General features: G+C 73.7%; 42 protein-coding genes and 1 pseudogene. 22 read left to right on the forward strand and 21 right to left on the reverse strand.

Translation table 11 applies throughout. From position 1 onward, the window contains the following. From SCA03_RS22690 to SCA03_RS22720, 7 genes are all read right to left on the reverse strand, one after another. Positions 1-316, reverse strand: a 316-nt coding sequence (locus tag SCA03_RS22690; protein ID WP_141275616.1) for an ATP-binding cassette domain-containing protein, incomplete at its 3' end; no start/stop codon positions are given. Positions 317-329: 13 nt separating this feature from the next. Then, entirely contained in the window at positions 330-1,274 is a 945-nt protein-coding gene (locus SCA03_RS22695; RefSeq protein ID WP_086814524.1) for an ABC transporter permease, read from the reverse strand. Next, positions 1,267-2,196, reverse strand: a complete 930-nt coding sequence (locus SCA03_RS22700) for an ABC transporter permease (RefSeq protein WP_030892250.1) — start codon at positions 2,194-2,196, stop codon at positions 1,267-1,269. Before SCA03_RS22700 ends, SCA03_RS22695 begins: the two co-directional genes overlap by 8 nt. 85 nt (positions 2,197-2,281) lie before the next feature. Next, entirely contained in the window at positions 2,282-3,895 is a 1,614-nt protein-coding gene (locus SCA03_RS22705; protein ID WP_030883470.1) for a peptide ABC transporter substrate-binding protein, read from the reverse strand. A 634-nt stretch (positions 3,896-4,529) separates the two neighbouring features. Then, on the reverse strand, positions 4,530-6,401 hold the full coding sequence (gene typA / locus SCA03_RS22710; protein WP_030883472.1) for a translational GTPase TypA: 1,872 nt from the start codon (positions 6,399-6,401) through the stop codon (positions 4,530-4,532). 201 nt (positions 6,402-6,602) lie between these two features. Further along, on the reverse strand, positions 6,603-8,939 hold the full coding sequence (locus tag SCA03_RS22715) for an ABC transporter family substrate-binding protein (RefSeq protein ID WP_086818272.1): 2,337 nt from the start codon (positions 8,937-8,939) through the stop codon (positions 6,603-6,605). A gap of 211 nt (positions 8,940-9,150) precedes the next feature. After that, positions 9,151-9,858: a TetR/AcrR family transcriptional regulator gene (locus SCA03_RS22720; protein ID WP_086818271.1), complete on the reverse strand. Its 708-nt coding sequence runs from the start codon at positions 9,856-9,858 to the stop codon at positions 9,151-9,153. A gap of 212 nt (positions 9,859-10,070) precedes the next feature. Between SCA03_RS22720 and SCA03_RS22725 the strand changes: the two genes are divergently transcribed. Then, on the forward strand, positions 10,071-11,816 hold the full coding sequence (locus SCA03_RS22725; RefSeq protein ID WP_086818270.1) for a CocE/NonD family hydrolase: 1,746 nt from the start codon (positions 10,071-10,073) through the stop codon (positions 11,814-11,816). Between the two features lie 19 nt (positions 11,817-11,835). Here SCA03_RS22725 and SCA03_RS22730 read toward each other — a convergent pair whose 3' ends face one another. Next, positions 11,836-12,408: a DUF2000 domain-containing protein gene (locus SCA03_RS22730; RefSeq protein ID WP_078873427.1), complete on the reverse strand. Its 573-nt coding sequence runs from the start codon at positions 12,406-12,408 to the stop codon at positions 11,836-11,838. Between the two features lie 247 nt (positions 12,409-12,655). On the opposite strand from SCA03_RS22730, the gene SCA03_RS22735 reads away from it, so the two are divergent. The 10 genes from SCA03_RS22735 to SCA03_RS22780 all read left to right on the forward strand — a co-directional run bounded on the left by SCA03_RS22735 (position 12,656) and on the right by SCA03_RS22780 (position 23,307). Continuing rightward, on the forward strand, positions 12,656-13,150 hold the full coding sequence (locus tag SCA03_RS22735; protein ID WP_030883482.1) for an Lrp/AsnC family transcriptional regulator: 495 nt from the start codon (positions 12,656-12,658) through the stop codon (positions 13,148-13,150). Positions 13,151-13,602: 452 nt separating this feature from the next. Further along, positions 13,603-14,886, forward strand: a complete 1,284-nt coding sequence (locus tag SCA03_RS22740) for a transporter substrate-binding protein (protein WP_158102366.1) — start codon at positions 13,603-13,605, stop codon at positions 14,884-14,886. Then, on the forward strand, positions 14,883-15,728 hold the full coding sequence (locus tag SCA03_RS22745; RefSeq protein WP_030883485.1) for a bestrophin-like domain: 846 nt from the start codon (positions 14,883-14,885) through the stop codon (positions 15,726-15,728). The genes SCA03_RS22740 and SCA03_RS22745 overlap by 4 nt, the downstream gene beginning before the upstream one ends. A gap of 5 nt (positions 15,729-15,733) precedes the next feature. After that, positions 15,734-16,402, forward strand: a complete 669-nt coding sequence (locus SCA03_RS22750) for a hypothetical protein (protein WP_170297895.1) — start codon at positions 15,734-15,736, stop codon at positions 16,400-16,402. Positions 16,403-16,583: 181 nt separating this feature from the next. Then, positions 16,584-16,871 carry an Rv0250c family protein gene (locus tag SCA03_RS22755; protein WP_030892267.1) on the forward strand — a complete coding sequence of 96 codons (288 nt, stop codon included), beginning with the start codon at positions 16,584-16,586 and terminating at the stop codon, positions 16,869-16,871. 55 nt (positions 16,872-16,926) lie between these two features. Beyond that, on the forward strand, positions 16,927-17,760 hold the full coding sequence (gene sdhC, locus SCA03_RS22760) for a succinate dehydrogenase subunit SdhC (protein ID WP_086818327.1): 834 nt from the start codon (positions 16,927-16,929) through the stop codon (positions 17,758-17,760). A gap of 43 nt (positions 17,761-17,803) precedes the next feature. Continuing rightward, complete coding sequence (locus SCA03_RS22765; protein ID WP_086818326.1) at positions 17,804-19,750, forward strand: fumarate reductase/succinate dehydrogenase flavoprotein subunit; 1,947 nt, start codon at positions 17,804-17,806, stop codon at positions 19,748-19,750. Between the two features lie 74 nt (positions 19,751-19,824). Continuing rightward, the gene (locus SCA03_RS22770; protein ID WP_086818328.1) at positions 19,825-20,616 is read left to right on the forward strand and encodes a succinate dehydrogenase/fumarate reductase iron-sulfur subunit; all 792 of its coding nucleotides are present in this window, start codon (positions 19,825-19,827) and stop codon (positions 20,614-20,616) included. Between the two features lie 163 nt (positions 20,617-20,779). Then, positions 20,780-22,594, forward strand: coding sequence for a sensor histidine kinase (locus SCA03_RS22775; protein ID WP_230988859.1), 1,815 nt, complete (start codon positions 20,780-20,782; stop codon positions 22,592-22,594). Continuing rightward, the gene (locus SCA03_RS22780) at positions 22,591-23,307 is read left to right on the forward strand and encodes a response regulator (RefSeq protein WP_051846627.1); all 717 of its coding nucleotides are present in this window, start codon (positions 22,591-22,593) and stop codon (positions 23,305-23,307) included. The genes SCA03_RS22775 and SCA03_RS22780 overlap by 4 nt, the downstream gene beginning before the upstream one ends. 90 nt (positions 23,308-23,397) lie before the next feature. Here SCA03_RS22780 and SCA03_RS36850 read toward each other — a convergent pair. The 3 genes and pseudogenes from SCA03_RS36850 to SCA03_RS22795 form a co-directional block, all read right to left on the reverse strand. Further along, positions 23,398-24,015 (reverse strand): annotated as a pseudogene (locus SCA03_RS36850) (phosphatase PAP2 family protein); the annotation flags it as partial. Positions 24,016-24,301: 286 nt separating this feature from the next. Next, positions 24,302-26,527, reverse strand: a complete 2,226-nt coding sequence (locus SCA03_RS22790; RefSeq protein WP_086818166.1) for a PIG-L family deacetylase — start codon at positions 26,525-26,527, stop codon at positions 24,302-24,304. 180 nt (positions 26,528-26,707) lie between these two features. Beyond that, positions 26,708-28,906 (reverse strand): glycosyltransferase family 4 protein, encoded by a 2,199-nt coding sequence (locus SCA03_RS22795; RefSeq protein WP_086818165.1) that lies wholly within the window; start codon positions 28,904-28,906, stop codon positions 26,708-26,710. Between the two features lie 371 nt (positions 28,907-29,277). Between SCA03_RS22795 and SCA03_RS22800 the strand changes: the two genes are divergently transcribed. Both SCA03_RS22800 and SCA03_RS22805 read left to right on the forward strand, forming a co-directional pair. Further along, positions 29,278-29,955: a response regulator gene (locus SCA03_RS22800; protein WP_086818164.1), complete on the forward strand. Its 678-nt coding sequence runs from the start codon at positions 29,278-29,280 to the stop codon at positions 29,953-29,955. Then, positions 29,952-31,166: a sensor histidine kinase gene (locus SCA03_RS22805; protein WP_141275619.1), complete on the forward strand. Its 1,215-nt coding sequence runs from the start codon at positions 29,952-29,954 to the stop codon at positions 31,164-31,166. Before SCA03_RS22800 ends, SCA03_RS22805 begins: the two co-directional genes overlap by 4 nt. Before the next feature lie 178 nt (positions 31,167-31,344). On the opposite strand, the gene SCA03_RS22810 is transcribed toward SCA03_RS22805, so the two are convergent. The 6 genes from SCA03_RS22810 to SCA03_RS22835 form a co-directional block, all read right to left on the reverse strand. Continuing rightward, the gene (locus SCA03_RS22810; protein WP_086814930.1) at positions 31,345-33,279 is read right to left on the reverse strand and encodes an ATP-binding SpoIIE family protein phosphatase; all 1,935 of its coding nucleotides are present in this window, start codon (positions 33,277-33,279) and stop codon (positions 31,345-31,347) included. Between the two features lie 341 nt (positions 33,280-33,620). After that, positions 33,621-36,221 (reverse strand): SpoIIE family protein phosphatase, encoded by a 2,601-nt coding sequence (locus SCA03_RS22815; protein ID WP_230988860.1) that lies wholly within the window; start codon positions 36,219-36,221, stop codon positions 33,621-33,623. A gap of 126 nt (positions 36,222-36,347) precedes the next feature. After that, entirely contained in the window at positions 36,348-36,608 is a 261-nt protein-coding gene (locus SCA03_RS36430; RefSeq protein WP_078875082.1) for a hypothetical protein, read from the reverse strand. Between the two features lie 229 nt (positions 36,609-36,837). Beyond that, positions 36,838-37,590, reverse strand: a complete 753-nt coding sequence (locus SCA03_RS22825; protein ID WP_030885353.1) for a GntR family transcriptional regulator — start codon at positions 37,588-37,590, stop codon at positions 36,838-36,840. A 440-nt stretch (positions 37,591-38,030) separates the two neighbouring features. Then, positions 38,031-38,747 carry a helix-turn-helix domain-containing protein gene (locus tag SCA03_RS22830; RefSeq protein ID WP_211293513.1) on the reverse strand — a complete coding sequence of 239 codons (717 nt, stop codon included), beginning with the start codon at positions 38,745-38,747 and terminating at the stop codon, positions 38,031-38,033. A gap of 34 nt (positions 38,748-38,781) precedes the next feature. Further along, the gene (locus SCA03_RS22835) at positions 38,782-40,146 is read right to left on the reverse strand and encodes an MFS transporter (RefSeq protein ID WP_141275620.1); all 1,365 of its coding nucleotides are present in this window, start codon (positions 40,144-40,146) and stop codon (positions 38,782-38,784) included. 515 nt (positions 40,147-40,661) lie between these two features. On the opposite strand from SCA03_RS22835, the gene SCA03_RS22840 reads away from it, so the two are divergent. The 3 genes from SCA03_RS22840 (at position 40,662) to SCA03_RS22850 (ending at position 47,482) form a co-directional block, all read left to right on the forward strand. Further along, on the forward strand, positions 40,662-41,981 hold the full coding sequence (locus SCA03_RS22840; protein WP_086814934.1) for an amidohydrolase: 1,320 nt from the start codon (positions 40,662-40,664) through the stop codon (positions 41,979-41,981). Positions 41,982-42,306: 325 nt separating this feature from the next. Continuing rightward, a complete protein-coding gene (locus tag SCA03_RS22845; protein WP_086814933.1) occupies positions 42,307-47,037 on the forward strand; it encodes an RHS repeat-associated core domain-containing protein in 4,731 nt (1,576 codons plus the stop codon). Between the two features lie 25 nt (positions 47,038-47,062). Then, entirely contained in the window at positions 47,063-47,482 is a 420-nt protein-coding gene (locus SCA03_RS22850) for a hypothetical protein (protein ID WP_086814932.1), read from the forward strand. Positions 47,483-47,539: 57 nt separating this feature from the next. On the opposite strand, the gene ychF is transcribed toward SCA03_RS22850, so the two are convergent. Beyond that, positions 47,540-48,628 (reverse strand): redox-regulated ATPase YchF, encoded by a 1,089-nt coding sequence (gene ychF / locus SCA03_RS22855; protein ID WP_030885364.1) that lies wholly within the window; start codon positions 48,626-48,628, stop codon positions 47,540-47,542. Positions 48,629-48,889: 261 nt separating this feature from the next. Here ychF and SCA03_RS37325 point away from each other — a divergent pair, with 261 nt between their 5' ends. Then, on the forward strand, positions 48,890-49,702 hold the full coding sequence (locus SCA03_RS37325) for a DUF6542 domain-containing protein (RefSeq protein WP_371863976.1): 813 nt from the start codon (positions 48,890-48,892) through the stop codon (positions 49,700-49,702). Between the two features lie 47 nt (positions 49,703-49,749). Here the strand turns inward: SCA03_RS37325 and SCA03_RS22865 are convergent, their stop codons facing one another. Beyond that, on the reverse strand, positions 49,750-50,841 hold the full coding sequence (locus tag SCA03_RS22865) for a 4-hydroxy-3-methylbut-2-enyl diphosphate reductase (RefSeq protein ID WP_086814931.1): 1,092 nt from the start codon (positions 50,839-50,841) through the stop codon (positions 49,750-49,752). 85 nt (positions 50,842-50,926) lie between these two features. On the opposite strand from SCA03_RS22865, the gene SCA03_RS22870 reads away from it, so the two are divergent. The 4 genes from SCA03_RS22870 to SCA03_RS22885 all read left to right on the forward strand — a co-directional run bounded on the left by SCA03_RS22870 (position 50,927) and on the right by SCA03_RS22885 (position 54,699). Then, positions 50,927-52,327, forward strand: a complete 1,401-nt coding sequence (locus SCA03_RS22870) for an APC family permease (protein WP_051846635.1) — start codon at positions 50,927-50,929, stop codon at positions 52,325-52,327. 56 nt (positions 52,328-52,383) lie between these two features. After that, complete coding sequence (xseA, locus tag SCA03_RS22875; RefSeq protein WP_141275621.1) at positions 52,384-53,598, forward strand: exodeoxyribonuclease VII large subunit; 1,215 nt, start codon at positions 52,384-52,386, stop codon at positions 53,596-53,598. Positions 53,599-53,607: 9 nt separating this feature from the next. After that, positions 53,608-53,925 carry an exodeoxyribonuclease VII small subunit gene (locus SCA03_RS22880; protein ID WP_141275622.1) on the forward strand — a complete coding sequence of 106 codons (318 nt, stop codon included), beginning with the start codon at positions 53,608-53,610 and terminating at the stop codon, positions 53,923-53,925. A gap of 180 nt (positions 53,926-54,105) precedes the next feature. Continuing rightward, positions 54,106-54,699 carry a malonic semialdehyde reductase gene (locus SCA03_RS22885; RefSeq protein ID WP_141275623.1) on the forward strand — a complete coding sequence of 198 codons (594 nt, stop codon included), beginning with the start codon at positions 54,106-54,108 and terminating at the stop codon, positions 54,697-54,699. A 326-nt stretch (positions 54,700-55,025) separates the two neighbouring features. Here SCA03_RS22885 and SCA03_RS22890 read toward each other — a convergent pair whose 3' ends face one another. Further along, positions 55,026-55,694 (reverse strand): DUF4245 domain-containing protein, encoded by a 669-nt coding sequence (locus SCA03_RS22890; RefSeq protein WP_086818219.1) that lies wholly within the window; start codon positions 55,692-55,694, stop codon positions 55,026-55,028. Between the two features lie 178 nt (positions 55,695-55,872). On the opposite strand from SCA03_RS22890, the gene glpX reads away from it, so the two are divergent. Continuing rightward, on the forward strand, positions 55,873-56,907 hold the full coding sequence (gene glpX, locus SCA03_RS22895) for a class II fructose-bisphosphatase (protein WP_030885383.1): 1,035 nt from the start codon (positions 55,873-55,875) through the stop codon (positions 56,905-56,907). Between the two features lie 376 nt (positions 56,908-57,283). On the opposite strand, the gene SCA03_RS22900 is transcribed toward glpX, so the two are convergent. Continuing rightward, positions 57,284-57,646 (reverse strand): WhiB family transcriptional regulator, encoded by a 363-nt coding sequence (locus tag SCA03_RS22900; RefSeq protein WP_030885385.1) that lies wholly within the window; start codon positions 57,644-57,646, stop codon positions 57,284-57,286. Positions 57,647-57,671: the final 25 nt, after the last annotated feature.

Genomic DNA, 57,671 nt, shown 5'->3' on the forward strand with positions numbered 1-57,671 from the left:
CGGGGTTCAGGGAGGACAACGCGTCCTGGAAGATCATCGCGATCCGGGCGCCCCGGATCTTGCGCCGCTCCTCCTTGCCCATGGCCAGCATGTCCTTGCCGTGGAAGAGGATCTCGCCCTTGGGGATGCGCCCGGGCGGCATGTCGAGGATGCCCATGATCGCCTGGGCGGTCACCGACTTGCCGGAGCCGGACTCACCGAGCACGGCGAGCGTCTCGCCCGCGTCCACGCTGTAGTTGACCCCGTTGACGGCCTTGATGACGCCGTCCCGGGTGTGGAAGTCGACGTGCAGGTCGCGCACTTCGAGGAGTGACATCGTCCGCGCCTCCTCAACGGCTCTTCGGATCGAGGGCGTTGCGGACCGCATCGCCGAGCATGATGAACGCCAGCACGGTGAGGGACACCATGACGGCCGGGGAAATGATCATGTGAGGCGCGGTGCGCAGGGCGTCCTTGCCCTGGTCCACGTCCACGCCCCAGGACACCGTCGGCTCGGCCAGGCCGATACCGAGGTAGGAGAGCGTCGCCTCGGCCGCGATGTAGCCGCCGAGCGCGGTGGTGGCGACGACCACGACCGGCGCGAGCGCGTTCGGCACGATGTGCCGGAACATGATCCGCGCGGTGCTCGCCCCGAGCGACTGCGCGGCGTGCACATAGTCGCTCTGCTTGACGGTGATCACCGCACCGCGGGCGACACGGGCGATCTGCGTCCAGCCGAGGAAGAGCAGCGCCGCGATGACCACCCACAGGCTGCGCTCGGTGAAGGTCGTCAGCACGACCATGGCGCCGAGCAGGAAGGGGATGCCCTGGAAGATGTCGGTGATGCGGGAGAGCACGCTGTCGAGCCAGCCGCCGAAGTAGCCCGCGATCAGGCCGACGATGCCGCCGAGGATGGTCACGAACAGGGTCACCAGGACACCGACGAGTACGGAGGCGCGGGCGCCGTACACCATGCGCGCCCACACGGAGCGGCCCTGGGTGTCGTAGCCGAACCAGTCCTCGCCGAAGAAGTGGCTGTACTCGGGCTTGCCCTGGTAGTGGTTCGTCAGGTCGGCCGCGGTCGGCGAGGCCGAGGTGAACCAGCTGGGGAAGGCGACCATCACCAGCAGCAGCAGGATGAGCACCGCCGAGATGATGAACAGCGGTTTGCGGCGCAGATCGTGCCAGGCGTCGGTCCACAGACTGCGCCCCTTGGCCGGCTTGGCGTCCGCACCGGCGGGGCCGGGGCCCGGTTCCTTGGACGCCGGCGCGGGCGCGTTCAGGGTCTCAGTCATAACGGATCCTCGGGTCCAGGACCGCGTAAAGCAGGTCGACGAGCAGGCTTGCGACGAGGTAGACGATGACGATCAGCGTGGCGATGCCGACGACCGTCGAGCCCTCGCGCCGGTTGAGCGCCTCGAAGATGGTGTTGCCGACGCCGTGCACGTTGAAGATGCCCTCGGTGACGACCGCTCCCGCCATCAGCGCACCGACGTCGGTACCGAGGAAGGTCACCACCGGTATGAGCGAGTTGCGCAGCAGGTGGATGCCGACCACGCGGCGGCGCGGCAGCCCCTTGGCGATCGCCGTGCGGATGTAGTCGGCCCGCAGGTTCTCGGCGACGGATGTGCGGGTGAGCCGGGTGACGTACGCCAGGGAGAGCCCGGCCAGCACGATCGCCGGCAGCAGCAACTGCCCGAGGTCCTCGGAGTTCTGCACCGTCGGCGTCGTCCAGCCCAGCTGGAACGCGAACAGGTACTGGAAGAAGTAGCCGAGGACGAAGCTGGGGACCGAGATCAGCAGCAGCGTGAAGAAGAGCACCACACGGTCGAACGCCTTGTCGGCACGCAGGCCGGAGATGAGCCCCAGCAGGATGCCCGCGACGACGGTGAAGACGAAGGCGAAGAGCGTGAGCCGGATGGTCACGGGGAACGCCTGCGAGATGACGTCGGCGACCGGCCGCTGGGTGGCGATCTGGGTACCGAAGTCTCCCTGGAACAGACCGGTGAGGTAGTTCCAGTACTGCTGCCACAGGGGCAGATCCAGTCCGAGCTGATGCTTGATGGCGGCGACCTGCGCCGGGTCGGGCGCCTTCTCGCCGAACAACGCCGCGACGGGGTCGCCGGGCAGGGCGTACATCATGCAGAAGATCAGCAGTGTGGCCCCGATGAAGACCGGGATCATCTGGAGCAGTCGCCGTGCGACATAGCGCCCCATAGTGCCTCCGTAACGGAAAGGGAGATCGAGCGACGGGCCGGAGCCGCCCGGGGACCGGACGGCTCCGACTGCGCGCCGCGTCCTGCTACTTGACGGTGATGTCGGTCACGAGGACGTTGCCGTCGTAGCCGACCTTGACGCCGTCGATGCCCTCGCCGTGCACGATGTTGGCGGCGTAGTCCCACAGCGGGATGGCCGGCATCTTCTTGGCCAGCTCCTTCTCCGCTTCCTGGTAGTCCTTCACCGACGCCTCCAGGGAGTCGGCGTGGTCACCCTTCTCGAACAGCTCGTCGACCTTCTTGTCCGAGAACCGGCCGTAGTTGGTGGAGGCACCGGTCTTGTACAGGTCCTGCATGAAGTTGATGTTCAGCGGGTAGTCCGCGAGCCAGCCACCCCGGTACATGCCCTTGACCTTGTTGTCCTGGCGTGCGTTCAGGTCGGTCTGGAAGTCCGGCTTGGAGTCGCCGACGCACTGGACGCCGGTGGACTTGGTGATGCTGTTGCAGACCGCGGTGACCCATTCCTTGTGGCCGCCGTCGGCGTTGTACTGGATCCAGATCTTGTTGCCCGGAACGCCGCCGCCTTCCTTGACGAGCTTCTTGGCCTTCTTCGGGTTGTAGGTCAGGACGTCGGAGTCCAGCTTCTTGTAGCCCCTGACCTGCGGCGGAGTGAAGGCCGTGGACGGCACGCGGGTGCCCTGGAGCACTGTCTTGGTGATCGTCTTGCGGTCGATGCCCATCGACAGGCCCTGGAGCACCTTCGGGTCGACGTCCTTGAAGGGCTTGGAGTAGACGGTCGGGACGATGCTCTGCGTGCCGGCGTACGGGACGTCGAGCGCGCGGTCGCCGAAGTCGGCCTTGCGCTTGGGCAGGTCCTTCGGGCCGACGCCGTCGACCAGGTCCAGGTTGCCGGAGAGGGCGTCCTGGTAGGCGGACTCCACCTTGGAGTAGTTCTTGAACTGGATGCCCTTGTTCTTGGCCTTGTTGCTGCCCTTGTAGCTGCCCACGGCCTTGACCTGGACCAGCTTGTTGTGGGTCCACTTCTCGAACTTGTAGGGGCCGTTGCCGACCGGCTTCTGGCCGAAGCCCTTCGGGTCCTTGTAGAAGGACTTCGGCAGCGGGGCGAAGGTCTTGTAACCGAGCTTGTACTCGAAGTACGGAACGGCGTCGGTCAGTTCGATGGTGAAGGTGTGGTCGTCGACGACCTTCAGCCCCTCCATCGAGTCCTTCTTCGGGTCACCCTTCTCCGGGTGGACGTCCTCGTAGCCCTTGATGTCACCGAACCAGTAGCTGTTGGCCTGCTTGTTCTTGACGTTGGCCATCCAGTTCCAGGCGTCCACGTAGGACTTGGCCGTCACCTCGGTGCCGTCGTGGAACTTCCAGCCCTTCTTGAGCTTGACCGTCCACGTCTTGTTGTCCTTGGAGTCGACCGACTCGGCGTTCTCGTTGATCAGCCCGCCCTTCTGGTCGTAGGCGACCAGACCGGTGAACAGGGCGTCGATGACGTAGCCACCGAACTTCTCGTTCGTGTCGGACGGCATCAGCGGGTGCTGCGGCTCACCGTTGAACATCGACACGTAGCCTTCCGGCTTTCCGGAGGCCGAAGAACCTCCGCTGTCCGAGCCGCCGCCGCAGGCGGTTGCCGCCAGGGCCACGGCCGCAGCCAGAGCCGACCACTGCAATGTTCTGGCACCACGCATGGGGGCCTCCTCCGAGGAGTAGTTCACCTAGGGAGAAGGGGCGGTGCCACGACTGGATGACTCGTCATGCCTGGTCGCAGTGCACACGCCCCCGCGCTCGGAGTCGGCGCCCTCAATACGGTGCGTGACCCATTAACCCGAGCTTTAGGTCCCCACTATCGACCCTTTCGCCCCCGGTGAACCAGAGGGTCAGGGTCTCTATTTGATTACACCCGCAACCGCCTGTTCGGTGATCGGTCACGAACGACCCCCCATACGACAGTAAAACGGGCATAAGGCAACGTGAGGGGACCGTTATCCGGACGCAAGCGCGCGTTTGCACCGTCCTCGCACGTCGCAGCAGGTGCCCTGCCTCGCCGCACCCGGGTCCTCACTCAGCGCAACCATGCACCAACTCCCCCGCGCCGCAACCGGTTTATCGGTCCCAGCTTCCCAGACCCGGCGCCCTCAGCTACCCGGAACCGGCCACTCCGCCCCACAGGAACGACTGAGGCGCCGGGGAGCGTCGAGGAGCGGGGACAGCTGAGGGGCGGGGAGCCCGGCAGAGCTCCCCGCCCCTCGACAACGGCCGGCCGTCACGGCGCCCGGCCCCGACGGCGTGGGTCCGGCCGCACGGAGAACTACGGAAGGAACATCACCGCTTGGCCCGGGCGGCGGCCCGCCCGCGCTCCTTCATGTCGAGCACGACCTTCCGGATCCGCACCGTCTCCGGCGTGACTTCGATGCACTCGTCCTCGCGGCAGAACTCCAGCGCCTGCTCCAGGGAGAGCTTCCGCGGCGGCACCAGGTTCTCCGTCGTGTCGGCGGAGGCGGCCCGCATGTTGGTGAGCTTCTTCTCCTTGGTGATGTTGACGTCCATGTCGTCGGCACGGGAGTTCTCACCGACGATCATGCCCTCGTACACCTCGGTGCCCGGCTCGATGAAGATCGTGCCGCGCTCCTGGAGGTTCATCATGGCGAACGGCGTGGCCGAGCCGGACCGGTCGGCGACCAGCGAGCCGCTGTGCCGGGTGCGCAGCTCGCCGAACCACGGCTCGTGCCCCTCGAAGAGCGAGTGTGCGATGCCGGTGCCGCGGGTCTCGGTCAGGAACTCCGTACGGAAGCCGATCAGACCGCGGGCCGGAACGATCCACTCCATGCGGATCCAGCCGGACCCGTGGTTGGTCATCGTCTCCATGCGCCCCTTGCGGGTGGCCATGAGCTGCGTGATGGCGCCCATGTGCTCCTCGGGGGCGTCGATCGTCATCCGCTCGACGGGCTCGTGCAGCTTTCCGTCGATCTCCCGGGTGACGACCTCGGGCTTGCCGACGGTCAGTTCGAAGCCCTCGCGCCGCATCGTCTCGACGAGGATGGCCAGCGCCAGCTCCCCGCGGCCCTGCACCTCCCAGGCGTCGGGGCGCTCGGTCGGCAGGACACGCAGCGAGACGTTGCCGATCAGCTCGCGGTCCAGCCGGTCCTTGACCAGGCGCGCGGTGACCTTGTGCCCCTTGCCGCCCTTGCCGACCAGCGGGGAGTTGTTCGTCCCGATGGTCATGGAGATGGCCGGCTCGTCCACGGTGATCAGCGGCAGCGCGACCGGCTTCTCGGCGTCCGCCAGCGTCTCGCCGATCATGATGTCGGGGATGCCGGCGACGGCGCAGATGTCGCCCGGGCCGGCCTCGGTCGCGGGCTTGCGGGTGAGCGCCTCGGTCATCAGCAGCTCGGTGATGCGCACGTTCTGCACCGTGCCGTCGCGCTTCATCCAGGCCACCGTCTGGCCCTTCTTCAGCGTCCCCTCCTTGACGCGCAGCAGCGCGATCCGGCCGAGGAAGTTGTCCGCGTCGAGGTTGGTGACGTGCGCCTGGAGCGGGGCGCCCTCCTCGTACGTGGGCGCGGGGACGGTCTCCAGCAGGGTGGTGAAGAACGGCTCCAGGTTGGTGCTGTCGCCGGGTACCTCGCCGTCGGCGGGCTGGGTGAGCGAGGCGATGCCGTCGCGGGCGCAGGCGTAGACGATGGGGAACTCGATCTGGTCCTCGTCCGCGTCCAGGTCCAGGAACAGGTCGTAGGTCTCGTCGACGACCTGCGAGATACGGGCGTCGGCGCGGTCCGTCTTGTTGATGCACAGAATGACCGGAAGCCGTGCCTCCAGGGCCTTGCGCAGCACGAACCTGGTCTGCGGGAGCGGACCCTCGGAGGAGTCCACCAGGAGGACGACCGCGTCCACCATCGACAGGCCGCGCTCGACCTCGCCGCCGAAGTCGGCGTGACCGGGGGTGTCGATGATGTTGATCGTGACCGGGGTGCCGCCGTCCTTGGGGTGGTACCGCACCGCGGTGTTCTTGGCGAGAATGGTGATGCCCTTCTCGCGCTCCAGGTCGTTGGAGTCCATCACGCGGTCGTCGACCGACTCCAGCTGGTGCGCGGCGAAGGCTCCCGCCTGCTTCAGCATGGCGTCGACCAGGGTCGTCTTGCCGTGGTCGACGTGGGCGACGATGGCGACGTTGCGGATGTCGTTGCGCGTGGGCACTGCGGCGCTTCTCCCGGGTTGATGGGGTGGGGTGGGTCCCCTTCGCCGGGCTGATCTTCGCCTCGGCCTCGTCAACCATGGTACGGGCCCGTCCCCCCGAGCCCCCAACCTGCCGCCCTCCCGGCCCCCGGGGTGCGGGGGCCGGGAGGGCGTCGGGCCTGGTCGCGGGCGGGTGCCGGCGGGTGCCGGTGCCTGGCGGGATCAGTGCCGGGTGAAGCCGATGTCCTCGTACTGGGGGTCGGCGAAGCCGAAGGCTCCGGCGTTGACCAGCCGCCGGTCGGCGGCGACGAGCTGGCCGTTCTGGTGCAGCGGCAGCGATCCCGCGACCGCCCAGATCCGGGCGTCGGCCTTCTGCATCAGCTCCCTGCGCCGCCCCTCGTCCAGCTCACCGGCCGCCCGCTCGAAGAGCTGGTCGATCTTGTCGGTGCCGACCCGGGTGTAGTTCTGCTCGACGAGGAGCGAGCCGTCGGGCGCCGGCTGCGGCTTGGCGTAGATCGGCCGCGCGTCGGTGGCCGGGTAGGCGCTCGCGGGCCAGGAGTAGAGCGCGAGGTCGTACTCGCCGGCCGCGATGTGGTCCTTGAAGTACGACTCGTCCGGCACCTTCTTGATCTGGGTGCGGATGCCGACCTCGTTGAGCATGCCGGCGATCCGCTTGCCCGTCGCACGGATCCGCCGGGAGTTGTCGCCGTCCGGCAGGACGAAGCGCAGCGCCAGCGGCTTGCCCTCCTTGGTCCGCACCGCGGCGGCGCGGCCCGTGGACAGCAGCCGCATCTCGCGGCCCTGCGCACGCACGTCCCGCGCGACCGTCTGCGCCGACCGGGCCCGGCTGAGCGCCCGCTTGCCGCCGCTCTCCTCGGCCGCGGCCAGCCGGGCCTGCGCCGCCTGGGCCAGGAGCGCGCCGCGCTGCACGGTGGTGGAGGTGGTCAGCGACAGCGGCCGGTCGACGACCTGCTCCAGCTGCCGGGGGCTGAGGGCGACGGCCGCCGCCTGCGCCTCGGCGCGGAACCGGGGCACCCCCGAGACGTTGCCCTTGCCCGCGCCGGAGGGCGGCTCGGCCGGGCCGCCCTGCCCCTGCTTGCCGCCGCTCTTGCCGGCTCCGTTCTCAGGGCCGTCGGCTCCCTCGGCGCCGTCGCCGCCGGACTTGCCGTGCCCGCGGCCCGCCCCCCGCAGGATGCCGCCGCCCGTCTCCCAGCCGGCCTCGGCCAGCAGCGACTGCGCGGAGTCCAGGTCCTTGCCGCCCACGGCCTTGCTGTTGTCCTTGTAGCCGTCCTGGTTGGCCATCCGCAGATGGTTGCCGAGCGGCTCGTCCGGCAGGCCGGTGCCGTGCAGGGCCTCGGAGGCCAACTCGTCGCGGTCCAGGGCGCGGGCCACGGCGCGGCGCACCCGCTCGTCGGAGAGCGGACCGCTCGCTCCGTTGAGCGCGAGCTGGGTGTAGGCGGGCTCCATCGCCTTGCGCACCTCGTACTTGCGCAGGGCGCGCACCCCCTTCGGCAGCTTCGCCGCGCGCCGCGCTCCGGCCGCCGCCGTGTCGTGATCCGCGTGCTCGCCCTGCTCGCCGTGCTCGCCCTTGCGGTGCGGGTGCCCCGGGCCGCCGAGGCTTCCCGCCGACTCGATCTTCTCCGCCGTGCGGGCGTCGATCCGGGCCAGGTCGACCTCGCCCTCGCGCAGCGCCTTCGCCCGCTTGCCCTGGGGCACCGGCTTCAGTTCGATCCGCTCCAGCTTGGGCCGGCTGCCCCACCACCGCGGATCGCGTTCGAGGACGGTCTTGCCCTTGCCGCCCGCCCGCGCGACCCGGAAGGGGCCGGCGGAGGCCGGCAGCTTCTTCCGGGCGCCGTCGTTGAAGGCGGACGGGTTGCCCATGGTCTGCTTCGGGTAGAGCGGCGCGAACAGCGAACGCCAGTCCGCGTAGGGCTTGTTGAAGACGACCTCGACCTCGCCGGGGCCCTCGCCCTTGCGGACCGTGCGGATACGGTCGTAGCCGGCGTTGCGGGCCGTCCAGTAGGCGTCGTTCTTGCCGCGCAGCGCCTTCCACTGGGCGCGGAAGTCGGCCGCCGAGATGCGCCGGCCGTCGTTCCAGCGGGCCTTCGGCGCGAGCTTGTAGACGACGGTCTGCCGCGGCTCCGTCGAGGTGACCTCGGCGCCCCGCAGATAGTCCTCGTCGGGCTTCGGCTCGCCCTGTGCGTCGAGGGTGAACAGGGTGGGCAGGGTGGCGCCGGCGACGCGGCGGCTGGCCTCGTCGGCGTCGGGCTGGAAGACGTTGAGCGTGCCGGGCGCCGCGTCGACGGCCCAGCGCAGGGTGCCGCCGGTGGAGATCTGCTGCCGGTCGGTGGTGCGGATCTCGCCCGGGTCGCGGGCCGGCGCGGCGCTGTCGGTCCTCCCCTGGTCCGAGGAGCAGCCGGCCAGCGGCAGCGGCACCAGCAGCCCGGCCGCGAGTACGGCCGCGTACCGGTGCGCGGTCCGGGTGCGGACCGGGTGTCCGGGCCTCCCTCGTGCTGGTGGTCCGACTGCTGCGGCTCGGGCGGCTGGGACGCGTCGCATGCTGAAACCTCCGGGGGCCGGCCGCGCGCCCGCACTCGTTCAGCGGCATTGGCGGCTCATCACATCTTTCGGCCCCACTGAAGGCGAGCCCCGCGCGCGCTTCACGCAGACACGGCGCACACCCGGCGCCGCCCACCCGTGCGGAGCACGCGCGCGTACCGGCCGCGTGTGCGGTGTGCCGCCGTCCGGTGCGGTGCCGCGGTCAGCGGCGTCAGACCGCGTCGAGGCCGTCGACGAGGCGGTCCAGGAAGCGGGTGAACGTGGCGTCGGCGTCGACGGGGCGGGCGGGCGCCGCGAGGGCCTCGGCGAGTTCGGGGTGCCGGCCGTCGGCGGCCATCGCCGCGAGATAGCGGGCCTCGGCCGCGGCCCGCTCGGTGGACCGGGCCGCGGCGGCCTGTGCCCTCTCGTGTGTGACGTATCCGGCGACGAACGCGGTGAGCTGGGCGAAGACCTCCAGCCGTGCGGCGCCGTCGAGTCCGCTGGGCCGCAGGATCGCGAGGACGTGTTCGAGGAAGGCCAGTGCGCGCGGACCCGGCGTCCGGTGGGTGGCGAGGGCCGCGGGCAGCCAGGGGTGGCGCAGCATGTGGGCGCGCTGGAGGTGTGCGACGGCCTTCAGCCCGGCGCGCCAGTCGCCGGATGTCCGCTCGGGGGCGGGCAGTTCGCCGGTGACGTGGTCGACCATCAGCTCCAGCAGCGTCTCCTTGTCGGGCGCGTAGCTGTAGAGCGACATGGCGCCGGCGCCGACCCGGGCGGCGACCCGGCGCATGGAGACGGCTTCGAGCCCCTCGGTGTCCGCGAGGGCGACGGCCGCCTCCGTGATCGCCTCGCGGCTGAAGGCCGGCCGGCGTCCTCGGCGCGGGCGTCCGTCGCTCAGCCAGAGCTGTTGCGGGTCGATGCCCGGGCCGCCGTCGTGGGTCACCGCGTTCCTCTCCCCGACGGCCGCCGGCCTCGGCGCCGCGCGGGGCCCTCGGTGGCGGCGGCCGTCGTGTCCGTCCTGTCCCTGTCCGCCGCCGGCGGTGTGCCGGCGGCGGGCTCCTCGATGCTGCGGGGCCGGGGCCCCGGAGGGAAGGGACTTGTGGTCCTCGTCTCCGTGCTTATTCTAGTACACCGTACGAGAAGAGGGAGAGCGCCATGCCGACACCCACGCACGACGCCGCACCGCACGCCGACTGGCGGCCGCCGACGGGAAAGCCCTCGCCGGCCTCCCGTCTGATGAGGGCGAGCTGGCGCGGCCTGCCACCGCGGCGGTACGAGGCCGGCCGGGAGGCCGGCGCACCGGTGCCGGGCGCCGACGGCAGTCCCCTGCTCACGGACCACTACTTCCCGCGCGCCACGGGCGACTTCCCCACCCTGCTGGTGCGCTCGCCGTACGGCAGGGGCCTGCCGTGGGCACCGCAGTTCGGCATGCTCTTCGCCGAACAGGGCTTCCACGTCGTCCTCCAGAGCTGCCGCGGCACCGGCGGCTCCGGGGGCGGGTTCGACCTGTGGCGCCACGAGGCCGGCGACGGGCAGGCGACCGTGGCCTGGCTGCGCGAACAGCCCTGGTTCAACGGCGTGCTGGGCACCATCGGCCCCAGCTATCTGGGCTACGTCCAGTGGGCGCTCGCGCTGGACCCGCCGCCCGAACTCCAGGCGATGGTCGTCCAGATGGGCCTGCACGACCCGCACGCGCTCTTCCACTCCGGCGGTGTGCCCCAGTTGGAGAACACCCTCGTCTGCGGCGTCGGCACAACCCACCAGCACCAGGGCGCCTGGCCGCTCGCGAAGGCGACCCTGCGGCTGCGGAAGCGGCTGGAGCAGATCACCACCGCGCGGCCGCTGCGCGGCGCCTACGCCGCCGCGCTCGGGGACGAACCGCCGTGGCTGGACGGCGTCCTCGCACACCCCGACGCCGACGACCCGCACTGGCAGGGCGCCTCCACGGGCGGGGCCGCCGACGGGCTCACCGTCCCCACCTGTCTGATCGGCGGCTGGCACGACGCGCTCCTCGGCCAGACGCTGGAGCAGTACGCCCGGCTGCGCCGCTCCGGCTGCCCGGCCTCGCTGCTCATCGGCCCCTGGACGCACACCTCCGCGTTCCAGCGCGGCTGGCCCGAGGTGTTCGCCGAGAGCCTCGCCTGGCTGCGCGCCCACCTGTGCGGCGACCCCTCGGGGCTGCGGCAGCGCCCCGTCCGGGTGCACACCGGCGGTGCCGACGCCTGGCGGGAGATGGACGACTGGCCGGCGGAGGCGCCCGTCACCCCCTGGTATCCGACGGCGGACGGGCATCTGACCCGCCAGGCGCCCACGGACGACGGCCCGTTGGCGTCCTTCCGCTACGACCCGGCCGACCCCACGCCCTCCGTCGGCGGACCGCTGCTCTCCCCGGAGGCGGGCCCGCGGGACAACGGCGCGCTGGAGGCGCGGGACGACGTGCTGACGTTCACCGGGCCGCCCCTGGACGCTCCGCTCGACCTCCTCGGGCCGGTCTCCGCGCGGCTGGACGTCGCCGCCGACACCGGGCACGCCCATGTGTTCGTCCGGCTGTGCGAGGTGGACGCGCGGGGCCGCTCCCGGAACATCTGCGACGGGCTGGCCCGGCTCGGCACCGGGCAGGACACGCCCGCGCGGATCACCGTCCCGATGAGCGCCACCGCGCACCGCTTCCCGGCCGGGCACCGCGTCCGCCTCCAGGTGAGCGGCGGAGCCCACCCCCGCTTCGCCCGCTCCTCCGGTACGGCCGAACCCCCGGCCGACGCCGTGGAGTTCGTCCCCGTCCGGCTCACGGTGCACGCGGACTCGGCGCTGCTGCTGCCGCAGGAGGCCGGGGAGAGCGGGGACGGCCACGAGCTCCGGGAGGGCCGGACCGCCGGCGGGACGGCGGACGCCGTCGGCTGACCGGCCGGGGCCCGGCGGCTCAGGGCATGAGCGGGAGCCTGCCGACGATCCTGTCGACCGGGTTGCGTGGGCCGACGATGCTGACCGCGCAGTACTCCATCTCCTCGGTACGGGCCCGGCCCACGGTCGCCAGGAAGTCGCCGTAGACACGCGTGCTCTGGGCCGCCGCCGGCACATCCGCGACGAAGACGTCGGGGCGCGCCGCCGCCTTGGCGCGGACGGTGCGCAGGGCCGCGGAGTCGGCGACGAGCACCGAGCAGCCCGCCCAGGGCAGGCCCGGATGGACGGTCCCGTCCGCGTCGGCGGCCGCGTCGCCCAGCAGCCCGGGCACGGCGGCGACCGTGGGGGCGACCGCGCAGACGGCGGCGTTGGCGGCCCGCCCGGGAGGCAGACCGGCGTGGACGACCACGACCCATTTCAGCCGCGCCCGGCGGGTGGACAGGCCGAAGTCCCGCTCCCCGGGCGCGAACCCCACCGCCACCGCGTCCCCGGACACGCCCGCCGCGCTGCCTGCGTTGCCTGCGTCCCCTGTCTTCCCGGCGCTCCCGGCGCTCCCGGCCTCCCCGACGTCCCCCGTGTTCCCCACGGACATCTGCCCTCCTGCGTTCGTTCGGCGGAATGCGGCAACGCTAGGCGGGGGTGCGAGGCGGCGGCACGCTCTCCGTACATCGTTCGCAGCACGGCCCCGGGGCGGCGTTCCCGGCGTACAGGGTGCGGCGGTCCGGCCCGATATCCCGCCGTTCGTACGGCGCGGTGGCCGCGCGGCCGGGCGCGGGCCGGGCCCAGGGGCGGAGACGGCGCCCCGGGGGCGCACACCGTGCGGCGTACCGTCGGGCGGCATGGACCTCGATGCGCTGGACCGGACCCTGCTGCGCGAGTTGCAGAAGGACGCACGGCAGACCAATCGCGAGCTCGCGGCCAAGGCCGGGGTCTCGCCCTCGACCTCGCTGGAGCGGGTACGGCTGCTGCGGCAGCGCGGTGTGATCACCGGCTACCACGCCGCCCTGGATCTCGACGCGGCCGGCCGGCCCGTCCAGGCGCTCATCTCGGTACGCATCCGGCCGCCGGCCCGCCCCGTCATCGAGGGGTTCCGGGAGTGGGCGGCCCGGCTGCCCGAGGTGATCGGCCTGTTCGTCACCTCGGGCGCGCACGACTTCCTGCTGCACGTGGCCGTCCCGGACGTGGACAGCGTGTACGCGTTCGTCATCGACCGGCTCACCGAACGCCGCGAAGTCGCCGATGTGCAGACCACGTTGGTCTACGAACACATGCGCTCCCGCGGTATCGAACCGGCCGGCCCGGACCGCCCCCGCTCCTCGCGCGCGGCCCGCTGAGCGACGGCCCGGGAGGACCGGGAGGACCGGGAGGACCGAGAGCCCGGGAGGACCGGGAGAAGGTCCGGAAGGCGGGGCCCGGGAAAGAACAGAGGCGGCCGGGAAAAGAGCGGGCAACGGGGAACGGGTGGCGCCCGGCGGGAAGTTCACCGGAATTCGGCGGGAGGCACCCGCATTCAACGGGATTCACCGGGAGAACGCCGAACACTCCGGCGCCGCACCCGTTCCGAAGTCCGGCCACTCCGGAGCCACTTCACCCTTTCGGGCAGCAAGGGGGGAATGCGTGGGCGTGTCCCCGGAATGTGCTGGATGCTGCACGGAAGCGGGTGCCGACGGCCCGGCGAGGGAGGGAGGGCGCGGTGTGGGGGAAATGCGCCGAACCGGATCCGCCGTCCCCGCCGTCCCCCACCGCGCTCGGACCCAGCAGGCGCGAGCGCGGCATGTTCGCGCTCATGACCGTCGCCGTCCTCGGCTACGTCCTGCTGGTGTCGGCGATGACACCGGCCGAGCCCCGGCAGCGGCCGCCGCTGCGGGTGGGGGTCCTGCACTCGCAGACCGGACGGCTGGCGCATCTGGAGAAGCCGCTCGCGGACGCGACGCTGATGGCGATCGACGAGATCAACGCGCGCGGTGGCCTGCTGGGCCGCGAGGTGGTCCCGGTGCAGGTGGACGGCGCGTCCCGGGGGCGGACGTTCGCGCAGGCCACCCGCAAACTGCTCAGCGGCGGCGCGGTGCGCACGATCTTCGGGGGGTACGCCTCGGCGGCACGGCGCAGCATGATCCCGGTGGTGGAGCGGTACGACGGGCTGTTGTTCTATCCGGCGGTGTACGAGGGCGGCGAGACCTCGCACCGGGTGGTCTACACGGGTGCGACGCCCAACCAGTACATCACCCCGGCCATCCAGTGGTTCCTGGACAACGGCGCCCGCTCCTTCCATCTCGTGGGCTCCGACTACATCTATCCCCGCGTCTCGCTGGCCCTGGTGCGCTCCCAACTCGCCTCCTGCGGCGCCCGCGTGGTGGGCGAGGACTATCTGGAACCGGACACGGAAAAGGTGTCGGCCGTCGTCCGCAGAATCCGCGGGGCCGAACCCGACGTCATCGTCTCGGCGCTGGCCGGCGCCACCAACGGGCCTTTTTTCACCGCACTGCGGGGCGATGCCGACGGCCGGCGCATTCCCACGCTGAACCTCGTCTCCGACGAATGGGAGCTGCGTTCGGCGGAGGCGCAGCGGAAAGCCGGTGCGTATGTGGCGGGTGATTTCGTCGCGGCCAACTATTTCGAGTCGCTGCCGGATGCGGCGAACCGCCGTTTCGTCCGGGAGTACAAACGCCGCTACGGTGCCCGGCGGGTGTCCGACACCATCGCCGCCGCCTATGCGGGCGTCCATCTGTGGGCGCACGCGGTGCGCTCCGCGCAGGACGCCGCGCCGGAGGCGGTGCTGCGCGCGGTGCGGGGTGCCTCGCTGGCGGCGCCCGGTGGGACGGTCTACGCCGACCGGCAGAACCGCCATCTGTGGAAGCGGGCGCGGGTGGGCCGGATCCGGCTCGACGGCCGGGTGGAGCCCGTCTGGTCGTCGGAGGCGGTCATCCGGCCCGCGCCCTACAGCCCCTACCGCAGCAAGCAGGAGTGGGACGCCCTGGTGCGCTACCTGTACCACGGCTGGGGCGCTCGCTGGGAACGCCCGCCCGGCGGCCGGCTGCTGCCCCAGGAATCGCGGCCCGGCGCACCGTGATCCACCACGGGCTGTGGCGCCACTGGCTCCTGTTCGCCGGCTCGGCCGCCGCGCTGGTGGCGGTGCGGCTCGCGCGGCTGCCCGCCGTCGCGGCCTGTCTGCTGCTGGTGGGCGCGGCCGTGCTGCTGGTCAACTCGGCGCTGCCGCTGGCCCGTCACGGGGTGCGGCGGGTCGTCGCCGACCAGAACAGCACGGTGCAGACGGCGGTGTTCGCGATCGTCGGCTCGCTGTACGCGACGCTGGTGCACTTCTCGGTCGTGGTCGTCTGGAACGGCTGGTCGCAGGCGGACACCACCGTCGTCCAGGAGGCGAACGCGCTGGCCGACCTGGAGCGGATGTCGCACGGCTTCTCCGGCCCCGTGCACCGCCAGGTGCGGGAGACCTCGCTCACCTACACCGCCGTCGTGATCAACGACGAGTGGCCGGCCATGGCCCGCCGGGACTCGGCACCGCAGGCGCACGCCGCGCTCAGCGAGCTGTGGACGATCTACACCAGCATGGGTCCCGACGACCGCGGCAACGCCCTGTACGGCCCCTCCATCGAACGCCTCGGCCAGCTCGACGACAACCGCAGGCTGCGGCTGCGGGCCAGCGCGCGGGCCGTCCCGACCGTGGTGTGGGTGATGTTCCACTGCGGCGGGGCGCTCGCGGTGGTCATGGTGTTCTTCTTCGGCGTGCGCCGCGACTGGCTCCAGCGGCTCATCGTCTCGGTGCTGGCGGGCGTCGTCGCGCTCTCCGTCTTCCTCGTCACCTCCTTCGAACGGCCTTTCGCCGGCGAGGCGGGCGTACGGCCCGACGCGTTCACCGCCGTCCAGGCCCAATTGCGGGAAGGGGACAGGTGAGCGCCGTGGCCCCGTGCTCCGGGCACCGCCCCTCCCGGTGGGCACGCCGCAGATCACGCGGCGCACACGTCCCCGCGCGGACGTCGGACGGGCCGTACGGGCTCGATCCGCTGCTGCGCCGCAAGGCCGAGCGCTGGTTCGACTGCCTGTGCGCCACCCGGGACACGCCCGGCGACCCCCGGCTGACCTGGACGGACTACGAACTCGCCGCGCTGCGCACGGTGCGGGCCTTCCGGCACAGGGTGGGCGGCCGGGCGCACCGGCGGCTGCGCGCCGCCTTCCGCCGGCTGTGGCGCCGGCACGACCGCGCCGGGAGCGGCACGCTGGACCGCGCCGCCTTCCTCGCCGCGCACGCGCGGGCGCTGGAGCAGGACCGCAGGGCGCTGACGGCCGCGGTGCACGCGCTCTGCTGTGCGCTGGCGGACGCCGCCGACCGGGACGGCGACGACGTGCTCGGCGAGCGGGAGCTGCGGGCGCTGCTGACGGCGGCGTTCCGGCTGACCTCCGAGCACGATCTGCGCACCGCCTGGCACAGCCTGGACCGGGACGGCGGCGGCGCGGTCGAGCACCGCGAACTGCACCGCGCCTTCGCGGAGTTCCTCACAGCGGCGGATCCGGCGGCGCCGGGCAACCAGCTGCTGGGCGGGCCCCGGCCGCCCCGCCCCGGCCGCTGAGCCGTCGGCCCCGGGCCGGCCCGCCGCCCGGCGTTCCCCCGCCGCCGCGCGCCGTCACCCCGGCGGCCGCGCTGGCCCGTACGGCGGAATGGCGTGCCGCACCCTTCACATCGCGAGTGTGACGCGCAACACTCGCCAGGCGCATGGACCTCGCCGGTCACCACCCGGAGGAGAGCAACTCATGGCATTGCACGAGGAACTGACGGCGGCTCAGCGCTGTCTGGACGATCTCGCGCGCAGCGTGGACCGCCTGGCACAGCAGGTCGGTGCCGGACTGGAGATCCGCCGGGTGCGCAGCGACACCGAGCACCTGAAGGAGTCGTTGGCTCTACTGCGGGACGCCGCCCCGCGGCAGGCTCCCGCACCGCTCGTCGAGATGGTGCCGGTCCCCGAACAGCCCTACGACCAGGGGCTGTGGACCGACGTCGACGACGAGGGGCTGGGGGCCAGCGGCCGGCGCGCACCCTGAGCCACCACTCGGGTCCCGTCACCCCCGACCCCTGTCCCGACTCCCGGAGAGACCGTTGGCCACTGGCACCGAACCCCAACAGAACGCGGGCCCGCGGCCCGGCGGGGTGCGCGAGGGCTCCCGCGCCGCCATCGCCGCGCCGCACCTGCGCACCGACCGCTGGTGGCTGGCGCCCGCCGGCACCGCGCTCGGGCTGCTCGCGTTCGTCGTCTACTCGACCTGGCGCGCTTTCGCGAACGCCGACTACTACGCGGCGCCCTACGTCTCGCCCTTCTACTCGCCCTGCCTCGCGGACAACTGCCACGAGATGCGCGGCGGGCCCAACATCGGCCTGTTCGGCGAGTGGTGGGGCCTCTCGCCCGCGCTCATCATCCTGATCTTCCCGCTGGGCTTCCGGCTGACCTGCTACTACTACCGCAAGGCGTACTACCGCGGCTTCTGGGCCTCTCCCCCGGCCTGCGCGGTCGCCGAGCCGCACAAGAAGTACACCGGCGAGACCCGGTTCCCGCTGATCCTCCAGAACATCCACCGCTACTTCTTCTACGCGGCCGTCCTGGTCGCCCTCGTGCTGTCCTGGGACACCCTGCTCGGCTTCCGCGACGCCCACTACGAGTGGGGCCACATGGGCCTGGGCACGCTGGTGTTCCTCGTCAACATCGTGCTGATCTGGGCGTACACCCTCTCGTGCCACTCGTGCCGGCACATCGTCGGCGGGCGGCTGAAGCACTTCTCCCGGCACCCGGTGCGCTACCGGCTGTGGGGCTGGGTCGGCAAGCTCAACGCACGGCACATGCAGCTCGCCTGGGCCTCGTTGATCAGCGTGGCGCTGGCGGACTTCTACGTCTACCTGCTGGCGTCCGGCGCCTTCACCGACCCACGGCTGTTCTGAAAGCAGCCGGACCCACGCAACGGACGAGAAGGATGGACGAGACATGACGCACGCCGAACGCCGGCAGTGGGACGTGGTGGTCATCGGCGCGGGCGGCGCCGGGCTGCGGGCCGCGATCGAGGCCCGGGAGCAGGGCCTGCGCACGGCGGTGATCTGCAAGTCGCTGTTCGGGAAGGCCCACACGGTGATGGCCGAGGGCGGTATCGCCGCCAGCATGGGCAACGTCAACGAGGGCGACAACTGGCAGGTGCACTTCCGCGACACGATGCGCGGCGGCAAGTTCCTCAACCAGTGGCGGATGGCCGAACTGCACGCCCGGGAGGCCCCGGACCGGGTGTGGGAGCTGGAGACGTGGGGCGCGCTGTTCGACCGGACGAAGGACGGGCGGATCTCCCAGCGCAACTTCGGCGGGCACGAGTACCCGCGGCTGGCACACGTGGGCGACCGCACGGGCCTGGAGCTGATCCGCACGCTCCAGCAGAAGGTGGTCTCCCTCCAGCAGGAGGACTTCCGGGAGACCGGCGACTACGAGGCCCGTATCAAGGTCTTCCAGGAGTGCACGGTCACCCGCATCGTCAAGGACGGCGAGCGGGTCGCGGGCGTGTTCTGCTACGAGCGCGAGAGCGGCCGGTTCTTCGTCGTCGAGGCGCCGTCGGTGGTGCTGGCGACGGGCGGCATCGGCAAGTCGTTCCAGGTGACGTCGAACTCCTGGGAGTACACCGGCGACGGGCACGCGCTGGCGCTGCTGGCCGGGGCCTCGCTGATCAACATGGAGTTCGTGCAGTTCCATCCGACGGGCATGGTCTGGCCGCCGTCGGTGAAGGGCATCCTCGTCACCGAGTCCGTGCGCGGGGACGGCGGTGTGCTGCGCAACTCCGAGGGCCGGCGGTTCATGTTCGACTACGTGCCGGACGTCTTCAAGGAGAAGTACGCGGAGACGGAGGAGGAGGCGGACGGCTGGTACGAGGATCCCGACCGGCACCGCCGCCCGCCCGAGCTGCTGCCCCGCGACGAGGTGGCGCGCGCCATCAACGCCGAGGTCAAGGCCGGGCGCGGCTCCCCGCACGGCGGTGTCTTCCTCGACGTCTCCACCCGGATGTCCGCCGAGACGATCAAGCGGCGGCTGCCCTCGATGCACCATCAGTTCCGCGAGCTGGCGGATGTCGACATCACCGCCGAGCCCATGGAGGTCGGCCCGACCTGCCACTACGTGATGGGCGGCGTCGACGTCGACTCGGACACCGCGGCGGCGCAGGGTGTGCCGGGGCTGTTCGCCGCCGGTGAGGTCGCGGGCGGTATGCACGGCTCCAACCGGCTGGGCGGCAACTCCCTGTCCGATCTGCTGGTGTTCGGCCGGCGCGCGGGCCTGCACGCGGCCGAGTACGCCCGCGCGTGCGGGGACGACCGGCCCGTCGTCCGGGACGCCGAGGTGGACGCGGCGGCGGCCGAGGCGCTGCGCCCGTTCGGCACCGGGGCGGAGCAGGCCCCGCAGACGGCAGGCGGCGCGGGAAGCGCGGGGCCGCCGGAGAACCCGTACCAACTGCACCAGGAACTCCAGCAGTCGATGAACGACCTGGTCGGCATCATCCGCCGCGAGGAGGAGATGGCGGCGGCGCTGGAGAGGCTGGCCACGCTGCGCGAGCGGGCCCAGCGGATGGCCGTCGAGGGGCACCGGCAGTTCAACCCGGGCTGGCACCTGGCGCTGGACCTGCGCAACATGCTGCTGGTCAGCGAGTGCGTGGCGCGGGCGGCGCTGAACCGCACCGAGTCCCGCGGCGGGCACACCCGGGACGACTTCCCCGACATGGACCGCGAATGGCGCCGCGCGAACCTCGTGTGCACCCTCGCGGACGCCGCCGAGGACGTGCGCTCCGGGCGCATCGCGCTGCGCCGCCGCGAGATGCCGCCGATCCGCAGCGACCTCCTCGAACTCTTCGAGAAGGAGGAGCTGATCAAGTACCTGACCGACGAGGAGCTGACGACGAAGTGAGCACTGCCGCGGATTCCGGCACCCGAGCCGGCGCGAAGGACGGCCCCGAAGGGGAGGACGCGGGCGGGGCGAAGGTGAACCCCGCGCCCGAGAGCGGAGGCGAGCGCTACGACGCGCACTTCCGGGTGTGGCGCGGGGATGCCGAGGGCGGCGGCCTGCGGGACTTCACCGTCGAGGTGAACGAGGGCGAGGTCGTCCTCGACATCATCCACCGCCTCCAGGCGACCCAGGCGCCGGACCTCGCGGTGCGGTGGAACTGCAAGGCGGGCAAGTGCGGTTCGTGCAGCGCCGAGATCAACGGCCGGCCGCGCCTGATGTGCATGACCCGGATGTCGGTCTTCGACCGCGCGGAGACGATCACCGTCACACCGCTGCGGGCCTTCCCCGTGGTGCGGGACCTGGTGACGGATGTGGGCTTCAACTACACCAAGGCGCGGGAGGTGCCCTCGTTCATCCCGCCGCAGGGCCTCGGCCCGGGCGAGTACCGGATGCAGCAGGAGGACGTGGGGCGCTCGCAGGAGTTCCGCAAGTGCATCGAGTGCTTCCTGTGCCAGGACACCTGCCATGTGGTCCGCGACCACGAGGAGAACAAGCCGGCCTTCGCGGGCCCCCGCTTCCTGATGCGCGTCGCCGAGCTGGACATGCACCCGCTGGACGCCGCCGAGGAGTCCGGCCTGGACCGCAAGACCAGCGCCCAGGACACCCACGGCCTCGGCTACTGCAACATCACCAAGTGCTGCACCGAGGTGTGCCCGGAAGGCATCAAGATCACCGACAATGCGCTGATCCCGCTCAAGGAGCGCGCCGCCGACCGCAAGTACGACCCCCTGGTCTGGCTCGGCAACAAGATCCGCCGCCGGGCGTGACGCCCGTCCCGGCCCGCTCCCGCCGTCGGCCCGCGCCCGGTCTTCCGGGGGCGGGCCGACGCACGAGCACGCCACCCGGCGGACGCGGCCCGCCGCCCGCCGCGCCGCCGGAGAGGACTTCCGGCGGTATCCCGCCCCGCCGGCGCCCCGTACCGTCGATGCCGTGGACGGACGGAACAGGACAAGGAGCCGCACATCCGGCGGCGGACGGACAGACGGCTGGATATCCGCCGCCGGCCGGGGTCCGCGCACGCTGCTGCGCCGGTGCGGACCGTCGGCCGGCCCGGTGCTGACCTGCGCGGCGGGCGTGACCGCCGTGGCGGCGGTGCTCGCCGATGTGCGGTGGGCGGTGGCGACGGCGCTGTGCGCCTTCGTCGCCGGCCGGCACCCCGGACGGGCGCTGCACGCCGCTTTCGCGCTGGCCGTGGTGCTCGCCGCGGACATGGCCGCGGTGCTCGCCGTGCCCGGGTGGCTGCCGGCGGGCAGCCGGTTCGTGGCCGTCGTGATCGGCGCCGGGATGCTGTTCTGGTTCGCCGGACGGCTGTGGCTCCAGTACGTCGAGCTGAGCCGGGCCGGGTGGGAGCGCGCCGAGCGGCTGACGCGGGAGCGGCGGCTGGTGGCCGCGCAGGCGCGGCTGCGTGAACGGGCCCGTATCGCCCGGGACATGCACGACGTGCTCGGCCACGAGCTGAGCCTCCTCGCCCTCTCGGCGGGCGCGCTCAAGCTCTCCCCCGGGCTCGGCCCGGAGCAGCGGCGTGCCGCCGAGGACATCCGGGGCCGCGCGGAGACGGCCGTCGAGCGGCTCGGCGAGGTGATCGGGGTGCTGCGCGAGGAGCCCGCCACGGCTCCGCTGGCCCCGGCCGGAACCGCCGGGAGCCACGGGAGCGACGGGAGCCACGGGAGCGCCGGAGCCGCCGGGAGCGACGTGCGGCGGCTGGCCGACGAGGCGTCCGCCGCGGGTCTGCGGGTGCGGCTCCACATCGAGGGGGAACCGGAGGCCGTGCCGGACGCGGTGCTGCGGGCCGTGCACCGGGTGGCCCAGGAGGGGCTCACCAACGTCGCCCGGCATGCGCCCGGTTCGGCGGCCGTGGTGCGGGTGGCGTACGGCGGCGCCGCGTCCCGGGTGACGGTGGAGAACGACGCCCCGCCCGCCACCGGGCGCACGGGCGGGGCGCGTTCCCGGGGCGGGCACGGGCTCGTCGGCCTCGACGAGCGGGTACGCCTGGCCGGCGGCACCTTCGGGTGCGGCCCCCGCCCGGACGGCGGCTTCACCGTCCATGCCCACCTCCCCCACCCGGGCCCCGGCCGCCCCGCGCCCCCGCCGCGGGACGTCCCGACCGGCGCCCGCCCCGGCCCGGAGCCCGCACCCGCGGACGGGGCAGCCGAACTGCCGGGCGACGGGCGGCCGTCCGGGACGGGCCGGGGAGCGGAGGAGTGGGGGCTCGCGCCGGTGCGACGGGCGGGGCGGCGGCGGATCGGCCGGACGGTGCTGGTCGCGCTGACCGCCTCGCTGCTCGCGGCGACCGTGCTGGGCGCGGTGCTGACCTGGTGGGACATGCGGGTGGCCCAGCGCTCGGTGCTGGCCCGCGAGGACTTCGCCCGGCTGCATCCGGGGATGTCCCGCGCCGAGGTGGAGCCGTATCTGCCGGCCGAGCCGACCCGTCGGCGCACGGCCGGCACCCCGCCGGAGCCGGCGGGCGGCAACCTCTCGTGCGAGTACTACGTCATGACAGCCGACCCGTTCGCGGACGAGTCGGGCGACACCTACCGGCTGTGCTTCCGGACACCCCGCGGCGCCGGGGACACGGCCGACAGCACCCTGCTGACGGCCGAGACACTGCGGGCGGGCGAGGCACGCTCGGCACACCCGCCGCGGCAGGAACCGCGTCCGGAAGCCCTGCCGGTGTCCCGGGCGGCGCCCGGGGCTGCGGCAGCGCCCGCGCTCCACGCACCACAGGAAGAAGGGGGAGGCCGGTGATCCGGGTACTGGTGGCCGACGACGAGCCGATGGTCCGTACGGGAGTGCGGGCGATCCTGGCGACGACGGACGACATCGAGGTGACGGCGGAGGCCGGCGACGGGCACGAGGCCGTCGAACTGGTCCGGCGGCACCGCCCCGATGTGGCGGTGCTCGACATCCGCATGCCCCGGCTCGACGGCATCGCCGCCGCGGAAGCGCTCGCCCGGGCGGCACCGGACACCCGCACCGTCGTGCTCACGACCTTCGGCGAGGACGACTACATCCTTAAGGCCCTCGGCGCGGGCGCGACCGGCTTCCTGCTCAAGGCCGGCCCGCCCGAGGAGCTGATCACCGGGGTGCGGGCGGTCGCCGAGGGCGCCGCCTATCTCTCACCGAAAGTGGCCGCCCGGGTCGTCGCCCATCTGTCGGCCTCCGGGGCCGGCCGCGCCGCCGGGCGCCGGGCCGACGCCCGGGAACGGGTCGCGGCCCTCACCGCCCGGGAACGGGAAGTGCTCGCCCATCTGGCCGCCGGGCTGTCCAACGGACGGATCGCCCGGCGGCTGCACCTGGCCGAGGCCACCGTCAAGGCGCACGTCAGCTCCGTACTGGCCCGGCTGGGCGTCGACAACAGGGCCGCGGCGGCCGTCGTCGCGCACGAGGCGGGCATCGTCCCCGCCGTGCCCTCCGTGCCCGGCGTGCCCGGCGTTCCCGCCCCGCCGGGTCCCTCCTGAGCCGGCCCGCCGGCGCCCGCCGCCGGCCAGCATGCCCAGCACCCGGTCCGCCGCCCAGGTGGCGGGGGTGCGCAGCGCCAGCGCGACGGCGAGGGCGATGCCGCCGCCCCACAGCGCGCCGGCCAGCACGTCGTGCGGGTAGTGCACGCCGAGCAGCACCCGCAGCAGGGCCGCCGCAGCGGCGAGCGGCAGGGTGACGACCGCCAGCCGGGGCCGGGCGGCGGCGAGGCCGCAGGCCAGCGAGGCGCCGATGGTGGAGTGGTTGCTGGGGAAGGACCAGTCGCCGGGCGGCGGGCAGTCCGCGACGGGGTCGGCGCCCGGCACCGCGCGGCACGGGCGCTCCTCGTTGATGACGAGCTTGAGCGCCTCGCTCCCGGCGTAGGCGAGCACCATGCCGAAGCCGGCGAGTACGGCCCGGCCGAGCGCGGGGGCGTCCCCGGCCCGCAGCGTCGTCCACAACTGCCACAGCAGCAGCAGGCCGAGCAGCAGCAGGGTGCCCTCGGTGGCGGCTTCCATGAGGGTCGCGAGCAGTCCGGGTCCCTCGGACGCCGCCCCGCTCACGCTCAGATACAGCTCGGCGGACGCGCCGCCGGTGACCCGCACGGGGTTCGCTGCGCCCGGGCCGCCAGGCGCCAGCACGACGGCCGAGGTTCCGGCGACGGCGGCGGCACCGACGGCACCGAGCGTGGTTCGTGTCGTTCTTTGCATACGCCGAACCTAGGCGTACTCCGGGCCTGGTGGTGACCCGGAAGTCGTGCGGGGACCCCCGACTTTCGGCCTATGTGCCGGCCGGGCCGGCCGCGGGGCGGTGAACTCCCGCCGGGCGGCGGCCTCTCGGGCCGTTCGGCCTCCGCGAAGCCTCCCGACGCGGCGGGTGTCGCGGGCGCGGCGGCCGTGCGGGACGTGCGCGTGCATCCCGTCCCGCGCCCCGAGCCGCCGCGCCTCAACTCCCCTCCTCCGTGGGCCGGTTCGGCACCGGTGCGGCCCCGGGCGCTCAGGCCGCGCGCCAGCCCGCCGTGCCCTGGGTGCCGGTGCGGGCCCAGTACAGCCGGCCGTCCAGGCCCAGCACGGCGACGTCACCGCCCCGGCCGCCGGGGGCCGGAACGCTCGCGGGCGCCCCGGCGAACAGGAAGCCCGTCCGGCTCCAGCGCACCCGTGCCGCGGCCGGCTGCACCCGGCCGGTCCTGCCGCGGCGCTCGTCGACGACGGCCGTCTGGAGGTCGCCGTTCCCGGCGCGTGCCGCGAGCAGCGTGCGGCCGTCGGGGAGCGGGGTGGCGGAGACGGGCCCGTAGCCGGCCGCGCCGCCCAGGTCGGTGACGCGCGCGGGCCGCACGGGTGCGCTGGAGCCGGAGGCGTCGCCGAGCGCGGCGGCGCCGATCCGGGCGGTGCGCACATGCCCGGTGACGGGTGCGCGCATGTGCAGCCGCACGGCCGCGTGCCCGTCGGGGTGCACCGCCACCCGGCCGGTGACGGCGGGCAGTCCGGTGGCGCGGGGGCCGGAGAGGGCGCCGCCGGAGCTGGGCCGGGTCCAGGCCAGCACGGTCTTGGCGGTGGTGGCGAACACGTAGAGGCGGCCGCCCTCGTCGACGCCGGCGGAAGGGGCGCCGTGCAGCCCGGTGCCGCCGAGCGCCTGCCACGGTGTCCAGGTGCCGTCCGGCTGCCGGGTCCTGGCGCTGAGCTGGTGGCGGCTGGTGCGGACCACGGCCGTCACGGTGCCGTCGGGGGTGACGGCGACGGCCGGTGCGCTGATGTCCGACAGGCCGGCGAGGTCGCCCGGTTCGGGTGTGCCGAGGGACTGCCAGGGCCCGAACCCGGAACCGCCGGACCCGCCGGCCGCCTGCACGGTCCAGCCGACCTCCTTGCGGTAGCCGCCGGGGCCGTCCTCGGTGACGGTGCGGGTGCCGAACAGGGCGGTCCGCCCGTCGGGCAGGTCGACGGAGGTGAGCGAGGGGTCGATGCCGGTGGCGGGCAGCAGGGTGGGCGCGTCCCACCGGGCGCCGGTGCCGGCCGGGCGGTGCCGGACGGCGATCCGGCCGTCGAGGACGGAGTAGGCGGTGAGCGAGCCGTCCTTCGCGGCGCGCAGCCAGGCCGTGGACTCGCCGTCGGTGTGCCGGATGCCGTGGGACCAGCCCAGGTGCTGGGTGCTCGGCACCATCTTCAGATCGCCGCAGCCGGCCGCGTACCGGCAGGCCCGCTCGGCCCGGTCGGCCCAGGCGTAGGTCTCCAGCGTGCGCAGCTTGCCACGGGCCGTCCGGCCGCCGAGGACGTGCGGCAGCCCGCCGTTGAAGTAGCCGAGGTAGGTCGAGACGGTGAAGTGCGGGGCGCGGCCGCGTGCCGCGTCGTCGGCGTGCCGGACGAGCGCCTCCTGCACGAACCGGGCGCCGGCGAAGTGGTCCTGGTGGTCGGCGTACTTGCCGTTGCGGTCCAGCCGGCCGGGGGTGGGGTCCTGCATCCGTATCTGTGTGGGGCGGAACCGCTGGAGATAGCCGACGAGGGTGTCGACGAGCTGGGCGCGGGTGTAGTGGAAGTTCCCGGTGACGGGCCCGGCGGAGCTGAGCTGGGAGCCGAGCCGGCGGGTCTCCCCGGTCCACAGTCCGTAGAGGCTGTGCGGGCGGTGCTTGGTGAGGCTGCCGGCCTCGCGCAGCAGGTTCCACACGAGGCGGACGTCCGGGTGGCCGCGGAGCGTGTCGAGTTCGGCGCGGCCCCCGCCGGCCGTGCGCAGGACGGTGCGCCGCCAGGCGGCGTCGCGGTCGCCCGTGGCCATCTCGGCGTAGGCGGCGCGTATCCCGTTCTGCCGTGCCTCGGTGTAGACGGCCTTGTCGCCCCGCTCGCCGCGCTTGCGTGCGGGGGCCGCCGCCCCGCGCACGTTCTTGCGTGGCGCGTTGACGCCGTCGCCCTCGCCGGAGGTCAGGAAGACGGTGGTCAACGGCCGCCCCGAGCGCAGCGACTGGGCCGTCTCCGGGTTGAGGAAGAAGAGGTCGTCGTCGGGGTGGGCGACGATCTGGAGCACGGACTCGGAGGTGCGGACCGGCTCGCCGGCGCCGGCCCAGGTGCCGGTGGGGACGGGTCCGGTCTCGTCGGCCGGGCCGCTCTCGTGCCGGGAGTGCGCCCGGTGCGCGCTCCGGTCGGTGGCGCATCCGGAGGCGCCGGCCAGGACGGTCGCGGCGCACACCAGGGCGGTCAGCCGCCGCCCGAGGGCGGCGCGGGGTATGAGGGGCATGTACGGGTGCTTTCTGCATGCATGATCGCGTCGTCATACATGATCGTTCGGGGCGGTGGATGGATGTACGCACCGTCCGTCTTTCCGCAGGCCGGGACGGTTCTGTGACACGGCAGGGCGGCAGCGGTGGCGCGCGCCGGTACGGCGCCGGCGGGACGGGTGCGGTGCGTGAGGGGTGAACTACCGCACGGCGTGCCCCTGTTCGCCGTCGTCCTCGGTGACGACGGCGGGGCGGGCCGTGCGGCCGGCGGCGGGCCCGGCCGCGGGGCCGGTCACCTCCAGCGCGAGATTGTTGCGGACGGTCAGATACGGGCGCACCCGCACCTCGCCCTCGGCGGCGGGCAGCACCAGCTGCCGGAAGGAATCGGTCCGCTTCCGGTCGGCGACATCGCCGAACAGCCGCGCGGGCCGCACCGTGCGGCCCTCCTCGCCGGACGGCGTCAACTGCACGTTCCACACCGCCTCGCCGCCCGGATGGCGGGCCGCGAGTTCGGCGGCGGGCAGCCGGGCCAGGAACATCCCGGCCTCGTCGACCCGGCACCGGGCCCGCACCGGCTCCGCTCCCCCGCCCCGCAGCCGGGCGGTCATCCGGTGGTCCCGGCCCACCGCGCCCGCGCCGTGCAGGCTCCCGGTGAGCACCAGTTCGTCCTCCTCGACGGTGAGGGTCCACAGCTCGGCGTGCTCTGGGCGGTTCCAGGTGCGGACGGCGAGCAGCCCCGCGTCCGTCGCGTACGGCACGGCCGCCGCACAGCCCGGCCCTGCGGCGCCGTCCGGCCCGTCGGGACCGCCGGCGGCGCCCGGCCGGGGACGCGCACCGGGCCGCAGCAGCGCGGCGGTCTCCACCAGCCCGGCGGACACCGTGCGCGTCCGGCCGCCGCGCCCGCCCTCCCGGAGCCGGACCGTCCAGCGCCCCTCGGGCAGCGGCTGCGGCGGCACGGCCATCAGCGCCACCGCGCCCTCGGCCGGCGTCCGGAAGGGCAGCCGCAGCTCGTCGCCGTCGGTGCCCTTGCCCGGGCACAGCACCAACTCCCAGCGGCCACGGCCGAGTCCGGTGGTCGGCACCCGGAAGGCGAGCGTGCCGTCGGCGGCGGCACGGCAGTCCACGGCGAGGGGCGGCAGCGCCTTGCCCAGCAGCCGGGCCACCCCGAGCCGCTCGGCCCAGCGCCCCAGCCGCTCCCGCGCGCCCACCGGGGTGCGCACCGTGCGCGGCCCGCGGGAGTCGCGCGGGGCGCCGAGGTCGACGAACAGCGCCTCGTACTGCCGTGCCACATGGCCGGGCAGGAACCGGCGTGCGTTGCGGCGCGCCGCCTCGCCCATGCGCCGCCGCTCGGCGTCGTTCTCGATGAGCCGGCACAGCGCGTCCGCCAGGCCGTCCTCCACCTGGGGCCCCTGGGGGACCAGCAGCCCGTCCTCGCCGTGCGTGAGGATCTCGCGCGGCCCGTGGTCGCAGTCGGTGCTGACCACCGGGACGCCCAGCCGCATCGCCTCCACCAGGGTCATCCCGAACGCCTCGGTCGAGCTGGAGACGGCGGCGACGGCCGCCTTGGCCCACTCCGCGTCGATGGGGGTGCGCGCGCCCATCAGGAACACGTGGTCGTGCAGCCCGAGTTCGTCGATCCTGCGGCGCAGCGCGGCCTCCCGCCTGCCCCGGCCGTAGATCCGCAGCGTCCAGTCCGGGTGCTGCCGGGCGACCTTCGCGAACGCGTCGACGAGCCGCTCGTACCGCTTGACGGGCATCAGCCGTCCCGCGGCGACGACGGTCCGCGAGTCACCGGTGGACGGCTCCGCCTCGGGCGCCGGGCAGCAGTTGGGGATGTGGGTGAGCCGCGTCCGCGCCGCGGGCAGGGCGGCGCGGTAGGTGCGCGCGTCGCCCTCCGAGACGGTGACGAAGGCGTCGAGGTCCGCGACGGCGGCGTCCTGGTCGCGGCGCACCTCCTCGCGGTGGAACCCGTGGGTGAGGTGTTCCTGCCCGACGCGCAGATAGGAGCCGCCGCCGTGCCGGGCCAGGAAGCACACCAGGTAGGGCCGAGTGGCGACGACGACATCGGCGTCGGTGCGGCGCAGGAAGTCCGCCAGCCGGTCCTCCAGCAGCCGGCTCGGCGGCAGCTTGCCCCGGTACGGCACATCGTGCGGACAGCACACCCCCGGCTCGCTCTGCCCCGGGTCGTCCCCCGCGTACCGGCGCGCGCCGGGCCGCAGATCGACCAGCGCGCGCACCCGCACGCCGGGTCCCGCCGGCAGCCGCATGCGGTCGGCCGGCCGGTAGGAGGACACGATCTCGACCTCGTGCCGCTCGGCGAGCGCCGTGGCGAGATTGACCGTGGCCCGGATCGTGCCGCCGATCCCGTAGGCGTTGTGGAGCAGAAAAATGATCTTCATTGGAGCCGTTCATCCTGGTACGTACCCCCGCAACCCTGGCGACGGCCCGCCTTCGCTGCCATCCGGCAGCTGTCCGGGATCAACCCCCCACCCGGCGGGAAACACCCCCCACCCGGCGGGGCGCTCTCCCGAACGGGTGCCTCACCGGCACGCGGCCCGGCCTAGGCTCGGGGACGGCACACCGGCGCACCCGGCCACACCCGGGCGGACCGGCACACGGCACACACAGCACACACGGCACACACAGCACACACGGCACACACAGCAGACACAGCACACACGGCGAGAACAGCGGCAGCGGCAGCGGCAGCGGCAGCGGCAGCGGCAGCGGCAAGAACAGCACGCACGGCAAGGATGGGGACGGAGCGCGAGTGATCCACGTAGCGGTGGTGGACGACGAGGCCCTCGTCCGGTCCGGCTTCGAGCTGATCCTGAACGCGGCGGAGGACATCCGCGTGGTGGCCACGGCGGCGGGCGCCGACGCCGTCGAGACGATCCGCAGCACCCGCCCCGACGTGGTCCTGCTGGACATCCGGATGCCGGATGTGGACGGCCTGACCGTGCTGCGCGAGGTCCGCACCCTCCCCGGAGCGCCGGTGGTGGCGATGCTGACGACCTTCGACGCGGACGAGTACATCCTGGCGGCGCTCCGCTCGGGCGCCGCCGGCTTCCTGCTCAAGGACACCGACCCGGAGCAGCTCGCCCAGCTCGTCCGCACGCTGGCGGCGGGCGGCGTGGTCATGTCCCCGAAGGCGTCCCGCGCGATCCTCGGCACGGCGCGTCCGCGGGAGGGCCGGGGCCCGGGGGAGGCGCCCGCCGGAGGCGACCCGGTCACCGCGCGGGTGAGCCGGCTGACGGCGCGGGAGCGGCAGGTGCTCGTCCTGGTCGCCGACGGCCTGTCCAACGCCGACATCGGCGCCCGTATCCATCTGAGCGCCGGCACGGTCAAGGACCATGTGAGCGCGATCCTCACCAAGCTCGGCGTGGGCAGCCGTGTGCAGGCCGCCCTCGTCGCACAGCGCGCCGGCCTGCTGGACGGGGAGCGATGACGGACGAGGAGGCCCCCGGGGCCGGGCCGCGGCAGCCGGGCGGGGAGAGCGGCCCGGCCGGCGGCCACCGCCCGGACGCGCCCGCTCCCCGGACCGGCCCCTGGACCCGCCGCTGGCGCCGGGTGCCCCCGGCCGGGGTGGACGCGGCGCTGGTCCTGCTCGCCTTCGTGGACGCCTACGTACCGCCGTTCGACCTGACCGCGGGCAACATCCTGTCCACGGCCGCCGCCTGCGGCGCCCTCGTGCTGCGCCGGCGCTTCCCCCTGGTGGTGTTCCTGGCCTCGCTGCCGGCCGCGCTGCTGCTGGACGTCGTCGTGGCGCCGATCGCCGCCCTGTTCACGCTCGCCGACCGGTCCCGCGACCGCCGGGTGATGGCGGCCTGCGCGTTCCTGTTCGCCGCCGTCTCCGCCGTACCGTGGCCGCTGTCGGCGTACACCCCGGACGAACAGACCTGGGCGCTCGTGGACTTCGTCTATCTGCTGGCCTCGGCGGCCGCGCCGGTGCTGCTCGGTCAGCTCGTCCAGGCCCGGCGCGATCTGTCCCGTCAGCTCGCCGAGACCGAGCAGGCGCGCGAGCACGAGCGGGCGCTGCACGCGCAGGCGGCCGTGGCCCGGGAACGCGCCCAGCTCGCACGGGAGATGCACGATGTCGTCTCGCACCAGGTCAGCCTGATCGCGGTGCGCTCGGCCGCGCTCCAGGTGGCAGCGCACGAGGCGGAGGCACGGGAGGCGGCCGGCACCATCCGCGCGCTCAGCGTCGACACGCTCGACGAGCTGCGCCACATGGTGACGCTGCTGCGTGCCTCCGGCGGCAGCGGCAGCGAGCTGACGCCGCAACCGCGGCTGGCGGATCTGCGCCGGCTGGTGGAGACCAGCGGCGTCGAGGCCGAACTGACCGGCTGTCTGCCCCCGGAGATCGGCACCCCGGCACAGCGCACCGTCTACCGCACCGTGCAGGAGGCGCTGACGAACGCACGCAAGCACGCGCCCGGCGCCCGCGCCACGGTCGAACTGTGGCGGGCGGAGGGCCGGTTCGGTGTGACGGTGGTCAACACCCCGCCCACCCGGCCCGGTCTGCCGCTGCCCGGCTCGCAGCAGGGCCTGCTCGGGCTGCGCGAGCGGGCCGAACTCCTCGACGCCGAACTGACCACGGGGCCCACGCCCGAGGGCGGCTTCCGGGTCCGGCTGAGCATCCCCGAGCGACACGGCTGACACCCGGCCACGACGGCGCGCAGCAGACCGGCCGACGAGGGCGGAACCGGACCGCCGCCCGCCGCACGCCACCCGCCGCACAACGGCTCGCAGCTTTGCACCGGCTCTGCACCGGCCCTGCACCGGCTCTGCACCGGCTCGGCGCAGGCCCGCACCGGCCGTCCGTCCCGCCCCGGGCTCAGAACAGGCTGAGCAGGGCCTCCGCCGGGTCCGCCGGGGCCGCGCCCTCCTCCGGCAGGGGCATCTGGAACCACACGGCCTTGCCGGACGGGGTACGCCTGCTGCCCCAGGAGGTGCTCAGCAGATCCACCAGTTGCAGACCGCGGCCGCCCTCGTCCGTGTCGTGCGCGCGCCGCCTGCGCGGCTGCACCTGCCCGGCGTCCCACACCTCGCACACCAGCGTCCGGTCCAGCAGCAGCCGCAGCCGGATGGTGCCCTCGCCGTACCGCAGCGCGTTGGTGACCAGCTCGCTCACCAGGAGTTCGGCGGTGTCCCCGAGGGCGTCCAACTGCCAGGCGGCCAGCTGTTCCCGGGCCAGCTCGCGGGCGCGCGCGACCGAGCGCGGCTCGGGCGGCAGCCGCCAGTCGCCGACGTGCGCCGGGTCGAGCCCGTGCACCCGCGCCATCAGCAGGGCGATGTCGTCCTCGCCGTGGTGCACGTTCAGGGTGCGCAGCACGCGGTCGGCGGCGTCCTCCAGCGGCGTGCCCGCACCGTCGAGCAGCGAACGCAGCGACTCCAGGCCCTCGTCGAGCGGATGGTCCCGCGACTCGACGAGCCCGTCGGTGTACAGCGCGAGCATCGCACCGTCCGGCAGCACGACCTCGATCTCCTCGAAGGGCTCGCCGCCGACGCCGAGCGGTACGCCCTTGGGCACCTCCAGCAGCAGCGCCCGCTCGTCCGGTTCGACGAGCACGGGCGGCAGATGCCCGGCGTTGGCGAAGGTGCACCGCCGTGAGACGGGGTCGTAGACGGCGTAGATGCAGGTGGCGAGGTAGACCTCGGAGCGGTCGGCGTCGCCGCCCCGCTGGGAGCGCGGGGTGCCGCCCAGCCCGCGGGCGATCTCGTCGAGGGCGCCGAGCACCTCCGCGGGCTCCATGTCGGTGAGCGCCAGCGTCCGTACGGCGGTGCGCAGTTCGCCCATGGCGACGGCGGAGCGCAGCCCGCGCCCCATCACGTCGCCGACGACGATCGCGGTGCGGTGCCCGGGCAGCTCGATGACGTCGAACCAGTCGCCGCCGACCTCGGTGGCCGGGTTGCCCGGCAGATAGCGGCAGGCGATGTCCAGGCCGGGCGCCTCCGGGTCGCCGGGCGGCAGGAGGCTGCGCTGGAGGATGAGCGCCCGCGCGTGCTCCCTGCGGTAGAGGCGTGCGTTGTCGATGCACACGGCGGCGCGTGCGGCCAGCTCGGCGGCCAGCGCGCCGTCCCGCTCGCCGAACGGCTCGCTGCCCTTGGCGCGGGAGAACTGCGCCAGCCCGAGCACCCGGTCCCTGGCCACCATCGGCACCGCGAGCGTCGACTGGACGACGGCGCCGAACTGCGCGGGCACGGTGCCGTCCTGCGCCTGGATGTTCTGCACCCGGCCGCTGCGCAGCGCCGCGGCGTACGGGGAGTGGTCGGCGTAGCAGTGGGTGGCGCCGACCTCGGCGGGCTGCCCCGCCTGGGCACCGCCCGGGCCGTCCCCGCCGCCCGCGCCGTCCGCGGCGCCGGTGCCCTCGGACTCGCGGCCGAACCCGTAGGGCGCGTCGGCGACGGCGCTGGCGAAGGCGACCCGGCGCAGCTCCCCGCTGGGCGCCCCGACGGGCCTGCGGCGGCGCGGCAGCCCCGCGGCGGTCCCGGTGCCTCGGGGCGCCCCGGCGGCACCGGCGGTTCCGGCTCCGTCCTCGGCTCCCTCGCGCGGGCCGACGGGCCGGGGCTCGTCCCCGGCGAGGACGTTCTCGTACAGATCGACGGAGGCGAGATCGCAGAACTGCGGTACGGCCACATCCAGCAGTTCGCGCGCGGTGGTCTCCAGGTCCAGCGAGTTGCCGATCCGGGCGCCCGCGGCGTTCAGCAGGGCAAGGGCACGCCGTACGTCGTCCTGCTTACCCGCCGCCTCCACTGGGATGTCGCTCAACGCCGCCCCTTCCACCTGCCGGTTCTCGCTCCGGTCCGAGCAGTGTGACAGCCCGGAGAGCCGTCCGGTCCCGCTCGTCCCGATCGCCGCACGCCGTTGCGGCCCGGGGCCGTTGCTCGCGGTCGCTCGCCGTGGCCCCGCTGCGCCCCGCCGTCGACGGGGCACCCTTCTCTCCTAACCAGCGAAGGCGGCACCGAACCCCAGGAGCATACGCAGGTGCCCCATACACCCGTACACCCGCTCGGACCTCCCGGTTTTCCGGGCGGGGCAGCGGTGTGCGGGCCACCGGACATCCGCCCGGAAGGTCCGGCCGCGTCCGGTTTGGCAGGCGCCATCTCCCGTCAGGGGAGCACCAGTTCGAACCACACCGTCTTGCCGGACGGACCGTGCCGGGTGCCCCAGCGGTGCGAACCGCTCGCCACGAGCTGAATTCCCCGGCCGCCCTCCTGCTCCGTGCTGACGGCCCGCTCCCGCGGCGGCTCGTGCAGCGGATCGGAGACCTCGACGGTCAGCACGCTCACCCCCGCGCCGGACGGGCGCGGCACATCGCGCACCAGACGCACCCCGATGGGGCCGTGCGCATACCGCAGCGCATTGGTCACCAACTCGCTGACCAGCAGTTCCGCGGTGTCCTGCACCGCGTGGAGCTGCCAGGAGGCCAGCGTCGCGCGGACCGCCTCGCGGGCCCGGCGCACCGCGTAGCTGCCCGTGTCGAACGACCAGGAGGCGGCCGTCCCGGGCGGCAGCCCGCCCAGCCGGGCCACCAGCAGCGCGACATCGTCCTCCGTCATCGGCGTCTCGCCCGACGCCGGCTCCTGACCGGACCGCCGCAGACTGGCGATCATCGCGTTGCAGGTCTCCTGGATACCGCCGCAGGCCGTCCTCCGCGCTTCGCCCGGACACGGGCCCGACAGCAGCGAGCGCAGCCGCTCGATGCCCTCGCTGATGTCCTCGCCCCGCAGCTCCACCAGGCCGTCGGTGTACAGGACGAGCACGCTGCCCTCGTCGACCTCCAGCTCCACGGCCTCGAACCCGCCGGGCCCCGCCGTCTGCGGCCCGACCCCCAGCGGCATCCCGGGCGGCAGGTCGAGCGTCCGCGTCCGGCACACCTCGGGGCCCCCGTCGTCGGACGGCTCCCGGACGACCAGCAGCGGCGGCACGTGCCCGGCCCGCGCCAGGGTCAGCAGCCCGCGCCGGTCCCCGGCGGCGGTGGGCGCCGGCTCGTACACCGCGTACAGACAGGTGGCCATGAGCGGGTCGCCGGCCGGGGAGAGATCGTCGCCGAGGTCGCTGACCCGGGCGAGCAGCTCGTCCGGCCGCAGGTCCAGCCCGGCCAGGGTGCGCACGGCGGTGCGCAGCCGTCCCATCGTGACGGCGGAGTGCAGCCCGTGGCCCATCACGTCGCCGACGACGAACGCGACCCGCCCGCCGGGCAGCGCGATCACGTCGAACCAGTCCCCGCCCACCTCGGTACCGCTGGCCCCCGGCACATACCGGGAGGCCACCTGCACCCCGGGCGGCTCGGGGATGTGCTGGGGCAGCAGACTGCGCTGGAGCATCAGCGCGCCCTCGCGCTCCCGCGCGTACAGCCGCGCGTTGTCCAGCGAGGTGCCCGCCCGGTCGGCCAGCTCCAGACCGAGCGCGAGATCGTCCCTGTCGTAGGACTCCCGCTCGCCCGACCGGCTGACCAGCAGCAGCCCCAGCACGGTGCCGCGCGCCCGCAGCGGGACGGCCAGCAGCGAGTGGATGCCGAGGTCGAGCAGCGCGTCCACACGCGGGTCGCCGGTGCGGGCGGCGCCCCGGATGTCCTTGGGGGACGCGGCCAGCAGGGCTTCGCCGGAGGCGAGCACACGGCCGAGGAACGAGCCGGGCCGGAAGACCGTCTCGGCGCCGATCCGCAGCAGCCTGTCGACGCGCTCCCCGCTGTAGCGCGCCGCGACGCCCGCCTGGTGGACGGGCGTTCCGGTGGGGATGACGGGGCTGGGCAGATCGCCTCCCCGCACCACCTCACCGCGCAGCTGCACCACCGCGTAGTCGGCGAACTGCGGCACCAGCGCGGAGGCGAGCGCCTGCGCGACGGCCCGCACGTCCAGCAGATCGCCGAGCGCGACACCGACCTGGTCGAGCAGCGCCAGCCGCCCCCGCGCGGCCTCGACCTTGTTGAGCGCCTCCAGCCGCTCGGTGATGTCCATGACGGTGCAGCTCACCCCGAGCACCTCGCCGCACGGATCGGTCAGCCTGCTGTAGGAGACCGAGCGCGCCCCCTTGCCGTCGGGCGCCGAGGTCACCATGTCGACGACCGACCGCCCCGTCTCCAGCACCGTCGACTGCACCCGGAGGATCTCGTCGGCCATCCCGGCGGGCAGCACATCGGCCACGGTCCTGCCGAGCATCTGCTCCCCGGCGGACCGGTTGAGCCGGACGAGGGCCTCGTTGAACCGCACGAACCGCTTCTCGGTGTCGAACAGCGCGATCCCCAGCGGCGAGGAGGCGAACAGCGCGTCCAGCGCCGCCAGATCGTGCTCGACGGCCCGCAGCCTGCTGGCCTCGACGATGTTGGCCAGCACGAAGGGGTTCCCGTCGGTGTCCCGGAGCAGCGAGGCCCGCCCCTCGACCTCCACGAGGTGGCCCTCCCGGTGCCGGACGTACATCATCCCGCGCCACCCGTGGGTCCGGACGAGCACCTCGCGCCGCTCCTCGGCCCCGCCCTCGATGAACTCCTCGATGTCCCGCCCGATCACCTCGGCGGCGGACCAGCCGAGGATGTCCTCCGTCTTCGGGCTCCACAGCGTCACCGTGCCGCGGCCGTCCAGCATGACGATCCCGACCCGCAGGGTGTCCAGCAGCGAGGACCCCGGGCCGTCCGGAACCCGCGGGCTCCCGGCCGCCGGCTCGGCGGACCGGGCGCCCTCGGGGCCCTCGGCGGGATCGCTGCTGCTCACGCTGCCACTCCCCCGTGTCGGAGAACGGGTCGGGCTGTCCCACCCCGGACGAACTTCCGATAGCAGGACAATTATCAACGTATCCGAGCAGCCCGACACCGCACGTCCGGGAGCGGCCCCGCCCGCTCACCGTCCGTGCCCGGACTCACCCCCGTAGGCCGACTCCAGGTGCTCCAGATGCTCGACCAGGTAGTCGTCGCCCGGCGCCGCTCCCGCGCCGTCGTCCGCGCCGGTGGCTCCCGCTCCCCGTCCCCCCAGCCGCTCGGCCAGATGCAGGGCTTCCGCCCGGGTGGCATAGCTGCCGACGCGGTAGCGGTTCCCGTTCGCGTCCTGGCGAACGACCTGCCACGGCAGCACCGCGTTGCTGTCGCCGCTCACATGTCGCATATGCCGGAGCCTACGCCCGACGTTCACGCACCGCATTCGGCTTTGCACAACGGGCCAGTTTTTTCGCCCACACGTTCCCCCGCCACACCCCGCAGCGCTCACCTTCCGTGACGGCTTTCCGCGACACGACCCGCGCAGCCCGCCCTCACAGCTGGGGCCCCGTGGCCGTCCCTCACGGGTGACGGCCACGGGGCCCCTGAGCACCGCACCGGCGGACCGGCGCGCGGATTCAGCGCACCGGCAGGTGATAGGCGATCCGGAAGCGGTCGGCGGGGACGACGACGTCCGCCGTCTCCACCGCCCGCTTCCCCGCGAAGAACGTCCGCGCGACGACGAGCACCGCGTGCCCCGGCACCCCGCCCAGCGCCGCGGTCTCCTCCGCCCGGCCGGGACGCGTACCGACCTCCTCGGTGACGTTGTCCACCACCAGATCGATCGCCGCCATCCGCTCGACGACGCCGCGGCCCGCCAGCGGCCCCTCCTCCGGGAGCATCACCGGCGTACGGCCCGTCACCGACAGCGGCTCCCAGGAGGTGGACAGCATCGCCGCGTCCCCGTCCACCCGGAACACGTACCGGGTGCGCATCACCCGCTCGCCCGGAGCGAGATCCAGCCGGTCCGCGATTGCGGGCGCCGCGTCCTCCTGCTCGCTGTGCGACTCCCAGGTGCCGCGCACCCGTTCGTCGGACTGCTCCTGCCGGAAGGGCGTGCACTCGCTCATCGTGCGATAGCCGGTGCGGGCGATACGGCGGGGCGCCGGCACCTCCCGCACATACGTCCCCGAGCCGGACCGGCCCTCCACCAGGCCCTCCGCCATGAGCACCTTGCGCGCCTCCAGCGCGACGGTGTCCGAGACGCCGTACTCCTCGCGGATACGGGCCTGCGAGGGAAGCCGCGCGTGCGGCGGGAGCGAACCGTCGGCGATCTTCTTCCGGAGATCCGAGGCGACGCGCAGATAGGCGGGCTGCTCACCGAATGGCACGTTGTGCCCTCCCCGTTCGGCACTCGGTCCCGGCGTCCGGCACTGCGGACCCCGGCACCCGGGTTGACAGACAGCAACAGCTTGACAACACAGCGTTGTTGACCGCAACAAACGGCCAACGTTTCACCCGATGTGATGAGTTGCTGCTCAGAAGCGCACCGAAGTGAACGCTTTCTCGTCAGCCTCCGCTGAAGAAACGGTCCGTCGCCGGAAGGACAGGTTCCGACTGGGCGAACTCCCGCGAAAAAAGCCGGAGTTCGACGCAATCCGGCGCACGGGCCGACCGCCCCCGCCCGCCACTCGATGCGCACACACCGCCGGGCCCGGACCCCCGGCCCACCGGAACCCCGGACCGGCTCCCGGACCCGGCCGAACCCCGCTCCCCGCCTGGCCCTCGATCCCGGCCGAGCCCCGGGGCCGAGCCCGCCCCGCCCCCGGACTCACTCCTCGACGGCCTCCCGCCGGGCCCCGCCCGGACGCTCCGCCTCTCCCGCGCCGCCCGCGCCGCCCGCCTCCATGGCGAACAGGACCATCGTGGCGCTGACCCGCACCGCGCCCGGCGTACCCGCGGGCAGGGCGCTCTCGTGCAGCTCCTCGCCCAACTCGTCCGCGCGCCGCCGGATCCGCTCCCACACCTCCGGCTCCAGCCAGACCTCGGCGTCCGTCATCTCCCCGGGCACCGCCGTGTCCCGCTGGGCCGTGCGCCGCCGCAGCTCCGTGGCGAGCGCGCCCGCCAGCGCGAGATAGGCGTCCACGCCCTCCGCCGGGCCCCGGCCGACCTTCGGACCGGTGCGCGGATCGTGCCGGTACCGCTTGGCCGTGCCGCCGCGCACCGACTCCTCGCCCACCGCGTCGACGAGCCCCGCGGCGTGCAGCCGGCGCAGGTGGTAGCTCACATTCGCCTGCGACTGGCCCAGCACCCGCGCCGCCTCCGCCGCGCTGTGGGCCCGGCCCGTCAGCAGGGACAGCAGCCGCAGCCGCAGCGGATGCGCCAGGACACGCAGACCGACGACGGTGTCCGCAGCCGCCCCGCCGGGGCCGCGCCCCGCCTCTTCCCCCGCGTCGCGTCCCGCCGGGGACGCACCGCCGCCGGCGTCCGCCGTCGGCTCCGCCGGCTCGCGGGCCGCCGCACGCTCGGGGTTCTCGGGTTCGGACACGCGGCCCAGTGTGCCTCAGCCGTGACAGAGCGCCTCAGCCGCCGGGCAGCACCGCACCACCGCCCGGCCCGCCCTCGGTGCCCGCCGCACCCGGAGACTCACGGCCCGCGCCCGGGTCCGGATCCCCCTTCGCACCCGGGGCCGCACCCGAGCCCGTGCTGCCGGTGCCCGTCGTCAGCCCGCGCACCTCGCGGCTGCTCAACGCCGCCGCCGTGGCCACCACGACGAGCAGCACCCCGCCGAGCAGCGCCGCGCGCGTCCCGAACCGCTCGGCGAGCGGGCCCGCCGCCATCTCACCGACCGGCAGCGCCAGCGTCGAGCCCAGTGCGTCGTAGGAGTAGACGCGCGCCAGCCGCGCCGGCGGGACGTTCTCCTGGAGCGAGACGTCCCAGGCGACGCCGAACTGCTCGATGGCGATCCCGTTGATGAACATCGCCGCCGACAGCAGCCACACCTCCGCCGGTTGAGCCAGCGCGAGCAGCGGCAGCGCGTCCAGCGCGACGACGGCCACACCGATCCGCAGGGCGTGACGTGCCCGCGACCGCGCCACCAGCAGCCCGCCGGCCAGGGCACCCGCCATCTGCGCGGCCAGTACGAGGCCCCAGGCCGTCCGCCCGAACGTGGCATCGGCGACGGTCGGCCCCAGCACCTGGACGCCGCCCGCCGCCACCGCGTTCACCACGAAGAACTGCGCCACGACGACCCACACCCAGGTACGCGAGGCGAACTCCCGCCATCCCTCGCGCAGTTCGTGCCACGGCCGGGCACGCCCCACCGGAACCGGAACCGGAACCGGAACCGCACCACTGGAAGCCGCCCCACGACCGGAGCGCAACGCACGCCCGGCGAGCCGGTAGCCGACGGCAGCGGCGAGAAAGGCCGCGGCGTCCAGCACCATGCCCCAGCCGGGGCCGACGACCGCGGCGAGCAGACCGCCCAGCGAGGTACCGGCGATCATCCCGGCGTTCATCCCCATCCGGGACAGCGCGTTGGCCCGCCGCAGCGCACCGGCGGACACCGTCAACGGGATCAGCGCGGACGAGGCAGGGACGGAGACCGCCGAAGCGGCGCCCTGCACCGCACCGAGCAGCATCAACACCGCGAGCGGCGACCGCCCCGCCAGCACGGCGGCCCCCACCGCGCCCTGCACCAGCGCCGCCAGCAGCGCCGCGCCCTGGAGCACCAACGCCCGGGGCAGCCGGTCCGCCAGCACACCGCCGAACAGCAGCAGTACGACGTTGCAGACCGAGCGGACCCCGACGACCAGCCCCACCTCCACGGCCGAGCCCCCCGCGTCGAGCACGGCGAACGCGAGCACCACCGGAGCCATGGAGTTCCCGAACCAGCTCAGCGAGCGGGCCAGGACCAGCCGACGAAAGGCCGGAGTCAACACCGTCACACCCCGAGTCTGCGGCGCCGGCCCATGACCGTCAAACAGTTATTTGGTGGTGGGGTGGATGGGGGCGTGAGCCGGTCCGGGCGGGCGCGGGCACGCGGAAGCGTGCGGGACGCGGAAGCGTGCGGGACGCGGAAGCGTGCGGGACGCGGAAGCGTGCGGGACGCGGAAGCGTGCGGCGCGCAAGTACGAGGCATACGGGCGCGGGTACGTCGGTGCGCAGGCACGTCCGGTGCGCGGGACGTCCGATGCGCGGGACGTCCGATGCGCGGGCACGTCCGGTGCGCAGACGCGAAAACGCGTGCGTCGCGGGAAGAACGGCGGAAACGTCTGTGTCCCGGGAACGTCGCCGGAACGAGGGCAAGTCGGTGCGGGGGGGGGTGGGCACCCGTTCGACACGGTGGCCCTGCGCGGTGCCGCACCGACACCTACGCTCGGTACGCACCGTCGCCGAGCACTGCACTCCCCCACCGCGCGCCCGGTGCGCACGGCACGGGCGCCCCGTCCGGAGGCACACCATGGACAACAGCGTCACCACGGTCCTGCGCGGGCTGGAGAGCATCCGCTCCGACGTCGAGGAGTTCTACAAGGACCTCCACGCCCACCCGGAGCTGGGCCTCCAGGAGCACCGGACGGCGGGGAAGGCCGCCGCGGCGCTGCGGGACCTCGGCTACGAGGTGACCGAGGGCATCGGCGGCACCGGCGTCGTCGGCGTACTGACCCGGGACGGCCGGAAGGGCCAGGACGGCACGGAGAACCGGGACGGCCGGGAGGAGGGTCGCGCGGGCCCCACCGTGCTGCTCCGTGCCGACATGGACGCCCTGCCCGTGCGGGAGCGGACCGGACTGCCGTACGCCTCGACGGCCACCACCACCGACCGCGAGGGCCACGAGCAGCCGGTGATGCACGCCTGCGGCCACGACATCCATGTGGCCTGCATGACCGGCTTCGCCCGCCTGATGGCCCAGGCCCCCGAGGGCGCCTGGCACGGCACCCTCGTCGTCCTCCTCCAGCCGTCGGAGGAGGACGGCGCCGGGGCCCGAGCCATGATCGACGACGGGCTGACCGACCGGGTGCCCCGGCCGGACGTGGTGCTGGCGCAACACGTGCTGCCCTATCCGGCCGGCCAGGTGGGCACCCGGGCGGGCGCCTTCCTCTCGGCCGCCGACAGCCTCCGCATCACCCTGCACGGGCGCGGCGGGCACGGCTCGGCCCCGCAATCGACGGTCGACCCGGTGGTGCTCGCCGCGATGTGCGTGGTGCGGCTGCAAACGGTGGTCTCCCGGGAGGTGGGGGCGACCTCGCCCGCGGTCGTCACCGTCGGCCGGATCCGGGCGGGTTCGGGCCCGAACGTCATCCCGGACCAGGCCGAACTGGAGCTGAACGTCCGCACCTACGATCCGGCCGTGCGCCGCCGTGTGCTGGACGCCGTCGAGCGCATCGTCCGAGCCGAGTGCCAAGCCTCCGACGCGCCGCAGGAGCCGGAGTTCGAGCAGCTGACCCGGTTCCCGCCGACCGTCAACGACGACGAGGTCACGGCCACCGTCGCCCGCGCCTTCACCGACTGCTTCGGCGACGACGCCCGCACCTTCGGCCTCCAGACGGCCAGCGAGGACCTCAGCGAGATCCCCGCTGCCTTCGGCGTCCCCTTCACCTACTGGGGCTTCGGCGGTACCGACCCCGACCGCTACGCGACCGCCGAACAGAACGGCACCCTCGACCGCGACATCCCCACCAACCACAGCCCCACCTTCGCCCCACTCCCCCAACCCACCCTGGACACCGGCATCAAGGCCCTCACCGCAGCGACCCTGGCCTGGCTGGGCGACGGGGGCTGAACCGGGGGGAAAGCGGCGCCGGAGGCCTGAGCGGCGCACGCGCCGTCGGCCACTTCCGGCCACCGCGCCCACCCGAGCGCCCCCGGCCCGACGGTGGTCCGGTGACGCCGCGTACGGGCGCCACCCGGCGGACCTGCCCCTGTTCCGACGGGTGGCGCCCGTACGCCTACGGTGTGTGCCCGCTTTCTGCCCGACCGCCCCACGACCTGCGCGAACAGGGCCGTGCCGAAGCGACCGAATCGCACCGCCGCCGGCTCCCGCCACCTCTGGGAGCGTGGTGTCACGCGAGTGCCGGACGCGGGCCCCAGGGCGAGGGAGGACCGGGATGCCGAACCACACCAGGCCGGAGCGTGAAGTCAGGGGCGGCCTGCCCGGGTACGCCTATGCGGGCTCGGGCGTGCACACCGCGACGGGCAACTTCACCCGGTCCGAGACCGACTTGCCCATGCCGGACGCCCTGCTGAGCTGGTGGCGGACCTACAACTCCCGCGCCGCACACGAGGGAGGACCGGCGCCCGGCTGGACCCACGCCCTCAGCTCGTGGCTGGAGCCCGTCGGGCCGGGGGCGGCCGGGCAGGACGTGCCCCCGGACGCGCAGGAGCCGGAACCGCGGACGGAGCCACCGGCCGTCGTCCTCCACGACCCGCACGGCCGCGCCCTCACCTTCCGCCGCCGCGAGGACGGTTCGTACGAGCGCCCGCAGGACATCGACGCGGACCTGTACGACGCGGACGACGGCTGGGTGCTGCGCTGGTTCCACGGCGAGACCTGGGAGTTCGGCACCGGGGGAAGCCTGCTGGCTCTGCGCGACGACGGCAGGTCCGTGACCCTCCACTACGAGCACGGCCGCCTCGGCCGGGCCGTCCACTCGACCGGCCGCCGGCTGGAGTTGGAGTACGGCGAGGCCAGCCGCCTCACCTCCGTGACCAGCGACGACGGCCGCTCGGTGCGCTACGTCCACGACGACGGCGGCAGACTCCGCGAGGTGCGTGCCCCCGGCGGCGCGACCACCGTGTACGCCTCGGACGACGAGGGCCGGATCACCCGCGTCACCGACCCCGACGGCGTGGTGCTCCTGGCCAACTCCTACGACGAGCACGGCCGGGTGGCCCGGCAGGAGCTCGCGGGCGCCGGCGCGCTGCACTTCGCCTACGAGGAGCACGCCGCCGATGACCGCACCCCGCACGGCCGTTCCCGCACGACCGTGACGCACGAGCCCTCCGGCGCCGAGAGCGTGTACGTGCACGGTCCGGACCACCGCACCGTGCGCGCGACGGACGCGCTGGGCCACACCAGCACCATGGCCTACGACGCAGACGGCCGCCTCGTGCGCGCCGAACTCCCCGGCTCGGGCCGCCTGGAGAGGGTGTACGAGGACGGCGCGCTCGTCTCCGCCACCGTCGCGGGTTCCACCACGCGCTACCGCTACGACGCGCACCGCCGGCCGACCGAACTGACCGGCCCCGTGGGCGACACGACCCGCTACGGCTACGAGGGCAGCGGCCATCTGCCCACGACGGTCACGGGGCCGGACGGCTCCGTCACCCGCTTCGAGGTCCGCGACGGCCTGATCGTCTCCCGCTCCGGCCCTTCCGGCGACACCGTGCGCTACACCTACGACGGCCTTCGCAACCTGGTCGAGGAGACCGCGGCGGACGGCCGACGCACCCGCTACGGCTACGACGACGCCGGCCGCCGCAACCGGATCGAGGAGCCGACGGGCGAGTCGACGACCCTCACATTCGACGACGCGGGACGCCCGGTCGCCGTCACCGGCAGCGACGGCACCACCGTCACCCGCACCTGGTCGGCCGCCGGACGCCTGCTGGACCACTCCGACGCGGAAGGCGAACGCACCGTCCACCGCTACGACTCCGCGGGCCGGCTCGTGTCCCGTACGGACCGGGAAGGGCTGGAGACCACCTACGAGTACGACACCTCCGGACGGCCGGCGGGGCTGGTGCAGCCGGACGGGGTGCGGGTCACGGCCCGGTTCGACGCGGTGGGCCGCGTCGTCGCGGTGGACCAGCCCGATGCCGGCACCACCGCTTTCACCTACGACGCCGCGGGCAACCGGACCGCCGTCCGCACCCCGCAGGGCACCTCGTCCGCCACCTACGACGAGCGCGGCAATCCCGTCTCCGTCACCGCGCCCGGCGGCGCCACCACCACCTTCGCCTACGACGCGGCCGACCGGCTGACCGGGCGGACCGACCCGTCCGGCGCGCACTGGGGCATCGCCTACGGCACCGCGCACCGCACCCTCACCCGCACCGGCCCGGACGGGGCGCGCAGCACCGAGATCCGGGACGCCGACGGGCGCACCACCGCCACCATCGACGCGCTGGGCCGGCGCACCGAGTACCGGCACGACGCCGACGGCCATGTACGCGAGGTCGTCGACCCGGAGGGCGGGCGCACCCGCTTCGTCCGGGACGGCCTGGGCCGCGCCGTCGCCCGCACCACCCCGGCCGGGCTCACCACCCGCTTCGAGTACCGCGACGGCCGGCTGGTCGCCGTCACCGACCCGCGCGGCTGGATCACCCGCTACCGCTACGACCGCAACGGCCGCCGGACCAGGGTGATCACCCCCTCCGGCGCCACCACCTGCTACGCCTACAACAAGCGTGGCGCGCTGACCCGCGTCACCGACCCGCGCGGCGGCGTGACCACCTACAGCTACGACGCGCGCGGCAATCTGACCAAGGTCGTGGACGCCAAGGGCGTGGCCACCACCTACGCCTACGACAGGGCGGGGCGGCGCGTGTCCGTCACCGATCCGCTGGGGCGCACGACCCGGCGCGCCTTCGACGCCCAGGGCCGGCTCGCCTCGGTCACCAGCCCGGCCGGCGACACGGTGCACTTCGCGTACGACGAGGCGGGCCTACTGGTGCGGCGCTGGACGGACGAGGGCGACGAGGTCGGCTACACCTACGACCACGCCGGCCGCCGCACCGCCATGCGGGACAGCAGCGGCACCACCAGGTACGCCTACGACGCGTACGGACGGCTGACGTCGGTGACCTGGCCGTCGGACGCCACCTACCGCTGGGAGTACGACGCGGCCGGCCAACTGCGCACGCTCACCTACCCGGACGGCGCGCACGTCCACTACCGCTTCGACCTCAACGGCCGGCTGGCCGCGCTGCGGGACTCACAGGCAGGGGAAGCCGTGTACGCGGTGGATCCCGACGGCCGGCTGCTCACCGAGCAACTGCCGGGCGGCTGGGCACGCCGGTACGCGTACGAGGGCGGGCTGCTGTCCTCGTTCAGCGAGCTGCGCTCCGGCGGGGTGCGCGCGGCACACGTCACGCTCACCCGGGACAGCGAAGGCCGGATCGTGCGGCACGAAGAGGACGGCGTCGTACGGGAGTTCGCCTACGACCCGGTCGGCCAGCTCGTGGCCGAGAGCCTGGACGGCCCCGGAGGCCGGACCCGGACCGACCTCGGCTACGACATCGCCGGCAACCGCACCATGACCGTCACCGACGGCACCGCCACCCGCTGTCTGTACGACGCGGCCGACCAGTTGACCGCCGTCGAGACCGCCGGCCGCCACATCCGCTACGGCTACGACGGAGCCGGCCGGCTCGTCGACGCGGACGACGGCGAACTCCGGCAGCACCTCACCTACAACGGCTTCCACCACCCCGTCCGCGCCGTCACCAGCCGCGCCTGGGCCGTCGAACGCACGGACATGGAGTACAACGGCGACGGCTTCCTGGTGCACTGGCGCAACCGCACCGGCGACGACGACGCACCGCACACCGACGTCCGCTACCAGTGGACGACCGGCGACGCGGTGCCCCAGATCCTGCACCAGCAGGTCCGCACGGACGTGCCGCAGAGCAGCAACACCGCCCCGCCGGGCCGCGACCTGGCCACCGCACGCTTCACCTACGGCTACGCCCGGACCTTCGCCACGACCGCCCACGGCTCGGTCAACTTCGCCCGCGACGCCTATGGTTCGGCCGTCCCCACGCGCGCGACCCTGCCGTGGGTGCAGGACGGGCCCCACGACGGATTCGGCGCGGCCGCGGGGGCCCAGCCGCTGCCCGAACCGCACCTGTCCGCACGGATACCGCGCTTCGGCTACCGCGGGGAGCTCGGTTTCGGTCCCGTCCTCAACCTCCGCGCCCGGCACTACGACACCACGCTGGGCCGCTTCACCACCCGCGACCCGGTCTCCGTCCTCGGCGCGGGCACGCTCCGGAGCCACCCGTACGTCTACGCGCTCAACGACCCGCTGAACCGGACGGACCCGCAGGGCACCTGGTCGACACCGGTACCGGCCGCCGCCCAGCTGGTCGGCAGCGTGCTGCGGCAGGCCGCCACCGGGTGCAGCGGGTGCGGGAACCCGGGCAACGGCATCGAGTCGCACAAGAAGTGCTTCCAGGGCAGGACGTGCCTGCACACCCGCGGCTACTTCACCGAGGAGCAGCTCGACGCCGACCACGACGCACTGGTCGATCTGTGGCACAGCGGCCGCAAGGAAGCCATGGGCCACGCGATGGCCCTGTACGAACTGAACGGCCGCAAGCAGGGTTTCTGGCGCGGTCTCGGCGAGGACCTCGGCATGGGCCGCGCCATCAGCGAGGACGTCGACTGGGAGGTGGGCACCAGGTCCAAGGCCGACCCGCCGCCGTGGTTCCGGATCGACATCCTCGTCGACGAGGAGAACATGCTGGAGGTCAAGCAGTACAAGGGCGGCGCGGCCTACTGGGAGGTCGAACAGCAGCTGGACAGCTACCTGTTGAACGGCGCGGTGCTGAACCTGGTGCTCCACAAGGGCAAGGACCTGGAGGACTGGGCCGACTCGATCGACGTCATCACCGGGCTGCACTGGCCCTGGAGCGAGGAGATCGTCTACGTCTGGGGCATGGGCAACACCGCCGGCCACATCTACCTGGACAAGGACGACGACGATCGGCTGAACGACGAAATGAAGGGCAGGGCCGACGACGCCCGCAGGGAACGCGAGCACAAGCAGAGCATGCAGGACCCGTTCTTCCCCCTCCCCATCCCGATCCGCGTGCCCCCGGTGGTACCGGTGTAGCGGAGCGGCACGGAAGGAGCAGCAGATGCCGGACGGCGTCGACATCACCCGCGCCCTGCGGGACGCACTGCACGAGTACGCGGACGTCACCTTCCGCATCGCGTCCACCGCCCCGGACGACCGGCTCGTCCCCGCCGTACGCGCCGTCTGGCACGCGCTGTGGGAGGTGGGCCCGGGCGGCGAGGTGACCCCCTCCTACGTGTCCGACCCGGTGAGCGCCGAGCCCGGCACCTGGAAGATCACCGTAGATTTCGGACACGTCCCCCGGGACGACCGCACCCGCACCCCTGACCTGCTGGCCGACCTCCTCCACCACCACGAAGCCACCCCCGCAACCCTGGACACCACCCACCTCACCCCCGAAGAACACACCCTCTACCGAAACCCACCGGCATCCTCCCCCGAGGACCTTCCACCGGTGGGCGAACCGCGGATGCGTCGTTAGGCGGTGAGGCGGCGCGTCACGGCCGGAACTCCCCCGGGCGGGCCGACCGCCGGGCGCTCACACGTTGAACCGGAACTCCACCACATCCCCGTCCTGCATCACATACTCCTTCCCCTCCATGCGGGCCTTCCCGCGGGAGCGGACCTCGGTGACGGAGCCGGCTTCGATGAGGTCGTCGTAGGAGATGACTTCGGCCTTGATGAAGCCCTTCTGGAAGTCGGTGTGGATGACTCCGGCGGCTTCGGGGGCGGTGGCGCCCTTCTTGATGGTCCAGGCGCGGGCTTCCTTGGGGCCTGCCGTCAGGTAGGTCTGGAGGCCGAGGGTGGTGAAGCCGACGTGGGCGAGGGTGGCCAGGCCGGGCTCCTCCTGGCCGACGGTCTGGAGGAGTTCGAGGGCTTCTTCCTCGTCGAGTTCGGCGAGGTCGGCCTCCAGCTTGGCGTTGAGGAAGACGGCCTCGGCGGGGGCGACGAGCGCGCGCTGTTCCTCCTTGAAGGACTCGTCGGTCAGCTCGTCCTCGTCGACGTTGAAGACGTAGAGGAACGGCTTGGTCGTCAGCAGGTGCAGCTCGTGCAGCGGTTCGTGCCGCTCGGTGCCCTGGGCGATGCCGGCGGAGAAGAGGGTGCGCCCCTCCTCCAGGATCTCCTTGGCCTCCTGGACGGCCTTGACCTGGGGCTGCTTGTCCTTCTTGACGCGGGCTTCCTTCTCCAGCCGGGGCAGGACCTTCTCGATGGTCTGGAGGTCGGCGAGGATCAGCTCGGTGTTGATCGTCTCGATATCGTCCTTGGGCGAGATCTTTCCGTCCACGTGCACGACGTTGTCGTCCTTGAACGCGCGGATGACCTGGCAGATCGCGTCGGACTCGCGGATGTTCGCGAGGAACTTGTTGCCGAGGCCCTCGCCCTCGCTGGCCCCGCGGACGATGCCGGCGATGTCGACGAAGTCGACGGTCGCGGGCAGCACGCGCTGCGACTCGAAGAGTTCGGCGAGCTTGTCCAGCCGGGGGTCGGGCACGCCCACGACGCCCACGTTCGGTTCGATGGTGGCGAACGGGTAGTTGGCCGCCAGCACCTCGTTCTTGGTCAGGGCGTTGAAGAGGGTCGACTTGCCGACGTTCGGCAGGCCGACGATTCCGATCGTGAGCGACACGTTGCGACTACTTCCCGTTGCCCCTGGCGGGGATCTTCGTAGAGGTCGTGGGACGGGCCCGCACGGGGCCGACTTCCCAGTCTACGGGCGGCCCGGGCGCCGGCTGCCGCCCGGTGACGGGGTGACCGCGCCGCCTGGGCGCCCACGGCCGGCCCGGTCGCCGGGGCGCCGCTGTGGAGACGGCGGGGAGGGACGGGTCACATCGCGTGCCCAGCGTGTCCATGACGGTGGCGCGGAGCGCGGCCGTCCTACCGTGGCCCGGTGGAGCAACGCAGCGCACGCACGACCCGGCACGTCCCCGGAGCCGACGGCTACGCCCCCCGTCCGGCGCCGGCCCCCGCGGCACGCACGGCACAGCCACCGGGCGGGGCGCCCCGCCGGCCGGTCCCGGGAGCCCCGGCGCCCGAGGGCTCCGGGCGCGCGGCCCGGGCGCGGACCCCGGAGGACGAGCGCGGGGCGGACGCCGGGCGGAGTGCGGGGGACCGCCGCCCCCGGCGTGCGCCCCGGGTCCCCGGCCCGACGACGCCCGCGCCGCGCGCCCCCGCACGGGGCGATCCCTCGGGACGCCGCAGGCAGGCGGGCCGGGCATCCGGCTCCCCGGCGTCCGGCGCCCCGCGCGGCGGGGGCCGGGGGCGTACGCCGGGGAGCGGCGGCGGGATTCCGGCGCCGCGGCTCACGGGGCTCGGCGCCGGCGTGCTCGCCGGGGCCGTGATGCTGGCGGTGGGCGGCATCGAGGGGCTGCTCACCGACGGTGCGCCCGTCTTCTACGGCATCTTCTTCGTGCTGGCCTGTGTGGCCTGCGGCCTGTGGGTGCGCCCCGCCGAGCTGTTCGCGGCACCGGTCGTCGCGCCGCTCGCGTTCACCCTGGGCCGGCTGCCGGCCGGCGGGGACGGCGACGGGTTCCTGGGGCTGCTGCGGGATGTGTTCACCAACCTCGCGCTCCAGGCGGGATGGCTGTACGCGGGCACGCTGACCGCCGCGCTGATCGTCCTGGCACGCAAAGCGGCGCTCGCCGTCCTGCGCAGAAGGCGCAGGGGCGACGAGCGCCGTGTGCGGGGGCACCGGCCCGGGTGACCCCCGGGCGCACCGGGGCGGGCCGGGAGCCGTCGCGGGCGGACGGTTCAGCCGGCCGCGCGCCCGGCGGCCGCCGCGTCGGCAGCCGCCTCGGGCCCGGCGGTCTTGCGCGCCGCCTCGGCCCGCAGGTCCCGCCGCAGCTCCTTGGGCAGCGAGAACTGCATGTGCTCCTTGACCGGCTGGACGATCTCGACGTCCTCCCAGCCGCGCTGCGCCAGCCACTCCAGGACGCCGTCGACCAGCACCTCGGGCACCGAGGCGCCGGAGGAGACGCCGATGGTGGTGACGCCCTCCAGCCAGGACTCGTCGATCTCCTCGGCGCCGTCCACGAGATGGCCGGCCTTGGCGCCGTGGCCGAGGGCCGTCTCGACGAGGCGGACGGAGTTGGAGGAGTTCTTCGAGCCGACGACGAGCACCAGGTCGGCCTCGGCGGCGACCTGCTTGATGGCCGTCTGGCGGTTCTGGGTGGCGTAGCAGATGTCGTCGCTGGGCGGCGAGAGGAGGTTGGGGTAGCGGCCCTGGAGGGCCTCGACGGTCTCCATCGTCTCGTCGACCGACAGCGTGGTCTGGGAGAGCCACACGACCTTCTCCGGGTCGCGGACCTCGACGTTCTTGGCGTCCTCCGGGCCGTCGACCAGGGTGATGTGCTCGGGGGCCTCGCCGCTGGTGCCGATGACCTCCTCGTGGCCCTCGTGGCCGATCAGGAGGATGTCGTAGTCCTCCTTGGCGTACCGGACGGCCTCCTTGTGCACCTTGGTGACCAGCGGGCAGGTCGCGTCGATCGTCGCGAGCTTGCCCCGCTCGGCCTCCTCGTGGACGGCGGGTGCGACGCCGTGCGCGGAGAAGATGACGATCTCGCCCTCGGGGACCTCCTCGGTCTCCTCGACGAAGATCGCGCCCTTCTTCTCCAGGGTTTTGACGACGTATTTGTTGTGCACGATCTCGTGCCGCACGTAAATGGGAGCGCCGTACTGCTCCAGTGCCTTCTCGACGGCGATCACGGCCCGGTCCACGCCGGCGCAGTAGCCGCGGGGCGCGGCCAGCAGGACACGGCGACGGTCGTCCGCGGGGCGGGGCGCGGCGTCCCCCTCCGCGGTGGCGTCGGTCTGGCGGGCGGGGGTTCCAGTCATGCGGTCCATCGTAAGGGCGTGCCCGGACGGTGGCCGGGGCAGTGATCCGGAAGGCTCCGTTGCGCGACGGACATTTTGCGGCAAGCTGGGCGGCATGTCTGAAGCGCGCGACCGCATGGCGGCACTGACCGCGAGGCAGCCGGGGGGCGGTCTGAGGCGCAGCCTCACCCTCCGCGATCTGATCGTCTACGGGCTCCTGTTCATCGCGCCGATGGCCCCCGTGGGCATCTACGGCGCACTGGACGCCCGCAGCCACGGCGTGGTGCCGCTGGTGTACGCGGTGGCGACGGTGGCGATGTCGTTCACCGCGTACTCGTACGCGCGCATGATCCACGCCGTTCCGCAGGCCGGCTCGGTCTACGCCTACGCGCGCGCGGGCCTCGGCAACGGGCCGGGCTTCATCGCGGGCTGGATGATGATGCTGGACTATCTGCTCATCCCGGCCGTCGCCTATCTGTTCTGCGGTATCGCCATGGCACAGCTGGTGCCCTCGGTCGACCAGTGGGTCTGGACGGCGCTCGCCGTGGTGATCACGACGGCCCTGAACCTGTCGGGGGTGCGCCGGGCGGCGATCGTCGGAATGCTGGTGCTGGCGATGGAGATCGCCGTCCTGCTGGTGTTCGTGGTGGCCGCCGTCGTGGTCCTGGTGCAGGACGGGCCGCAGCGCGGCTGGCTCTCGCCGCTGACCGGCGACCGCGCGTTCTCGATGACGGCGGTGCTGAGCGCGGTGTCGGTCGCGGTGCTCTCCTTCCTCGGCTTCGACGCGATCGCGAACTTCGTCGAGGAGGCCGTCTCCGGCAAGGGCGAGGGCGCGTCGCTGGTGTCGCGGGCGCTGGTGTGGTGCCTGCTGCTGACGGGTGTGCTGTTCATCGCGCAGACGTATCTGGCCGCACTGCTGTCCGCCGATTCCTCGCGCGAGCTGGCCGCCGATCCGGCCTTGCAGGACTCGGCGTTCTACGACGCCGTCAGCGCGGGGATCGGCGGCTGGCTGGAGACGACGGTGGCGGTCAGCAAGGCGATCGGCGCCGCGTTCGCCGCGCTGGCGGGCCAGGCCGCCGCGTCCCGGCTGCTGTACGCCATGGGCCGGGACGGCCGGCTGCCGCGCGTGCTCGGCCAGGTCTCCGCGCACACCCGGGTGCCGGGCCGCGCGGTGCTGGTGAGCGCGGTGCTGACGCTGTGCGCCGCGGTGTGGGCGGCGCGCGCCGCCGACGGGCTGGACCGGCTGACGTCCATCGTGGACATCGGCGCGCTGACGGCCTTCGGCCTGCTGCATCTGTCGGTCGTCGGCTACTACGGGCTGCGCCGCGGAGCGGACGCGGGCGGCCACCGGGTGGGCGTGCTGCGGGACTGGGTGGTGCCGCTGGTGGGGGTGGGGATCATCGTCGCGGTCATCGTGACGGCGAACCGCGAGGCGCACTGGGTCGGCCTGGTGTGGCTGGCGGTCGGGCTGGTCGCGCTGTTCGTGCTGCACAGAAGGGACGCCGCGCGGCTGTGACGGCGGGCGGCCGACGGCCCGGCCGGGATGTCCGCGGCAGCATCTAGCCTTCTCGCATGGCTCTCACCACCACAGCCGAGGCCCCGATTCCCGTCGCCGAGGTGTCGCGGCTGATCCGCGGCTGGATCGACCGCCTGGGCGCCGTCTGGGTCGAGGGGCAGATCATCCAGCTGTCGCCCCGCCCCGGCGCCGGCATCGTCTTCCTGACGCTGCGCGACCCCTCCCGCGAGGTCTCGCTGAGCGTGACCTGCTACCGGCAGGTGTACGAGCAGGTCAAGGACGTCGTCGCGGAGGGTACCCGGGTCGTCGTCCACGCCAAGCCCGAGTGGTACGAGAAGGCCGGCCGGCTCTCGCTGCGCGCGGCCGAGATCCGTCCGGTGGGCGTCGGGGAGCTGTTGGCCCGGCTGGAGCGGCTGAAGAAGGCGCTGGCGGCCGAGGGGCTGTTCGCCGCCGAGCGGAAGAGGCCGCTGCCGTTCCTGCCCGGCCGGATGGGGCTGATCACCGGCCGCGCCTCGGACGCCGAGCGGGATGTGCTGCACACCGCCCGCGAGCGCTGGCCCGCGGTCCGCTTCGAGGTGCGCAACACGGCGGTGCAGGGCGCCTACGCGGTCCCGCAGATCATCGAGGCGCTGCGGGAGCTGGACGCCCGGCCGGACGTGGACGTGATCATCGTGACGCGGGGCGGCGGCGGTATGGAGGATCTGCTGCCGTTCTCGGACGAGCGGCTGGTGCGGGCCGTCGCCGCGGCCCGCACCCCGGTCGTCTCCGCGATCGGCCACGAGGCGGACGCCCCGCTGCTCGATCTGGTGGCCGACGTCCGCTCGCGCACACCGACGCACGCGGCGAAGGACACGGTGCCGGACGTCGGCGAGGAGCACGAGCGGGTGCTCGGGCTGCGCGAGCGGGCCCGCCGGGTGATGACCGGCCTGCTGGAGCGGGAGGAGCGCGGGCTTTCCGAGGTGCTGAGCCGCCCGGTGATGGCGGATCCGCACTCCCTGCTGGAGGACCGCGAGGAGGACGTGGCGGGCCTGCTGGAGCGGGCCCGGCGCACCCTGGACCACCGGCTGGCCCGCGGCGAGGACGCCCTGGTGCACACGCACGCCCGGCTGGTCGCGCTCTCCCCCGCCGCCACACTCCAGCGCGGGTACGCCGTGCTCCAGCGCCCGGACGGCTCGGTGGTGCGGGACGCCGCCGAGGTCTCCGAGGGGGACGCGCTGCGGGCGAGGGTGGCCGAGGGACAGTTCGGCGTGACCGTCGTACCTCCCGCATAGGCTGGCCGTATGACGACGGAGACGGACGGCACGCAGGGCGCGGGCAGCGGGGCGGCGGCGGCCGCCACGGCGGACGCGCTCAGCTACGAGCAGGCGCGCGCCGAGCTGGTGCAGGTGGTGCAGCGGCTGGAGGCGGGGGGCTCCACGCTGGAGGAGTCGCTGGCCCTGTGGGAGCGCGGCGAGGAGCTGGCGGGCATCTGCCGGGAGTGGCTGGAGGGCGCCCGGGCCCGGCTCGACGCCGTGCTGGAGGAAGAAGAGGAAGAGGACGCCGAAGAGGCCGAAGACGCCGAGGGCGCCACGGAGGGCTGGGCGGGCAACGGCACCTAGGCTCCCCGGACGGCTCCCCGGACGCTGCGGGGCGTTCCGGGGCGGGCGGGGCACTGCGGGGCGGGGCATCCGCCCGGGGCGATGTACGTCACGTCTCCCGGGCCATCATTAAAAGTTGAACTAGTGGTCGTTACACTGATAGACGCACATCGACAGTCGCGTCAGCAAAGGCACCGCTTCATGGCTCTCGTCCTCGACCCCGCAGCGCAGGATCTCCTCTTCCGGGAGGCCCACACCGCCAACACCTTCACCGAGGAGCCGGTGTCCGAGGAGCAGGTCCAGGCGATCTACGACCTGGTCAAGTACGGCCCCACGGCGTTCAACCAGTCCCCGCTGCGGGTCACCCTGCTGCGCAGCCCCGAGGCCCGGCAGCGGCTCATCCCGCACATGGCGGAGACGAACCGGCCCAAGACCAGCACCGCCCCGCTGACCGCCGTCCTCTCCTACCACGTCGACTTCCACGAGCGGCTGCCCGAGCTGGCCCCGCACGCCCCGCACCTCAAGGACGCCTTCTTCTCCGAGGAGCCCGTCCGGGAGGCCGCCGGCAGCTTCAACGCGACGCTCCAGGCCGGGTACTTCCTCCTCGGCATCCGCGCCGCGGGGCTCGCCGCCGGCCCGATGACCGGCTTCGACCCGGAGGGCGTGAACAAGGAGTTCTTCGGTGACGGCCGGCAGCGCGTCCTGATGGTCGTCAACATCGGCAAGCCCGGCGCGGACGCCTTCCGGCCGCGTGCGCCGCGCCTCGCCTACAAGGACGTCGTCACGACTCTCTGACCTCCCCTGGACCCGGCAGGCCGCGGTGCGTACCCCCGCGAGCGCCTGCCGCCTCCCGGCCGGCTCTCCCCTCCGCCGGCCGGGACCGGACGGCCCCCGCGCGTTTCCCCCCGATGCGCGGGGGCCTTCCGACGTCCGGCCACCGGAAGGCGGCGTTCCGGCCGGTACCGGGAACGGGCCCGGGGCCCTCGGATCCCGGAGGGAACCACCCGGCTCCCGGAGGCAGCCGCTGGGCCCCCGAGAGAACCACTGGACCCCGGAGCGGCCCCGGAGCCGGGAACCGCGGGAGCCGGGAGCCAGGGACCAAGAGCTAGGGGAGCTAGGCGCTAGGAGCGGCCGGTGTCCGTCTGCACGGTCTCGCGCTTGGCCTCCAGGGACTCGGCGAGGGTGGCCAGCTGATCGAAGGTGGCCGTCCCGGTGACGACGGTGACCGGGTGCCGCGCCTCCCGGCTGCCCCCGGCCGCGCCCTCGTCGCCGTCCTTGCCGCCCCTGCTGTCGTCGCCGCCGTCGCCGCCGTCGGCGGACTCAGCACCGGCGGGCCGCACCAGGGCGTCGTACTTGTCGCCCTTCCAGCGCTCCCACTCCTCGTCGCCGACGCGCTGCGTGGCGGAGGTCTTCCGGGCGCCCTGGGTGACCTCCTCGATGTAGGCCGTACGGCGCGGCCCGTCCCCCTGCTCGACGGCCGCGTACTCGTTGTCCGGCGTCATGAAGCCGAGGTGCCAGGCGGCGCCCTTGGGCCCGTCGGCGGTGTAGTGGACGGAGGTGGCGCGCCACTCCTTCGGCAGCCCGACCGGTGCCGCGACCGGGTACGGGGCCGCCCGCCGCGCGGACTTGAGCTCCACGCCGTAACCGACGGTCTTCACCGCGGGGTTGCTCTTGTCGTCCTCGTCGTGCGGGACGAACAGGTAGATCACCCCGGCGGCGAGAATGATCACCACCAGCGAGAGGACCATGTCCCGCACGGCCTGTGCGCCGCGCTTCTTGTCTGCTGCCACGCCCCCATCGTCCCTTATGCCGTGCGCCGCCCCGCATGTGGCCCTCCCCCGCGGCTCACCGGTGCGACAAGCCGCTCATACGTGGGCACCCCTGCTCACACTGCCGCCTGCGGGTAAAGTCATGGGCAACCCTCACCAGCCCAGACGGCCTCCGTGCCGTAGAGAAAGGTGTGTTCCGATGCCTGAACACCACCACCTTCCGTCCCCGCTCGAAGTCAGTCCGGAGGCGCCGGACCGCAACCTCGCGCTGGAACTCGTCAGGGTCACCGAGGCCGGGGCCATGGCCTCGGGGCGGTGGGTCGGCAGGGGCGACAAGAACGGCGCGGACGGAGCCGCGGTCCGGGCCATGCGCACGCTCGTCTCGACCGTCTCCATGAACGGCGTCGTGGTGATCGGCGAGGGCGAGAAGGACGAGGCCCCGATGCTGTTCAACGGCGAACGCGTCGGCGACGGGACGGGCGCCGAGTGCGATGTGGCCGTCGACCCGGTGGACGGCACGACGCTCACCGCCAAGGGCATGGCCAACGCCGTCTCCGTGCTGGCCGTCGCCGAGCGGGGCACGATGTTCGACCCGAGCGCCGTCTTCTACATGGACAAGCTGGTCACGGGCCCGGAGGCGGCCGAGTTCGTCGACATCACCGCGCCGCCCGCCGTGAACATCCGGCGCATCGCCAAGGCCAAGGGCTGCGGCGTGGAGGACGTCACCGTGGTCGTCCTGGACCGGCCCCGGCACGAGGGCCTGGTCAAGGAGATCCGCGAGGCGGGCGCGCGGATCAAGTTCATCTCGGACGGTGACGTCGCCGGCGCGATCATGACGGTGCGCGAGGGCACCGGCGTCGATCTGCTGCTGGGCGTCGGCGGCACCCCGGAGGGCATCATCGCCGCCTGCGCCATCAAGTGCCTGGGCGGCGCCATACAGGGCAAGCTGTGGCCGAAGGACGACGAGGAGCGGCAGCGGGCCGTGGACGCCGGCCACGACCTCGACCGGGTGCTCCAGACCGAGGACCTGGTCAGCGGCGAGAACGTGTTCTTCGTCGCCACCGGCATCACCGACGGCGATCTGCTGCGCGGCGTCCACTACCGGGGCGAGCGCGCGTACACCCAGTCGCTGGTGATGCGTTCGAAGTCCGGCACGATCCGCCAGATCGACTCCGTGCACCAGCTGTCGAAGCTCCGCGCCTACAGCGCCGTCGACTTCGACCGCGCACGCTGAGCCACCCGCACCCCGGGCCGTGCGATCCGGGCCGACCCCGAACCGGCCCGGCAGCACGGCCCGTTCGGCAGCACGGCCCGTCAGGCTTCGGCGACACGGGCCGTCAGGCAGAGCGGCCCCTACGGCAGAGCGGCCGGTTCGGCAGGACCGCACGTTCGGCGTTCCCCGCGGGCCCGAGGGGACGGCGGGCACGCGGGCACGCGAAGGAGCGGCCGGAGCGAGGCGGAAGAGGGCGAAAACAGCGAAAGGGCGGGCAGATCGAGCAAGCCCGGGCAAGCCGGGCAGTCCGGGCGGCCGGGGCAGGCGAAAGGGGCGCCGGCCGGCGCCCCTCGCTCAGCCGCTCGGGCACGGGCGGAGCCCATACGCCCGGTGTGCATCAGGCGATCCGCGACACCTCGGAGGCTCCGGCCGCGGCGGCGGCGCGGCGGCGCCGGGAGAGGACGACGCGGCGTTCGGCGGCGGTCAGCCCGCCCCACACCCCGTACGGTTCGGGCATCAGCAGCGCGTGTTCGCGGCACTCGGTCAGCACGGGGCAGCGGGCGCACAGCCGCTTGGCGGCCTGTTCCCGGGAGAGCCGGGCGGCGGTGGGTTCCTTGGAGGGAGCGAAGAAGAGACCCGCCTCGTCGCGGCGGCAGACGGCTTCCGCGTGCCAGGGGCCCGATTGGTCATCGCGTTCGGGCGTTCGCTGAACGGGGATGGTGGCGGCTGCCTGCAGGGACTGATGCGGCGTTTGCAGCACGGTCTGCTCCTGACGAGACGACGGA

Origin of the sequence: Streptomyces cacaoi (genome assembly GCF_006539165.1) — a bacterium.
Classification (GTDB): Bacteria; Actinomycetota; Actinomycetes; order Streptomycetales; family Streptomycetaceae; genus Streptomyces; species Streptomyces cacaoi.

Coding starts and splice junctions, on each gene's coding strand:
- SCA03_RS22845 (WP_086814933.1), top strand. CDS start 42,307: ATGCCGAACCACACCAGGCCGGAGCGTGAAGTCAGGGGCGGCCTGCCC.
- SCA03_RS22725 (WP_086818270.1), top strand. CDS start 10,071: ATGCCGACACCCACGCACGACGCCGCACCGCACGCCGACTGGCGGCCG.
- SCA03_RS22885 (WP_141275623.1), top strand. CDS start 54,106: ATGGCTCTCGTCCTCGACCCCGCAGCGCAGGATCTCCTCTTCCGGGAG.
- SCA03_RS22870 (WP_051846635.1), top strand. CDS start 50,927: ATGTCTGAAGCGCGCGACCGCATGGCGGCACTGACCGCGAGGCAGCCG.
- SCA03_RS22705 (WP_030883470.1), bottom strand. CDS start 3,895: ATGCGTGGTGCCAGAACATTGCAGTGGTCGGCTCTGGCTGCGGCCGTG.
- SCA03_RS22840 (WP_086814934.1), top strand. CDS start 40,662: ATGGACAACAGCGTCACCACGGTCCTGCGCGGGCTGGAGAGCATCCGC.
- SCA03_RS22805 (WP_141275619.1), top strand. CDS start 29,952: ATGACGGACGAGGAGGCCCCCGGGGCCGGGCCGCGGCAGCCGGGCGGG.
- SCA03_RS22715 (WP_086818272.1), bottom strand. CDS start 8,939: ATGCGACGCGTCCCAGCCGCCCGAGCCGCAGCAGTCGGACCACCAGCA.
- SCA03_RS22865 (WP_086814931.1), bottom strand. CDS start 50,841: ATGGACCGCATGACTGGAACCCCCGCCCGCCAGACCGACGCCACCGCG.
- SCA03_RS22765 (WP_086818326.1), top strand. CDS start 17,804: ATGACGCACGCCGAACGCCGGCAGTGGGACGTGGTGGTCATCGGCGCG.
- SCA03_RS22735 (WP_030883482.1), top strand. CDS start 12,656: ATGGACCTCGATGCGCTGGACCGGACCCTGCTGCGCGAGTTGCAGAAG.
- SCA03_RS22795 (WP_086818165.1), bottom strand. CDS start 28,906: ATGAAGATCATTTTTCTGCTCCACAACGCCTACGGGATCGGCGGCACG.
- SCA03_RS22700 (WP_030892250.1), bottom strand. CDS start 2,196: ATGGGGCGCTATGTCGCACGGCGACTGCTCCAGATGATCCCGGTCTTC.
- SCA03_RS22850 (WP_086814932.1), top strand. CDS start 47,063: ATGCCGGACGGCGTCGACATCACCCGCGCCCTGCGGGACGCACTGCAC.
- SCA03_RS22880 (WP_141275622.1), top strand. CDS start 53,608: ATGACGACGGAGACGGACGGCACGCAGGGCGCGGGCAGCGGGGCGGCG.
- SCA03_RS36430 (WP_078875082.1), bottom strand. CDS start 36,608: ATGCGACATGTGAGCGGCGACAGCAACGCGGTGCTGCCGTGGCAGGTC.
- SCA03_RS22740 (WP_158102366.1), top strand. CDS start 13,603: ATGACCGTCGCCGTCCTCGGCTACGTCCTGCTGGTGTCGGCGATGACA.
- SCA03_RS22730 (WP_078873427.1), bottom strand. CDS start 12,408: ATGTCCGTGGGGAACACGGGGGACGTCGGGGAGGCCGGGAGCGCCGGG.
- SCA03_RS22695 (WP_086814524.1), bottom strand. CDS start 1,274: ATGACTGAGACCCTGAACGCGCCCGCGCCGGCGTCCAAGGAACCGGGC.
- SCA03_RS22790 (WP_086818166.1), bottom strand. CDS start 26,527: ATGCCCCTCATACCCCGCGCCGCCCTCGGGCGGCGGCTGACCGCCCTG.
- glpX (WP_030885383.1), top strand. CDS start 55,873: ATGCCTGAACACCACCACCTTCCGTCCCCGCTCGAAGTCAGTCCGGAG.
- xseA (WP_141275621.1), top strand. CDS start 52,384: ATGGCTCTCACCACCACAGCCGAGGCCCCGATTCCCGTCGCCGAGGTG.
- SCA03_RS22755 (WP_030892267.1), top strand. CDS start 16,584: ATGGCATTGCACGAGGAACTGACGGCGGCTCAGCGCTGTCTGGACGAT.